Source organism: Actinoplanes sp. NPDC049802 (assembly GCF_040656595.1).
GTDB lineage: Bacteria > Actinomycetota > Actinomycetes > Mycobacteriales > Micromonosporaceae > Actinoplanes.
This window is the reverse complement of the sequence record NZ_JBFAMR010000045.1, coordinates 1-57,215: the sequence shown is the minus strand read 5'-3', so window position 1 is coordinate 57,215 and position 57,215 is coordinate 1. Positions and strand designations below refer to the sequence as shown.

53 protein-coding genes (1 of these 53 running past the window's edge) are annotated in these 57,215 nt (G+C 71.8%); 27 read left to right on the top strand and 26 right to left on the bottom strand.

Features of this window, described 5'->3' with window-relative positions; all coding sequences use genetic code 11:
- The 3 genes from AB0I88_RS27140 to AB0I88_RS27130 form a co-directional block, all read left to right on the top strand.
- Positions 1-602, top strand: the 3' portion of a protein-coding gene (locus AB0I88_RS27140) for an aldose epimerase family protein (protein WP_361030324.1). 466 nt of this gene lie to the left of the window's left edge; the window shows 602 of its 1,068 coding nt (coding positions 467-1,068); its start codon lies beyond the left edge, outside the window; its stop codon occupies positions 600-602.
- 192 nt (positions 603-794) lie between these two features.
- Entirely contained in the window at positions 795-1,361 is a 567-nt protein-coding gene (locus AB0I88_RS27135) for a sigma-70 family RNA polymerase sigma factor (RefSeq protein ID WP_361030321.1), read from the top strand.
- Complete coding sequence (locus AB0I88_RS27130) at positions 1,358-2,449, top strand: hypothetical protein (protein ID WP_361030318.1); 1,092 nt, start codon at positions 1,358-1,360, stop codon at positions 2,447-2,449. The genes AB0I88_RS27135 and AB0I88_RS27130 overlap by 4 nt, the downstream gene beginning before the upstream one ends.
- Here the strand turns inward: AB0I88_RS27130 and AB0I88_RS27125 are convergent, their stop codons facing one another.
- Positions 2,450-3,190: a universal stress protein gene (locus tag AB0I88_RS27125; protein WP_361030315.1), complete on the bottom strand. Its 741-nt coding sequence runs from the start codon at positions 3,188-3,190 to the stop codon at positions 2,450-2,452.
- An 88-nt stretch (positions 3,191-3,278) separates the two neighbouring features.
- Positions 3,279-3,542, bottom strand: coding sequence for a hypothetical protein (locus AB0I88_RS27120; RefSeq protein ID WP_361030312.1), 264 nt, complete (start codon positions 3,540-3,542; stop codon positions 3,279-3,281).
- A 145-nt stretch (positions 3,543-3,687) separates the two neighbouring features.
- Here AB0I88_RS27120 and AB0I88_RS27115 point away from each other — a divergent pair, with 145 nt between their 5' ends.
- The 4 genes from AB0I88_RS27115 to AB0I88_RS27100 all read left to right on the top strand — a co-directional run bounded on the left by AB0I88_RS27115 (position 3,688) and on the right by AB0I88_RS27100 (position 8,123).
- On the top strand, positions 3,688-4,323 hold the full coding sequence (locus AB0I88_RS27115) for an AbfB domain-containing protein (protein WP_361030309.1): 636 nt from the start codon (positions 3,688-3,690) through the stop codon (positions 4,321-4,323).
- 103 nt (positions 4,324-4,426) lie between these two features.
- Positions 4,427-5,497, top strand: coding sequence for a hypothetical protein (locus AB0I88_RS27110; protein WP_361030306.1), 1,071 nt, complete (start codon positions 4,427-4,429; stop codon positions 5,495-5,497).
- A gap of 86 nt (positions 5,498-5,583) precedes the next feature.
- Positions 5,584-6,771 (top strand): hypothetical protein, encoded by a 1,188-nt coding sequence (locus AB0I88_RS27105; protein ID WP_361030303.1) that lies wholly within the window; start codon positions 5,584-5,586, stop codon positions 6,769-6,771.
- 5 nt (positions 6,772-6,776) lie between these two features.
- Positions 6,777-8,123 (top strand): multicopper oxidase domain-containing protein, encoded by a 1,347-nt coding sequence (locus AB0I88_RS27100; RefSeq protein WP_361030300.1) that lies wholly within the window; start codon positions 6,777-6,779, stop codon positions 8,121-8,123.
- A 13-nt stretch (positions 8,124-8,136) separates the two neighbouring features.
- On the opposite strand, the gene AB0I88_RS27095 is transcribed toward AB0I88_RS27100, so the two are convergent.
- From AB0I88_RS27095 to AB0I88_RS27070, 6 genes are all read right to left on the bottom strand, one after another.
- Entirely contained in the window at positions 8,137-9,231 is a 1,095-nt protein-coding gene (locus AB0I88_RS27095) for an LCP family protein (RefSeq protein ID WP_361030297.1), read from the bottom strand.
- 89 nt (positions 9,232-9,320) lie between these two features.
- Positions 9,321-10,277, bottom strand: coding sequence for a trypsin-like serine protease (locus AB0I88_RS27090; RefSeq protein WP_361030294.1), 957 nt, complete (start codon positions 10,275-10,277; stop codon positions 9,321-9,323).
- 206 nt (positions 10,278-10,483) lie between these two features.
- The gene (locus AB0I88_RS27085) at positions 10,484-11,089 is read right to left on the bottom strand and encodes a TetR/AcrR family transcriptional regulator (RefSeq protein ID WP_361030292.1); all 606 of its coding nucleotides are present in this window, start codon (positions 11,087-11,089) and stop codon (positions 10,484-10,486) included.
- A 23-nt stretch (positions 11,090-11,112) separates the two neighbouring features.
- Positions 11,113-12,684 carry an MFS transporter gene (locus tag AB0I88_RS27080; protein ID WP_361030289.1) on the bottom strand — a complete coding sequence of 524 codons (1,572 nt, stop codon included), beginning with the start codon at positions 12,682-12,684 and terminating at the stop codon, positions 11,113-11,115.
- Between the two features lie 118 nt (positions 12,685-12,802).
- On the bottom strand, positions 12,803-13,537 hold the full coding sequence (locus AB0I88_RS27075) for a hypothetical protein (RefSeq protein ID WP_361030286.1): 735 nt from the start codon (positions 13,535-13,537) through the stop codon (positions 12,803-12,805).
- Positions 13,538-13,981: 444 nt separating this feature from the next.
- Entirely contained in the window at positions 13,982-14,446 is a 465-nt protein-coding gene (locus tag AB0I88_RS27070) for a MarR family winged helix-turn-helix transcriptional regulator (protein WP_361030283.1), read from the bottom strand.
- A gap of 85 nt (positions 14,447-14,531) precedes the next feature.
- Here AB0I88_RS27070 and AB0I88_RS27065 point away from each other — a divergent pair, with 85 nt between their 5' ends.
- Positions 14,532-15,464 carry an LLM class flavin-dependent oxidoreductase gene (locus tag AB0I88_RS27065; RefSeq protein WP_361030280.1) on the top strand — a complete coding sequence of 311 codons (933 nt, stop codon included), beginning with the start codon at positions 14,532-14,534 and terminating at the stop codon, positions 15,462-15,464.
- Between the two features lie 104 nt (positions 15,465-15,568).
- Here AB0I88_RS27065 and AB0I88_RS27060 read toward each other — a convergent pair whose 3' ends face one another.
- On the bottom strand, positions 15,569-19,129 hold the full coding sequence (locus AB0I88_RS27060) for a LamG-like jellyroll fold domain-containing protein (RefSeq protein WP_361030277.1): 3,561 nt from the start codon (positions 19,127-19,129) through the stop codon (positions 15,569-15,571).
- A 204-nt stretch (positions 19,130-19,333) separates the two neighbouring features.
- A complete protein-coding gene (locus AB0I88_RS27055) occupies positions 19,334-20,332 on the bottom strand; it encodes a LacI family DNA-binding transcriptional regulator (protein WP_361030274.1) in 999 nt (332 codons plus the stop codon).
- A gap of 153 nt (positions 20,333-20,485) precedes the next feature.
- On the opposite strand from AB0I88_RS27055, the gene AB0I88_RS27050 reads away from it, so the two are divergent.
- The 6 genes from AB0I88_RS27050 to AB0I88_RS27025 all read left to right on the top strand — a co-directional run bounded on the left by AB0I88_RS27050 (position 20,486) and on the right by AB0I88_RS27025 (position 27,760).
- Positions 20,486-21,730, top strand: coding sequence for a sugar ABC transporter substrate-binding protein (locus tag AB0I88_RS27050; RefSeq protein WP_361030271.1), 1,245 nt, complete (start codon positions 20,486-20,488; stop codon positions 21,728-21,730).
- 2 nt (positions 21,731-21,732) lie between these two features.
- Positions 21,733-22,692 carry a sugar ABC transporter permease gene (locus tag AB0I88_RS27045; RefSeq protein ID WP_361030269.1) on the top strand — a complete coding sequence of 320 codons (960 nt, stop codon included), beginning with the start codon at positions 21,733-21,735 and terminating at the stop codon, positions 22,690-22,692.
- Positions 22,693-22,733: 41 nt separating this feature from the next.
- Positions 22,734-23,543: a carbohydrate ABC transporter permease gene (locus tag AB0I88_RS27040; RefSeq protein WP_361030354.1), complete on the top strand. Its 810-nt coding sequence runs from the start codon at positions 22,734-22,736 to the stop codon at positions 23,541-23,543.
- A gap of 8 nt (positions 23,544-23,551) precedes the next feature.
- Positions 23,552-25,471, top strand: coding sequence for a beta-L-arabinofuranosidase domain-containing protein (locus tag AB0I88_RS27035; protein ID WP_361030266.1), 1,920 nt, complete (start codon positions 23,552-23,554; stop codon positions 25,469-25,471).
- Between the two features lie 35 nt (positions 25,472-25,506).
- Complete coding sequence (locus AB0I88_RS27030; protein WP_361030263.1) at positions 25,507-27,192, top strand: CBM35 domain-containing protein; 1,686 nt, start codon at positions 25,507-25,509, stop codon at positions 27,190-27,192.
- A 61-nt stretch (positions 27,193-27,253) separates the two neighbouring features.
- Positions 27,254-27,760, top strand: a complete 507-nt coding sequence (locus tag AB0I88_RS27025; protein WP_361030260.1) for a hypothetical protein — start codon at positions 27,254-27,256, stop codon at positions 27,758-27,760.
- Here AB0I88_RS27025 and AB0I88_RS27020 read toward each other — a convergent pair.
- Positions 27,740-28,507 carry an alpha/beta fold hydrolase gene (locus AB0I88_RS27020; RefSeq protein ID WP_361030257.1) on the bottom strand — a complete coding sequence of 256 codons (768 nt, stop codon included), beginning with the start codon at positions 28,505-28,507 and terminating at the stop codon, positions 27,740-27,742. The two genes, AB0I88_RS27025 and AB0I88_RS27020, sit on opposite strands and share 21 nt — an antisense overlap.
- Before the next feature lie 28 nt (positions 28,508-28,535).
- Here AB0I88_RS27020 and AB0I88_RS27015 point away from each other — a divergent pair, with 28 nt between their 5' ends.
- The gene (locus AB0I88_RS27015) at positions 28,536-29,141 is read left to right on the top strand and encodes a TetR/AcrR family transcriptional regulator (RefSeq protein WP_361030254.1); all 606 of its coding nucleotides are present in this window, start codon (positions 28,536-28,538) and stop codon (positions 29,139-29,141) included.
- Here AB0I88_RS27015 and AB0I88_RS27010 read toward each other — a convergent pair.
- From AB0I88_RS27010 to AB0I88_RS26995, 4 genes are all read right to left on the bottom strand, one after another.
- Positions 29,138-29,329, bottom strand: coding sequence for a hypothetical protein (locus AB0I88_RS27010; protein WP_361030251.1), 192 nt, complete (start codon positions 29,327-29,329; stop codon positions 29,138-29,140). The genes AB0I88_RS27015 and AB0I88_RS27010 overlap by 4 nt on opposite strands.
- 43 nt (positions 29,330-29,372) lie before the next feature.
- Positions 29,373-29,963 carry a DinB family protein gene (locus AB0I88_RS27005; RefSeq protein ID WP_361030248.1) on the bottom strand — a complete coding sequence of 197 codons (591 nt, stop codon included), beginning with the start codon at positions 29,961-29,963 and terminating at the stop codon, positions 29,373-29,375.
- Complete coding sequence (locus tag AB0I88_RS27000; RefSeq protein WP_361030245.1) at positions 29,960-30,850, bottom strand: alpha/beta hydrolase; 891 nt, start codon at positions 30,848-30,850, stop codon at positions 29,960-29,962. The genes AB0I88_RS27005 and AB0I88_RS27000 overlap by 4 nt, the downstream gene beginning before the upstream one ends.
- Positions 30,851-30,916: 66 nt before the next feature.
- Positions 30,917-31,564: a class I SAM-dependent methyltransferase gene (locus AB0I88_RS26995; RefSeq protein WP_361030242.1), complete on the bottom strand. Its 648-nt coding sequence runs from the start codon at positions 31,562-31,564 to the stop codon at positions 30,917-30,919.
- Between the two features lie 105 nt (positions 31,565-31,669).
- Between AB0I88_RS26995 and AB0I88_RS26990 the strand changes: the two genes are divergently transcribed.
- The 5 genes from AB0I88_RS26990 (at position 31,670) to AB0I88_RS26970 (ending at position 34,986) form a co-directional block, all read left to right on the top strand.
- Positions 31,670-32,122: an SRPBCC family protein gene (locus AB0I88_RS26990; protein WP_361030239.1), complete on the top strand. Its 453-nt coding sequence runs from the start codon at positions 31,670-31,672 to the stop codon at positions 32,120-32,122.
- Positions 32,119-32,460 (top strand): YciI family protein, encoded by a 342-nt coding sequence (locus AB0I88_RS26985; protein ID WP_361030236.1) that lies wholly within the window; start codon positions 32,119-32,121, stop codon positions 32,458-32,460. Before AB0I88_RS26990 ends, AB0I88_RS26985 begins: the two co-directional genes overlap by 4 nt.
- Positions 32,433-33,662 (top strand): sigma-70 family RNA polymerase sigma factor, encoded by a 1,230-nt coding sequence (locus AB0I88_RS26980; protein ID WP_361030351.1) that lies wholly within the window; start codon positions 32,433-32,435, stop codon positions 33,660-33,662. The genes AB0I88_RS26985 and AB0I88_RS26980 overlap by 28 nt, the downstream gene beginning before the upstream one ends.
- A 198-nt stretch (positions 33,663-33,860) precedes the next feature.
- Positions 33,861-34,163 (top strand): antibiotic biosynthesis monooxygenase, encoded by a 303-nt coding sequence (locus tag AB0I88_RS26975; RefSeq protein WP_361030233.1) that lies wholly within the window; start codon positions 33,861-33,863, stop codon positions 34,161-34,163.
- Positions 34,164-34,233: 70 nt separating this feature from the next.
- The gene (locus tag AB0I88_RS26970; RefSeq protein ID WP_361030230.1) at positions 34,234-34,986 is read left to right on the top strand and encodes an AraC family transcriptional regulator; all 753 of its coding nucleotides are present in this window, start codon (positions 34,234-34,236) and stop codon (positions 34,984-34,986) included.
- A 54-nt stretch (positions 34,987-35,040) separates the two neighbouring features.
- On the opposite strand, the gene AB0I88_RS26965 is transcribed toward AB0I88_RS26970, so the two are convergent.
- Entirely contained in the window at positions 35,041-36,309 is a 1,269-nt protein-coding gene (locus AB0I88_RS26965) for an amidohydrolase (RefSeq protein ID WP_361030227.1), read from the bottom strand.
- A gap of 254 nt (positions 36,310-36,563) precedes the next feature.
- Here AB0I88_RS26965 and AB0I88_RS26960 point away from each other — a divergent pair, with 254 nt between their 5' ends.
- The 4 genes from AB0I88_RS26960 to AB0I88_RS26945 all read left to right on the top strand — a co-directional run bounded on the left by AB0I88_RS26960 (position 36,564) and on the right by AB0I88_RS26945 (position 39,974).
- A complete protein-coding gene (locus AB0I88_RS26960) occupies positions 36,564-36,953 on the top strand; it encodes an OsmC family protein (protein WP_361030224.1) in 390 nt (129 codons plus the stop codon).
- A gap of 1 nt (position 36,954) precedes the next feature.
- Entirely contained in the window at positions 36,955-37,431 is a 477-nt protein-coding gene (locus AB0I88_RS26955; protein WP_361030221.1) for a hypothetical protein, read from the top strand.
- 189 nt (positions 37,432-37,620) lie between these two features.
- On the top strand, positions 37,621-38,115 hold the full coding sequence (locus AB0I88_RS26950; RefSeq protein ID WP_361030219.1) for a PH domain-containing protein: 495 nt from the start codon (positions 37,621-37,623) through the stop codon (positions 38,113-38,115).
- Positions 38,112-39,974: a PH domain-containing protein gene (locus AB0I88_RS26945; RefSeq protein ID WP_361030216.1), complete on the top strand. Its 1,863-nt coding sequence runs from the start codon at positions 38,112-38,114 to the stop codon at positions 39,972-39,974. The genes AB0I88_RS26950 and AB0I88_RS26945 overlap by 4 nt, the downstream gene beginning before the upstream one ends.
- A gap of 115 nt (positions 39,975-40,089) precedes the next feature.
- Here AB0I88_RS26945 and AB0I88_RS26940 read toward each other — a convergent pair whose 3' ends face one another.
- The 8 genes from AB0I88_RS26940 to AB0I88_RS26905 form a co-directional block, all read right to left on the bottom strand.
- A complete protein-coding gene (locus AB0I88_RS26940; protein ID WP_361030213.1) occupies positions 40,090-42,108 on the bottom strand; it encodes an MMPL family transporter in 2,019 nt (672 codons plus the stop codon).
- A 114-nt stretch (positions 42,109-42,222) separates the two neighbouring features.
- Positions 42,223-42,891 carry a response regulator transcription factor gene (locus tag AB0I88_RS26935; protein ID WP_361030210.1) on the bottom strand — a complete coding sequence of 223 codons (669 nt, stop codon included), beginning with the start codon at positions 42,889-42,891 and terminating at the stop codon, positions 42,223-42,225.
- Positions 42,888-44,048: a histidine kinase gene (locus AB0I88_RS26930; protein WP_361030207.1), complete on the bottom strand. Its 1,161-nt coding sequence runs from the start codon at positions 44,046-44,048 to the stop codon at positions 42,888-42,890. The genes AB0I88_RS26935 and AB0I88_RS26930 overlap by 4 nt, the downstream gene beginning before the upstream one ends.
- A 317-nt stretch (positions 44,049-44,365) precedes the next feature.
- The gene (locus AB0I88_RS26925; protein ID WP_361030204.1) at positions 44,366-44,833 is read right to left on the bottom strand and encodes an NUDIX hydrolase; all 468 of its coding nucleotides are present in this window, start codon (positions 44,831-44,833) and stop codon (positions 44,366-44,368) included.
- Positions 44,834-44,853: 20 nt separating this feature from the next.
- Positions 44,854-45,258, bottom strand: coding sequence for a PPOX class F420-dependent oxidoreductase (locus tag AB0I88_RS26920; RefSeq protein WP_361030201.1), 405 nt, complete (start codon positions 45,256-45,258; stop codon positions 44,854-44,856).
- Between the two features lie 187 nt (positions 45,259-45,445).
- Positions 45,446-45,847: a VOC family protein gene (locus AB0I88_RS26915; RefSeq protein WP_361030198.1), complete on the bottom strand. Its 402-nt coding sequence runs from the start codon at positions 45,845-45,847 to the stop codon at positions 45,446-45,448.
- 123 nt (positions 45,848-45,970) lie between these two features.
- Complete coding sequence (locus AB0I88_RS26910) at positions 45,971-49,204, bottom strand: tetratricopeptide repeat protein (protein ID WP_361030195.1); 3,234 nt, start codon at positions 49,202-49,204, stop codon at positions 45,971-45,973.
- Positions 49,201-49,656 (bottom strand): hypothetical protein, encoded by a 456-nt coding sequence (locus AB0I88_RS26905; protein ID WP_361030192.1) that lies wholly within the window; start codon positions 49,654-49,656, stop codon positions 49,201-49,203. Before AB0I88_RS26905 ends, AB0I88_RS26910 begins: the two co-directional genes overlap by 4 nt.
- Positions 49,657-49,994: 338 nt before the next feature.
- On the opposite strand from AB0I88_RS26905, the gene AB0I88_RS26900 reads away from it, so the two are divergent.
- Positions 49,995-51,662: a DEAD/DEAH box helicase gene (locus AB0I88_RS26900; protein ID WP_361030189.1), complete on the top strand. Its 1,668-nt coding sequence runs from the start codon at positions 49,995-49,997 to the stop codon at positions 51,660-51,662.
- A 32-nt stretch (positions 51,663-51,694) separates the two neighbouring features.
- Here the strand turns inward: AB0I88_RS26900 and AB0I88_RS26895 are convergent, their stop codons facing one another.
- Positions 51,695-53,047 carry a helix-turn-helix domain-containing protein gene (locus tag AB0I88_RS26895; RefSeq protein WP_361030186.1) on the bottom strand — a complete coding sequence of 451 codons (1,353 nt, stop codon included), beginning with the start codon at positions 53,045-53,047 and terminating at the stop codon, positions 51,695-51,697.
- A 504-nt stretch (positions 53,048-53,551) separates the two neighbouring features.
- Here AB0I88_RS26895 and AB0I88_RS26890 point away from each other — a divergent pair.
- Positions 53,552-54,754, top strand: a complete 1,203-nt coding sequence (locus tag AB0I88_RS26890) for an ABC transporter substrate-binding protein (protein ID WP_361030183.1) — start codon at positions 53,552-53,554, stop codon at positions 54,752-54,754.
- Positions 54,755-54,762: 8 nt separating this feature from the next.
- A complete protein-coding gene (locus tag AB0I88_RS26885; RefSeq protein ID WP_361030180.1) occupies positions 54,763-56,721 on the top strand; it encodes an ABC transporter permease in 1,959 nt (652 codons plus the stop codon).
- A gap of 165 nt (positions 56,722-56,886) precedes the next feature.
- On the opposite strand, the gene AB0I88_RS26880 is transcribed toward AB0I88_RS26885, so the two are convergent.
- Positions 56,887-57,215, bottom strand: a 329-nt coding sequence (locus AB0I88_RS26880) for a zinc ribbon domain-containing protein (RefSeq protein WP_361030177.1), incomplete at its 5' end; no start/stop codon positions are given.

Below are 57,215 nucleotides of genomic sequence, written 5' to 3'. Positions count from 1 at the left end.
TGACCGCGGACGGTGGGCTGCGCATCGACTACCTGGCCACCACGAACGCGGCGACCGTGGTGAACCTGACCAATCACAGCTACTTCAACCTGGCCGGCGAGGGTGAGGGGCACGTCTACGATCACGTGCTGCGCATCGACGCCGACGAGTTCACGCCGGTCGGCGAGGGCCTCATCCCGACCGGGAAGATCGCGCCGGTGGCCGGGACGGCGCTGGACTTCCGCGATCCGGCCACGATCGGCGGCCGCGTCCGGGCCGGCGAGACCCAGATGCTGTACGGGCGCGGCTACGACCACAACTGGGTGCTGCGCCCGCGTGAGGGCGAGCCGGAGTCGGCGGCCCACGTGGTGGAGCCGGTGAGCGGCCGTACCCTGACGGTGCTGACGACCGAGCCGGGCATGCAGTTCTACTCGGGCAACTTCCTGGACGGCACGATCATCGGCGCGAGCGGTCGGCCGTACCGGCAGGGTGACGGGTTCGCGCTGGAGACGCAGCACTTCCCGGACTCGCCGAACCACGCGAACTTCCCGTCGACGGTGCTGCGGCCCGGCCAGCGGTATCTCTCCACGACGATCTACCGCTTCGGTGTGACCGGCGCGTGAGCCTGCCACCGGATGGTGTCGGCATCCGGTGGCGGGGACGTGCCCGGCGGGCGTGTGCGACGGCCGGCCCGCCGGGCACCGTGCCGGTGTGCCTGGATCCGGGCGAGGACGCCCCGGACCGGTAGGTGCACCCGGCTCAGCGGAGAACGGACTTGCTGTAACGTTCGGCCGGCGACCGGACATGGACGTGACGTGGGTTCTGGGACTGAGCAGGAAGACCGATTCCGGCGCGTCTACGCCGGCAACTTCGAGGCGCTCCTGGCCTACGCGTTGCGGCGCGTCGATCAGCCGGAGGACGCCGCCGACGTGGTCGCCGAGACGTTTCTGGTGGCCTGGCGCCGCAGTCGTGAGCTGCCGCCCGATGACGAGATCACACTCTGGTTGTACGGCGTCGCCCGCCGGGTGCTGGCCAACCATCATCGCGGTGGTGTCCGTCGTGAGCGGCTTGGTGAGCGCCTGCGCCAGCGGCTGACCGCGTTCGTCGCCCGCGATCCGGGTGCCGAGGTTCCGCAACGTCTGGCCGTACAGAATGCTCTGGCTCGTCTTGCCGAGACGGACCGTGAGGTTCTCACCCTGGCCGTGTGGGAGGGTTTGCAGCCGCGTGAGATCGCCGAGGTGGTGGGGGCGAGCGCGGCCGCGGTTCGGACGCGGCTGTCGCGGGCCCGATCGCGGATGCGGGAGATGATCGGTGACGATCTGGGACCGCCCGGACATGTACTCGATGTCCTGACCGCGACCGTCCCGAAGGAGGGCCGATGACAGACGAGCACCTCGACCGCATGGTTCGAGACGCCGACCCGTACCGTCCCGATCTCGTCGCCCGCCTCGGCGGGGCGGAGCAGCAGCTCCTGGAGGAGATCATGTCCACACCGAAGCTCGACGTCGTCGACGGCGACGGCCCGCGCCGCGGCCTGTCCCGGCGCCTGATCGGCGCGGTGGCCGCGGCGGCCGCCGTCACCGGTGTCATCGGCGCCACCGCCCTGCTGCGCGACCAGCCGGATCCCGGCGGCTCGACCGGCGCCTGGTCCGGGCCTCTCGGACTGCCCAGCTCGGACTCGGGCGGCGCGGGCGGCGGCTACCAGCTCGACCTCAAGGCCGCGGAGGCTCATCCGCGCCTGCTGATCGGCCGGCCGGGTTGGAAGATCACCACGGTGTACGGGTTCGCCGCCGCCGAAGGCACGATCGAGTTCGTCAACGGCAAACGATCGATCCAGATGAACTGGTACGCCGCCGACCAGTACGACAGCTACTACAAGGACCGGCTGGAGGTCAGCAAGCCGGAGTTCACCACGGTGGCCGGCGCCGAGGCGAGCGTCGTCACCTACGGTGGCGGGGAGTGGGCGGCCATGCGCAAGCCGGACGGCAGCACCTTCGTCGAGATGCGTAGCGGCCCCGGCTGGACACGGGGCGAGTACGACGCGCTGCTCGCCGCCGTGAAGCAGGTCAGCGCCGAGGAGTTCCTGGCCGCGCTGCCGCCGGAGGTCGTCACGCCGGGCAAGGTGCGCGAGGCGGCCGCCAAGGTGCTCGCCGACATGCCCATCCCGCCGGGCTTCGACGTGGCCGCGGTGAACGTGGCGGGCGCCAACTCGCCGTACCACTTCGGGGCGGCCGTCACCGGCCAGGTGACGTGCAGCTGGATCACCGAATGGGCGCGGGCCGAGGAGGCCGGCGACAAGGAGGCGCTGGGCCGGGCTTCGGCCGCGCTGCAGAGCAGCCGCCGGTGGAAGGTCCTGCAGGAGATGAACACCGAGGGCGACTGGCCGGAGGCGATCTGGGAACTCGCCGACCGGGTCACCAAGAAGGGCGAGGTCCCGAAGGGGTACGAGGAAGGGTTCGGCTGCCGCTGATCAACCGACCAGGAAGACCGGGCAGAGGGCCCGCTGCGGCAGCACGTACGCGGCCGGACCGGTTCGGGTGACCACCACGGCCGCGGCCGTGCCGGACGCCTCGACCAGGGCGAGCACGGGGTCGCCCTCCACGACCCGGTGGTGGACCGACACCCCGGCCTGCACGTCCCGGCGGTAGGCGAGTTCGCTGCCGCCGGAGATGTGCAGCAGGGTGACGTCACAGCCGCGGGCCTGTGCCTCGCCGAGCGCGAAGTCGACGGCCGCCCGGGCCGGCGGCGTGTCGTCGGCGGCCACCACGATGGGCCGGGTCCCGTATTCGGGCCCGGCCGGCCAGCCCGGCATCCGGACCACCAGGACGGGTCCACTGTGCATCCGGCCGATCCGGTCGGCGACGCTGCGGCCCAGGGTGGTGGAGGTGATGCCGTGCCGGTGGCCGACGACGACCAGGCCGGCGCCGACCGCCTCGGCGAGCAGGCCGCGCGCCGGGTCCTCGCCGAGCACGATCCGGCTGGTCACCGGGGTGGACGGAGCGCTGGCGTGCACCCGGTCGGTGAGCCGTTGCAGCAGGTGGGCGCCGGCCCCGTCGGAGCCGGTGCCGCGTACGTTCACCAGGCGCAGCGGCCAGCCGCGCAACTCCGCCTCGATAGCCGCGTGGTCGACGGCGATGCAGCTGATCGGGGTCTCGTCGACGCCGGCCAGCACGGCCCCGGGTCCCGTCCGCGGCTGATCGAGCGTTGTCATGGCGGCATCCTTTCCGTCGGCGATGCTTCCATCGGACTCCGGAAGATCGCCGAACGGCAGGGCCGACCGGACGGCCCGGCCGGGCCGGTCAGACGAGACCGGTCGGCGGGCGCACGGGCCGCAGCTGATCGTCGCGGGCGGCGAGTTTCGCGACGGCGCGACGGTACTGCCGGGAGCTGATCTCACCCCGGATCAACTGGGCGGCGAGGGCGCCCTCCAAGGTGGTGGGCCGCTCCGGCGGGCTCGGCGCGGGGCTCGCGGCGGGCTCGGTCTCGGCCGGTTCCGGTTCGGGCCAGAGGGCGCTCGCGAGGACCATGGTCAGGGTCACGACGATGACGAGAATGATGAGCACGGCGGCCACCTCCGTCGGTTCCCGGGATGCCAGAGTATGCCTCCGCGACGCGCCACCGATACCGCCGAGGCCCGGCCGGGCGCCCCGGAATTCGCGTGGGGACGCCCTTCGAGCCCGAGGGCGGCAACCGGTTAGGGTCACCGCCATGATCGACCAGGTGCCCGAGCCCGCGCGTCCCGGTGGAACCGTCTACGGGGAGCCCCGCCGTACGCCTCCGGTCATGCCGATCGTGGTCGGCGTCGCCGCCGTCGCCGTGATCGGTGTGGGCATCGTGGCCTGGAACTCCACCGGCGGCGCCGAGCGGGCCGAGTCGGCGCCGCCGGCGGTGGTTCCGGCGTCGACGGCCCCGGCCGTCCCGGCGAGCCCGGTCCCGGCGCGGCTGACCGCCGGCACCTGGGTGGTGTCGCCGCTCGGCGACCCGGACACCTACCTGACCACCGACGGCGACTTCGCGGCGCTGTCGGCGGTCGACCCGCTGCCGTTGACCGTGGTCGCCGGCCTGGCCGACGACACCTGCTTCGCCTTCCGGACCGACGATGGCCGCTACCTGCGCCACTTCGACTATCGGCTGCGCTTCGACGCCGCGGAGGACTCCGACCTGTTCCGCGCGGACGCCACCTTCTGCCAGGAGGCCGGCACCGAGGTCGGCACGGTTCGGCTGCGCTCGAAGAACTATCCCGACCACCTGGTGCACCGGCGCGGCGAACAGCTCTACATCGACGAGCCGGACGGATCGGACGGTTTCACCGCGGCCGCCTCGTTCATGGTGCAGCAGCCGTAGGCCGTGATCCGGCAAAGGGCCTGAGCGGCCCCTCTGCCGAAACACGGGGTACGGGCCCATCGGCCCTGATGGGCGGGACCTGCGGCGACCTAACGTTCGGGACGTGAGGACCCGGCTTCCCGTTCTGGCCGGCGCCGCGTTCGCCCTGCTCGGCGGCCTGTACGGCGCCCTGCTCCTGCTCGGCGTCCCGGTGCCGGCGCCGGCCCGTCCGGTGGACGAGGTGCACGGCCCGGTCATGGTTTTCGGTTTCGTCGGAACGCTGGTGGCCCTGGAACGGGCGGTCGCCCTGCGCAAGACGTGGGGGCTGCTCGCCCCGGCCTTCTCCGCGGTGGGCGCGCTGATCCTGCTGCTGTTCGGCCCGGTTCCGCCGGGCCGGGCGGCGCTGATGCTGGCGTCGGTCGGCCTGCTCGGCGTCTACCGGGCGCTGTGGGCGCGGCAGCAGTCGGCGGCCCTGCTGGCCCAGGCGGCCGGGGCGTTCGGCTGGTACGCCGCCACCCTGCTGTGGCTGGCCGGATACCCGGTCGCCGAGATCGTGCCGTGGATGGTGGTGTTCGTGGTCGGCACGATCGCCGGCGAGCGTCTGGAACTGGCCCATGTGGCGCTGCGCTCGCCCGCCGCCGAACGCTGGTTCCTGACGGTGATGTCGGCGCTGGTCTTCGGTGCGACCGCGGCGACGGTACGGCCGGAGGCGGGCACGCGGCTGTTCGGGTTGGCCCTGCTCGCGGTGACCGCCTGGCTGGCGGTGTACGACGTGGCTCGCCGCACCGTCCGGGCGACGGGTCTGCCGCGGTACATCGCGGTCGGTCTGCTGGCCGGATACGGGTGGCTGGCGGTGGCCGGGCTGTTGTGGGCGGGCGCCGGCCCGGTCGCCGACGGTCCCCGGTACGACGCCACGCTGCACGCCGTGTTCCTCGGTTTCGTCCTGTCGATGATCTTCGTGCACGCCCCGGTGATCCTTCCGGCGGTGCTGCGCCGCCCGCTGCCGTACCACCCGGTGCTGTACGTGCCGCTCGCCTGGCTGCACCTGTCCCTGCTGGTGCGGGTGGTGGCCGGGGACGCCGCCGGGCTGGAGCCGGTGTGGCGCTGGGCCGGAACGGCGAACATCCTGGCCGTGCTCGTCTTCGCCGGCTGCGCCGTCACCCTGTCCCGCCGTGCCACGGCGGTGCGGGCATGACCGGCCGGCCCGAAATGGCCGGGCGGCCCGAAATCGCCGGGCGGCCCGAAATCGCCGGGCGGGCCGAAGTAGCCGGGCGAGCCGGTATGACCGGGCGGGCCCGCTGGCACCGGCGTGCCGGAGCGCTGCCGCTGCTCTATCTGGCCAGCCTGGTGGCGCTGGCCCTCGCCCATCCGCTGCTGCCGACGTGGCGCTGGCTGGCGATCCACATGCTGCTGCTCGGCGCGGCCACCAACGCGATCCTGGTGTGGAGCGCCCACTTCACCGCGGCCGTGCTGCGGGTGCCCGCCCCGCAACGGCGTACCGGCGAGGTGGCCCGGCTGGGTCTGCTCAACGTGGGTGTCGTGGCCGTGCTGGCCGGCGGCGCCGCGGAGCTGCCCTGGGTGGGTGTGGGCGGGGCGGCTGCCGTGTTCGCGGCGGTGGCCGCGCATCTGCTCTGGCTGACCGCCCGTCTCCGCTCGGCGCTGCCGGCCCGGTTCGCGGTGACGGTGCACTACTACGTGGCGGCCACGACCGCGCTGCTGACCGGGATCCCCGCCGGGGCGTGGATGCTGGTCACCGACGACGCCGCCCGGTCCCGGCTGATCCTCTTCCACGCCCACGTGAACCTGCTCGGCTGGGTGATGCTGACCATTCTGGGCACGGTGCTGACGCTGTGGCCGACCGTCCTGCGGACCAGGATGGCCGACGACGCGATCGCCGCCGCCCGGATCGCGCTGCCGCTGGCCGTGTCCGGCCTGACCCTGCTGGCGGTGGCGGTGCTCGCCTGGTGGCCGCTGGTGACGGCCGCCGGGCTGGCCCTGATCGCGGCGGCCGTGGTCCGCACCGTGATCCCGGCGGTACGGGTGGGGCTGGCCCGGCCTCCGGAGTCGTTCGCCGCCTGGTCGATCGCGGCCGGTGCGGCCTGGCTGCTCGCCGCCCTCGTCCTGGACGCGTGGACGCTGCTCACCGCGGGCGGCCCGGACGAGGGCGTGGACCGGTTCGGGATCGTGCTGCTGCCGCTGCTGGCCGGCGCGGTGGCGCAGGTGCTGATCGGGTCGCTGGCGTACCTGCTGCCGATGGTGCTCGGCGGCGGCCCCGCCGTGGTGCGGGAGCGGAACGCCGCTCTGGACCGCAACTGGGCGCAGCGGGTGGCGATGGCCAACGCCGCGTTGCTCGCGTTCCTGCTGCCGACCGGCCCGTACGCCCGGATCGCCACATCGTTGCTGCTGCTCGTGGCGCTGTGCCAGTTCCTGATCCCCGCCGTGACAGTGCTGCTGCGAGCCCGGAGGTAACCGTCGTGTCCCGTCCCCTTGGTGGCGCCGCCGCCGGTGTGGCCCTCGTGCTGCTCGCCGTGCTGGCCGGCACGGTCGCGCAGCGCGCCGCCGACGGCCCCGTGCCGGTGGCGGCGGCCGTCGACGTCCCCGCGACCGGGCACACCACGACCGTGGCGGTGACCGCGAAGGGCATGCGGTTCCACCCGGACCGGATCACCGTGCCACCGGGCGACCGCCTGATCATCGAACTGACCAACGCCGACGACCGGCGGCACGACCTGGTGCTGGCCAACGGCGCCCGTACCGGCACGGTGGAGAAGCACGGGAGTGCCCGCCTGGACGCCGGGATCATCGGCGGCACGGTCGACGGCTGGTGCTCGCTGCCCGCGCACCGGCAGGCCGGCATGACCCTGACCATCGTCACCGACGGCGGGGCCACGGCGGAGGCGCACGGCGCCGGCGCGCATTCCGGTGGCACGGCGACCGGCGGGCACCGCTTCGACACCATGGCGGAGCCGGCGGCCGGTTTCACGGCCCGGGACGCGACCGCGCCGATCACTCCGGCGGGCCGCATACACCGCGTCGACCTGCACGTTCAGGAGGTGCAGATCGAGGTGGCGCCGGGCGTGCGGCAGCTGATGTGGACCTACGGCGGCACGGTGCCCGGCCCGGTGCTGCGCGGGCGGGTCGGCGACACGTTCGAGATCACGCTGATCAACGACGGCACCGTCGACCACGGTGTCGACTTCCACGCCGGCGCGCTCGCCCCGGACCGGCCGATGCGTCCCATCGACCCGGGCGAGCGGCTCACCTACCGGTTCACCGCCACCAAGGCCGGCATCTGGATGTACCACTGCTCGACGATGCCGATGCTGCACCACATCGGCAACGGCATGTACGGCGCGGTGATCATCGACCCGCCGGATCTGGCCCCGGTCGACCACGAGTACGTGCTGGTCCAGTCGGAGCTGTACGCCGGACCGGACGGCGAGGTCGGCGACCTGGCGAAGATGCAGGCCGAGCAGCCGGACGCGGTGATGTTCAACGGCTACCCGGCCCAGTACGCGCACAGGCCGCTCACCGCCTCGGCCGGCGACCGGGTACGCATCTGGGTGCTGGACGCCGGACCGAGCCGCTCGTCGTCCTTCCACGTGGTCGGCACCCAGTTCGACACCGTCTATCTGGAGGGCCGCCGGGTGCTGGGGCCGGACGATCCGGGCGGCGCCCAGGTGCTCCAGCTGGGCCCGGCGTCCGGTGGCTACGTGGAGGCGGTGCTGCCGGAGGCCGGCCACTACCCGTTCGTCAGCCATGCGATGGTCGACGCCGAACGCGGCGCCCGCGGCGTCATCGAGGTCGGCCCGCCCGCATAGCGGGTGGAGCCGTTCACTGATCGATCTTCACGGCTTTCGGATGGTCGACCAGGAACGACGCCACCCGGTCCTCGGCGACGGCCTTGAGGAACGCGTTCGCGCCGGGCAGGAACCTCTCGCCGCGGTAGACGCCGCCCTCGAAGAGCGCCGTGCCCGGCAGGTCGATCGACGTCATGCCCCGCACGTCCAGGCGCCGTGCCACCGTCAGCCAGGTGGCGAGGGTGTTCCCGCCGTCGACGAAGGTCAGCGAGTCACCGGCGGACCGCACGATCGCGGCGACGTCCCGGTCGATCACCCGCTTGGCCATCGCCTTCAGGAACTGCCGCTGGTGCCGTTGCCGGTCGTAGTCGCTGCGCGGCAGGCCGTACCGCTGGCGCACGTAGTCGAGCGCCTCCCATCCCCGGAACCGCACCGGCGCGGCACTGCGCGGATAGACCTTCTGCGGGCCGGTGTACGGGCGCAGGCACGCGTGACGCAGCCGGCACTCGGCGGTCCGGTTCCGCGGGCGGCCGTCCGGCCTGAGGTGCTCCGACTTGACCTCCTGGTCGACGCGTACCTTGACGCCGCCCATCGTGTCGACCACCTTCTCGAATCCGCCGAAGTTCACGATCGCGGCCGCGTCGAACCAGCGGATCCCGGTGACGTTGCCGACCGCCCGGGCCAGCAGATAGAGGCCCTGCCGCGGGTTGTACCGTCCGTTCGGCTGCCGGCTGCCCAGCGCCATCGCCGCGTTGATCTTCGTACGCACGGCGGCGGTTCCGGACGGCTTGAACGCCGGGATCCGCACCACGAGGTCACGGGGCAGCGAGAAGAGGAAGACGTCCTCGCGGTTCGACGGCACGTGCGCGACGACGATCGTGTCGGCCAGCGGCTTGGTGTGTGCGCCGCGCGGGTCGATGCCGACGAGCAGGAAATTGAGCGGTTCGCGGGTGTCCTCCCGCGGCGCGGCGTGCGCCCCGGCCGGCACGTCCGCCCCCGGGATGACTCCTCCGGCCGGAACCACCTCGGCGGCCGCCACCGTCCCTCCGGCCGGGATCAGCAGCAGGGCTCCCACGGCGACGCTGAGTCTGGCCCACAACGGGGCACGGCGACCTTCGGATCCGGCCATCTGACCTATACCTCCCGGTTACTGGCGACTCGCGCATGATCACACGAATAGGCAGCTCAAGGAGGGTTTATCCGGCCTCGGTCCCCGGATCAGCGGTACCGGCGACTGCCGCGGTACCGTCGCGCCCGCTGTGCCCGGCGGCGGCGGAGCAGCAGCGCCACGAAACCCACCGCCGCGGCCGGGAACGCCACCAGCATGACCGGCGAGATGCCCCAGCCGGCGTCCACCGGAGCCGTCGGCGGTGCGGCCACCGCGGTCTTCCCGCCCGCGGCCGGCGCCTTGGTCCGCGCCGGGCTGGGCGAGGGCGAGGCCGCCGCCAGGTCGTCGCCGATGACCGACATGATCCACGGCCGCAGCGCGTCGACCCGGGTGGCGATGTCCGGCCCGGTGTGCGGGCAGTCCGGTCCCCGGCTCACCACCGCGATCAGCACGGCGCCGGTCTGCCCCTCGGTGAAGTAGGGGCCGCCGGAATCCCGCTCGCAGGGGCTGGTGTCCGACCGTGGCGAGATCCCGGCCAGCCCCATCTCGGTGGTCGCCACCGAGGTGACCTCGAACCTGCCGGTCCGCGCCCGGTTGGGCGTCTTGGCCGCGCCGGCGTTGGTGAACCCGAACCCGACGAGCCGCGCCTCCTGCCCCGAGGCGGGCTTCTTCCGGTTGAGCCGCAGCGGGGTGATCCCGGTGATGGCCCGGTCCAGCCGGATCAGCGCCACATCCGATTTCCCGTGCTGCTTGACCTGGACGACGTCGGCGGTGAACCCGGCCTTCCCGGTCAGGTCGGCCCGCCCGACGGTGGCGATGGTCTGCTCCGCCACGGTCCGCGACACCCGCCGCCCGTTCTCATCCCGGAAGCAGTGCGCCGCCGTGATCACCCATCGCGGCGAGACGAGCCCGCCGGAGCAGGAACTGTCCCGGGTGCCGCCGTCGGCCGTCGGGATCCCGAGGGCGCTGATCTTGACGGCGAAAGGGTACCGCCCGTCGGGCACGCTGTCGCCGTTGGCGATGGCGCAGGCCGGTCCCCCGGCCACCCCCAGAACCAGCGAGAGCACGGCCAGACCGCCAAGAAACTTCCATATCGCTTTCAACGGGTACGCACAGTACGCGACTCCCGCAACCACCCGCACCGCCCCCGCGCCGCCCATGCCCTCCCCCAAGTCGGCCTGGCCTCCTCCATGAGGACGCGTCCCGGCCCCGCACGGTTGCATGAAGTCCGCCGACCTCTTCTACGGAGGCCGCGGCCGCACCGTTCAAGAGGTCAGGCGGTGGCGCCCCGGAGGACCGCGTCGACCAGGGTCTCGGCGAACCTCTCCTCCGGAACCGAGAGGTTGAGCTGGAACAGCGACTGCATCACGCCCGGAGCCGACAGCATCAGCTGGGTGAGCTCGACGTCCAGGTCGGCGCGCAGCTCGCCGGTCTCGATGCCCCGGCGCAGGACCTGGCGGGTCACCTCGCGGCGGGGTTCGATGAGGGCCTGGTACATCCGCCTCAGCTCGTCGTCGCGGAGCAACTCGGGCAGCAGGCAGGCGGTCACCTTGCTGTACCGCTGGGCGCGCGGGGTGCGGTTGGCCTGGATCAGGGCGATCAGGTCCTCGCGCACCGAGCGGCCGGCCGGCTCCGGCAGGGGACCCTTCATGGCGCGGACCGCGTCGATGAGCAGCGCCTCCTTGTTGGGCCAGCGCCGGTAGATGGTGGCCTTGCCCACACCGGCCTTGGCGGCGACGGCCTCGATCGAGATGGCGGCGGCGCTCTGGCCCTCGCCGAGCAGCTCCAGGACCGCGTCGAGGATGGTCTCGTCGGCCTGGGCGCTGCGGGGCCGGCCAGGAGCCTTGCGCTCCTGGCCGGCCGCGGTGCTGGTGTTCATGGCGTTCATTGTCACCGACGGGTTTACGCGTCGGCCAACTGCAGGTCCGGCGCCTCGTCCGAGGCGGCCGCGGGGACGGGCGCGGGGCGCCGGCCGGGCAGCCAGAGCACCGCGACGAGGACACCGAGCAGGGCGAAGACGGTCGAGCCGACGGCCGCGTAGTGCATCGCCGTGACGAACGCGCTGTCGGCGCCGGCGAGCAGGGCGGGCGCGACCGGTCCGGCCTGCCCGGCGACCGCGTGCGCGCCGGCGATGGACTCGCGGGCCACCTCGGCGGCGGCGTCCGGCAGCCCGGCCGGGGTGGCCAGGTTGTCGCGGTAGACCGAGGAGACGACCGCACCGAGGACCGCCACGCCGAGCGCCCCGCCGAGCTGACGGATCGTGTTGCTGACCGCGGAGCCGACGCCGGCCTTCTCCCGGGGCAGCGCCGACATGATCGCCTCGGTGGCGGGCGGCATCACGTTGGCCATGCCCACGCCCTGGATGAAGAACGCCAGGGCGACCAGTGCGATCGGGGTGTCCACGTCGATGAACAGCCAGAGGCCGAGGGCCGTCGAGACGAGCAGCAGGCCGACGGTGCTGACCGCCTTCGGGCCGAACCGCTTGACCATCGAGGCGCTGGCCGGCGCGAAGATCATCTGGCCGACCGCGAACGGGACGAACAGCGCGCCCGAGGCGAGCGGACCGTACCCACGGACCATCTGCAGGTAGAAGGCGCCGAAGAACATCGAGCCCATGGCCGCGAAGAAGACCAGGCCGATGATGCCGGTCGACGCGGCGAACTGCCGGTTGCCGAAGAGGCGCACGTCCAGCGAGGGGAAGGTGATCCGGCGCTCGTAGAGGACGAAACCGACCAGCACGAGCAGGCCGGCCGTGAGCGTGGACCAGGCCGCCGTCTCACCGAAACCGTCCTCACCGCCCTTGATCACGCCGTAGGTGAGCAGGGTGAGCCCGACGATCGACAGGATGACGCCGAGCACGTCGATGCGGCCGGGCTTCGGGTCGCGCGACTCCGGCACGAGGACGCCCACCAGGATCACACCGATCACCACGATCGGCACGTTGATCAGGAAGACCGAACCCCACCAGAAGTGCTCGAGCAGCAGACCACCGAGGACCGGGCCGATGGCGACGGCCAGCCCGACGGCGCCGGCCCAGACGCCGATGGCGCGCGGGCGCTCCAGCGGGTCGAAGACGTTCGCGATGATCGACAGGGTGGCCGGCATGACGGCCGCCGCGCCGAGACCCATCACCGCGCGGGCGGCGATCAGTTCGTCGGGTGAGGAGGCGTACGCCGAGACGAGCGACGCGACGCCGAAGACGACCAGACCGGTGACCAGGCTGAGCCGGCGGCCGAACCGGTCGGCCAGGATGCCGGCGGTGAAGAGCAGACCGGCGAACACCAGAGTGTACGAGTTGATCGCCCACTCGAGTTCGCTCTGCGTGGCGCCGAGGCCCCGCTCCGGATCGGCGATGGTGCTCATCGCGACGTTGAGCACCGTGTTGTCGAGCACGACCACCAGCAGGCTGATGACCAGCACGCCGAGGATCGCCCAGCGCCGGGGATGCCCGGTCTGTGGTGAAGCTTGGTTCATGTGCGGTGCCCCCGAAACCTTTTCGAAACGGAACCGTTCCGTTTCTGAAGGCCACGCTAGCCCCGGCCTTCGCGAAACGGAACGGTCTCGTATCGAAAGTGTCGCTGGTCACCCACGCTCAGCAGGCGGCCACCCGGACCACCGGCGTGTACCTGGCATCGGCGGAATCGGCGCCGTCGGACTCGGTGAACACGACACGGACCCCGCCGTACCTCGCCTCGACCACCCACCGATAACTGCCCCCGGTCACGGACACGAGCGGATCCGCACCCTTGACCGGCCGCCACGACCAGCCGCCGGGATCGGCGGACCGGTAGAGCCGGTCGTTCTCGATCAGATAATCGGCACCGAAGCCGCCGGCCTGCGGAATCCGGTAACCCGTCTCGGTGTCGCGATCCGCGTCGATGAACACCTGCCGGAACCTCGACGAGCCACTGAACGTGGCCTTGAAGGCCACCGAACCGCCGGTCGAGCAGGCCGAGTAGCCGGTCACGGTGAGACCGGCCGGGCCGGGTCCCGGTGACGCCGGAAGGCTGGGCGGCCGGGCGACCGCCAGGCTGGCCGCCACCGGCGCGCCCTCGGCCGGCACCTCGAAGAATCCCCCGCCGGTCACCCGCAGCGCCGCCACCACCCCGGCGGCGGCCAGCAAGATCACGCCCCCGGCGACCGCCGGCCACACCCGGCGGCGGCGAGACCCCGCAACGGGCGACCGCGGCGGCGCGGGCGCGGGCGGCGGCGAAGTCGCGGGCATCGCCGCTGGGTGGTGCGGGAACATCCGCCGCAGCGAGGCGGCCCGCTGATCCGCGAACCGCGCCCCCTCGTCATCCGGCCGGTTCTGCGCGTCAACGCCCACCCGATCTCCCGATTGTCGTGAAACTCGTCGATGTCCGCGTGGCACGGTACACGGCGGATCCGGCGGACCGGGCGTGATCCCGCCGCACCACGCGAGCCCTGCCCGCTCCAGGCCGCACCGCGCCCGCCGGGCTGACCCGCAACGCGGGCTCCGCGTGCCGCATTCGGCCGGCGAGCAGCCAGAAGCCCCGGGTGCCGACCCCGGCCCCACGGGGACTCGGAAGACGACGGGTCGGACGGCTCGGATGTCGGATGGCGCCCGTGTCGCCCGGCGGGCGGAGAGCCGGCGTCAGGGCGATGTGTGCTTTGAGAACCCGATACCCGTGGTGGTTGTGACGACACCCGTTGCGGGTGTCATGTTTACGGACCTATCCCGGTCGGCAGGACGGGCGGATTCGGCGGGGGCGGCGCACGGCGTACCGAAAAAGGGGTTGGGGCAAGTGGCTCACGGGTGGTCCGGCGGGGACTCCGCGAAGACCACCGGCACCTCGTTGTCGTGGATCACCCGGCCCAGCAGCCGGGCGACCGTGTCACGCTCCTGGCCGGTCAGGCCGGCGGGCAGAACGTCGACGCGGCGGCACGTCTCGGTGTAGAAGCGGTCGGCCAGCTCGGCACCGCGCGGGGTGAGGGCCACGGTGATGCCGCGCGGATCGCGCGGATCGGGGTCCCGGCGGACCAGACCGTTGCGTTCGGTACGGTCGACGAGCCCGGTGAGGCTCGATTTGGCGAGGCCCAGAATCGTGCTCAATTCGCCCATCGCATAGGACCGGGGCATCAGCACGCAGAGCAGTTGACCCTGTTGCGGGGTCAGTCCGAACTCGCGGGCAGACTCCGCATAAACCGCGTTGACCAGGAACGCCGTCCGCACCAAGGCGGCTACGACTCCGATCGCATCCTCCGCTTTCGTCATCCAGGAAGCCTAGCGGACCCCTGCTAGTTCGTGCTACGAACTACGGATAGTTCGGAGTACGAACTACGACACGTGAGGGGTGACCATGCGCAAGGTCGTCTTCGGTTTCGGGGCGCACGACGGGATCGCCGGCCGGCAGGAGTGGCTGCGCCTGACCACGCAGGCCGACCGGGACGGGCTCGACCTGTTCTCGCTATCCGACCATCCCTACCTGGGTAAGAGGCTGGACGCGTACGCCGCGATCGGCCTGGTCCTGGGCCGCACCGAGCGGATCGCCGGTTTTGCGAACGTCACCAATCTGCCGACCCGGCCGCCCGCCATGCTGGCCCGTACGGTCGGGACGCTCTCCGCGCTGTCCGGAGGCCGGGTGGTGCTCGGCATGGGCGCGGGCGGCCTGTGGGACCGGATCGCCGACATGGGCGTGCCCCGGCTGTCGCCGGGCGAGGCGGTGGAGGCGTTCGAGGAGGCGATCGTGCTGATCCGGCTGCTGTCCGGCGGCGACGGCCCGGTCACCTTCGAGGGCAGGCACTACCGGGTGACCGATCTGGAACCGGCGCCGGTGGAGGCGCCGCCGGTGTGGACCGGTTCGGTCGGGCGCAAGTCGCTGGCCGCGACCGGCCGGGTGGCGGACGGCTGGATCCCCGGTCACGCGGCCGACTGGCGAAGCGCCCGCTACCGCGAGTCACGGCCGGTCATCGACGAGGCGGCCGTCGCGGTGGGCCGTGACCCGTCCGAGATCAGCACGATCTACAACCTGCCGGGCCGGATCACCGACAGCCCGCTGCCGGCGACCCGCGACGCGGACGGCCGCTGGCTGGGCGGTTCGCCGGAGCAGTGGGTGGAGGAGCTGACCGGGGCGGTCCTCGACCACGGGGCGGCCGGGTTCACGCTGTTCTCCCCCGGCGGCGGCACACCGGACAGCATGACGCTGGGCCGCTGGGCCAACGAGGTGGCGCCCGCCGTCCGGGCCGGGGTCAACCGCGCCGGCCGGTCCGCGGCTCCCGGCCCGAGTCGGTGAGCAGGGTGCGCGGTTCGCCGGGAAGCGGGCCGGCCGCGGCGCCCGGGCGATCCGGATGACCCGCGACGGCGGGCCGGCACACGAGGCGCCGGCCCGCCGCGGGTTCAGCGGATGGGCGCGCTGAACGGGGCCACCGCGATCCTGTCGATCACGGGGGCGTACTTCGAGCGGAGCAGCACGTCCGGCCAGGTGTCGGAGGCGTACGTCGTACCGTCGAAGTCGGGAAGTTCCTCGGACGAGAACGCGATGGTGTTCGCGCCGCGCTTGAGGGTCACCGGGATGGTCAGCTCCCAGAAGTTGTTGTCGTGGAAGCTGTGCGGGAACAGGAATCGTCTCGCCGGAGCGCCGTTGACGGAGATGTCGGCGGGCCGGGCCAGCGGGTCGGGGTTGTAGTGGGTGGCGACCGCCTGCTCCGGGTTGGAGTAGCGGACCCGCATCGCGTACGTGCCGGACCGGGCGGCGTTCACGGTGAAGGTGAGGGTGTTGGCGTTACCCGGCGCACCACCGACGCCGGTGACCACCGATCCGCCGCCGGCCAGGGATTTCGCGGTGACCGCGGCGGTGCCGGCAAGCTGTGCGTCCTCGGCCTCCACGACGGTCGCCGGCAGCGCCTCCGAAGCGGTCACGCCGAGCCGGTCGACGGCCGCGCTCCTCGACAGGCCGGTAACCACGATCTTGTTGACGCCGCCGGAGAGCGAGACGGCCGTCTTCCGTGCGCCGCCGACCGCGATCCCGTTCACGTCGATCTGGACCGAGCCGGTGACACCGAGGTCGAGGACGGCCGCCGCGTCCCGCGCGGAGTAGACCCAGAAGGTCGCGGCACCGCCGCGGCCCAGCTCGGCGACTCCGGCCCCGGACGTCTTGCGGCCCTCGTAGACGGGCTTAGCCCCGCCCTCGAGGGAGGCGAGTTCCGCCTCGTAGACGTCGGTGGCCGCGGCCGGGCCGGGCAGCGCCAGGGTGATCCGGTCGATGATGGCGTCGCCCTTGGTGGCTTTCGTCCCGTCCAGGCTGCGCGCGGCCAGCGAGATGATGTGCTCCCCCGCGGTGAGCCGGACCTTGGTGTCGGCGTGGTCCCACACCACCCACTTGTAGCCGAGCGGCAGGAACACCTCCTGTTCGGCGGCCCCGTCGACGCGCAGGAACGCGTTGGTCGGCCCCTGCTCCTTGACCAGGTCGAAGGTGTTCAGCGAGTTGGCGAAGACGCTCAGGTCGTAGACGCCGTCGCTGGGCACGGTGACGTCGAAGTCGAGCACGCCGTCGCTGCCGGTCCGCAGGCCGCCGACGTTGTAGGAGCCCGACGTGTAGAACTTGGAGACGTCGCGCGGCGAGCCCTCCGGCCCGTTCTTGCTGTAGCCGCCGCCCGTGTAGGTCGCGGCCTCGGCCTCGAAGGACTCCTGCCAGGTGGCTGGCGGGGCCGCGGTCCGGTCGCTCTCCCCGGCGGGGCTGACCACGATCTCGTACGCGGAAGCCTCGTCGAGCCGGTCGAACTCGAACACCACGGCCCCGTCGACGACCGCCAGATCCTTCTCGGCGAGCAGGCGGGGCCGGGCCGAGTCGCCGACCTGCCCGGTCCACGGGATCTCCCGGATCCAGGCGTGCACCTTCTTCCCGAAGTACCTGGGCACGTTCGCGAACCGGATGTAGCCGGCGCCGGTTGCCCCGCCGAAGATGGCGCGGGCCTGCTTCTTGCGCTTGTCGAGGGCGGCCACGCCTTGCAGCGTGTAGTTCTGCCCCGGGTAGGGCGGCGTCACCTTGACGGTCTGGCCGGTCATCTGGCCGTAGGCGTTGTACAGCCACCACTGGCCGTTGCCGCGGTTGGCCTGCACCGCCGAGTCGGACAGGTTGCCGTCGATGTTCCAGTAGGCGATGTCGGCGTCGACCTTCGACTCCTCGATCGCCGAGATCCACTGGATCATCTGGCCGGGCACGCTGGTGTGGTAGTTGAACGCGTACTCGTTGATGTTGATCGGGAGTTCTTTGCCGGGCAGGATCTCGGACTCCCAGGCCCGGTACTTCGCGACGCTGTCGCGGACCGCCTCCGGGTGGCTCAGCTCGTGCCAGGTGATTACGTCCGGCACGGTTCCGGCCTCGGCGGTGTGTTCGAGGAAGCCTTTGACCTGGTCGAACAGGATGCTGGTGTTGGGTCCGGCGATCCGCGCGGACGGCATCCTGTCCTTGATGAGCCGGTAGAAGTCGTCCCACGCGGCGAAGTAGTCGTCCGGGTCGCTGAGCCAGCTCACCCCGTCGTAGCTCCACTCGCCGGTGCCGAACATGTTGCCCTCGGGCTCGTTGAACGGCACGAAGACGACGTTGTCCTGGTATTTCTCGTCGAGCTTGAGGACCTGGTCCACCTGGCGAGCGATCTTCTCCCGGTAGGTGGCGAGTTTCTTTTCCGGCGTCTTGCCGGGCCACTGGTACGGGAATCCGCGGTGGATGTCGGTCATGTAGATGTAGACGTCGCCGTCGGTGCTGTCGGCGAGCGGCTTGACCACTTCGAGGGCGTCGGCGCCGGGGTGCTGCGGGCCGTCCTGCGCCTTGGTCGAGACGGTGCGCAGGTTCATGCCCTCGATCAGGTTGTCGCTGGGGACGCCGTCGGCGTACAGGCCGTAGAGGGTGCCGGCGGCGCCGCCGTGGAAGTCGCCGGTGGTGGTGGCCAGGTCGATGGTGAGCTCGCCCTCGCGGATCACCGTGACGGTGGCGGTGACCGCGGTTCCGGCGGCGGTTCCGCTGACGGTGAAGGTGCCGCGCTGGGCGTATCTCGCCGGGTCGACGGCGGCCCAGGCGACCGGGACCTGCCGGTCGTAGCCGTCGGTGAAGTCGGCGCCGACCGAGGCGGGCAGCGCGGGGGCGGTCCCGGTCGTGGTCCGGACCTCGAACGACGTCTGCGACAGGGCGGTCACCGTGGGGATCTCGGCGCCGAACTCGTCGGCGACCTGCGCGGCGGTGAGCGCCGAGGCGTAGACGCGGAAGTCGTCGACCGCGCCGTCGAACAGCGGGTCCGGGTAGAAGGAGCGGCCGATGAAGCCGGCGCTCGTGGTGCTCGCGTCGAGGAGGTCGGCCGCGGTGGCGGTGGTCGACGCCGCAGCGACCGCGACCCCGTCGAGGTACGTGGTGACCCGTCCCCCGCCGAGTGTGACCGTGAGGGTCTTCCAGGCGTTGGCGGGCAGCGCGGCAGAGCCGGTGACCTGCGCCTCGGCGCCGGCGTAGTCCTTGGTGACAGCGGTGCGCAGCTTGCCGTCACCGTTGTACGGCGTGCTGAACAGGTACCGGCCGGTGTCCTTGCCGAGCGCGTAGATCCACTGCCAGGGGGCGGTCGTGCCGTCCCACTTCACGCGGGCCGAGACGGTCAGGTCGGTACGCCCTTCGAGCACCTTCCGCGGGATCCGCACGTAGGCGCCGTCCGAGGTGGGCGCGCCACCGGGCAGCCGGATGGCGTGGCCACCGTCGCGCCCGTCGACCAGCTCCGCGGTGGAACCGTTGACGAGAGTGCCGTCGAGGCCGTTGCCGGAGGTGTCGGTGACGACGCCGGTGGTCAGGTCGTCGGCGTCGAACTCGTAGGCGACGACGGGGGTGGGGACGTCGGCTGCCAGCGCGGGGATCGCCGGCAGGGTGGCGGTCAGCAGGCCCGCCGCGACCGCGGCGGACAGGCGTTTCCTTCGGGGCATGGGTTCTCCAACGCTTATGTGAGCGTTAACACGGGAGGGGTTTCGGCCACGTTACGTGCGTCCACCTAGCACCGTCAATGCCCTGAAGGAAATCGTTTGCCTTCCCGTCGCGGTGTGCCACGGGCGGCGAGAGTCACCGTCTCGGCTGGCCCTCGGCGCTGCTTCACGGCGCGTGAAACAGCGCCGAGAACCAGCCGGAGGGGTTCAGACGGCGGTGGAGGCTCGCGGCACGAGACGGCACGGGCGGGCCTGGTGGCCGTGCACCGGATCGCCGTTGATCGCCGCGAGCAGCATCTCGGCGGCCGTCCGCCCGATCCCCTCCAGGTCCATGTCGACGCTGGTCAGGGCCGGGCGGCAGCCATCAACCATGACGTCCCAGTTGTCGAAGCCGACCAGTGCCACGTCCCGCGGGACCTCCCGGCCGGCGCCCCGCAGGCCCTCGGCCAGGCCGCGCGCCACCTGGTCGCTGCCGCAGAACACGGCGTCCACGTCGGCGCCGTTGGACAGCAGGATCCCGGCGGCCTGGCGGCCCCACGCCTCGCTCCACTCCCCGTACAGCACCGGGGTGGCCAGTTGGAGCCCTTCGGCGGCCAGGGTGTCGACCGCGCCGGCCGCCCGCATCTGCGCCGAGTGGTGGTGCTCCGGGCCGGTGACGTGCGCGATCCGGCGGCGGCCGACCGCGAGCAGGTGCCGGATGGCGCGGCGGGCGCCGTCGGCCTCGTCCGGCACGACCGAGCAGTCACGCTCGTCGGCCGAGCTGATGAATGCGTAGACGACCGGAATCGGCAGGTCACGGCCGATCGGCTGGCGGGCCTGGGTGCGCCGGCCGGTCACTATGATCCCGTCGACCTTCCGGCTGAGCAGGGTGCGCAGGTAGTACTGCTCGCGGATCGGGTCGTCGCGGGCGTCGCAGAGGAAGACCGACATCTGCCCCGCGCCCAGGGCGTCCTCCGCGCCGATGAGCAGCGGGATGCTGAACCGGCCGATGCTGTCGGTGGTGATCATGCCGACCGTGTAGGTGCGGCCGGTCTGGAGGCTGCGGGCCGCCGCGTTGGCGACGAAACCGAGTTGCTCGGCGGCCTGCTGAACACGTAACCGGGTCTCCGGGCGCAGCGCGCCGCGGCCGTTGAGCGCCTTCGACGCCGTACCCGTGGAGACCCCCGCGAGCGCGGCCACCTGGCTGATGGTGACGGCGCGATCCATGGTGCTCAGCGTTTCCTCCCCAGTTTCCTCAGCATCGCTGACGCGACGCGCAATCTGACCGTAACTTGCTCTTGACATCGGAACAAGTGGCTACCTAGCTTCTAGGCAATCGATTTCCTAACTGTGCCTACGAGCATTCAAGGGGAAACTCATATGACCTCGCTCCGCCTGCGCGTCGTTGCCGCGTTGACCATCACAGCGTGCCTCGTGACGGGCTGCTCGAAATCCTCCGACTCCTCCGGCACCGGCGACTCCGCCGGCGGCGCCTACACCATCTGGGACCCGTACCCTCAGTTCGACGGCGGTTCGGACTGGGTGAAGCTGCTGACCAAGTGCGGCACCGACGCCGGCGTCACCGTCGAGCGCACCGGTTACGACACCACCGACCTGACCAACAAGGCGCTGCTCGCCGCCCAGCAGGGCAACTCACCGGACGTGCTGATCGTCGACAACCCGGTCGTCTCCACGCTGGCCGACGCCGGCGTGCTGACCACCACCGACGAGGTCAAGGTGGACACCTCGACGATCGAGCCGAACCTGCTGGCGGCCGGCCAGATCGGCGGCAAGACCTACGGCGTCCCGATCGGCGCCAACACCCTCGCCTTGTACTACAACAAGGCGGTCCTGGACAAGGCCGGCGTCGACCCGGCCACGATCAAGGACTGGGCGGCGCTGACCGCGGCGCTGGAGAAGGTGAAGGCGTCCGGCAAGAAGGGCATCACCTTCTCGGCGATCGGCACCGAGGAGGGCAGCTTCCAGTTCCTGCCGTGGTTCTGGGGCTCCGGCGCGAATCTGACCCAGCTCGACTCGGCGCAGGGCATCGCGGCCCTCACCCTGTGGAACGACTGGGTGAAGAAGGGCCTCGCGCCGAACTCGGTGCTCAACAACACCCAGACCACCAGCTGGCAGGAGTTCGCCAGCGGCGACTTCGCGTTCAGCGAGAACGGCACCTGGCAGCTCGCCAACGCCAAGAAGACCGGCTTCGAGTACGGCATCATCCCGATCCCGTCGCAGGCCGGCGGCACCGCGCCGGCGCCGACCGGCGGCGAGTTCGTCACCGCACCGGTGCAGACCGAGACCGACCGGTACGCCACCTCGCAGCGGCTGGTGTCCTGCCTGACCAGCGCGGACAACGCGTACACGACGGACACCACGCTGTCCTACATCGCGGCGACCGAGGCCGTGCAGCAGAAGCAGGTGGCCGCCAACGAGGAGCTGAAGGTCTGGGTCGACGCGGTCAAGGCCGCCAAGGGCCGCACCAGTGACGACCTGGGCACCAGGTACCCGAAGATCTCGCAGCCGATGTGGACCGCCTTCCAGGCGGCGCTGAGCGGGTCGGCCTCCCCGGCGGACGCCCTCAAGACCGCCCAGACCACGGCCGCCGCAGCCACCAAGTGACGATGGCACACGACGTGACGACCCGCGTTCCCGCACCCGCTCCGGCGAAAGCCGCGGCGGGAGCGGGGGCGCGGGCCCCGCACCGGCGCGGTGGTGGCCACTGGACCGCCTGGGCGTTCCTCGCCCCCGTCGTCATCTACCTGGTCGCCTTCTACGCCTACCCGCTGTATCGCAACCTCGATCTGAGTCTGCGCCACTACACGGTCCGCTCGTTCGTGCAGGGTGACGCCCCGTTCTCCGGTCTCGACAACTACCGGACCGTGTTCGCCGATCCGGCGTTCGGGTCCGCGCTGTGGCACACGCTGGTGTTCACGTTCGTCAGCATCGCGTTCCAGTTCGCGATCGGGCTGGCGCTGGCGGTGTTCTTCGCGCAGAACTTCAAACTGTCCGCCACCTTGCGGGCGCTGTTCCTGGTCCCGTGGCTGCTGCCGCTGATCGTCTCCGCCTCGACCTGGTCGTGGATGCTCAACAGCGACTCGGGCATCGTCAACTGGGCCCTCGGCCTGGTCGGCGCCGACCCGGTCAACTGGCTGACGTCGCCGGACTGGGCGCTGACCAGCGTGATCATCGCGAACATCTGGATCGGCATCCCGTTCAACCTGGTGGTGCTCTACAGCGGACTGCAGGCCATCCCCGCCGAGGTCTACGAGGCCGCCGCGATCGACGGCGCGACCGGCTGGCAGCGGTTCCGGCGGATCACGTTCCCGCTGCTGCGGCCGGTCTCGGCGATCACCCTGCTGCTCGGGCTGGTCTACACGCTCAAGGTCTTCGACATCATCTGGATCATGACCAAGGGCGGTCCGGCCGACGCGTCCAGCACCTTCGCCACCTGGTCCTACCGGCTCAGCTTCGGCAACCTGCTGCCCGAGTTCGGCCCCGGTGCCGCGGTCGGCAACCTGCTGATCCTGATGGCGCTGTTCTTCGGCCTGCTCTACATCCGCTTCCAGAGGAGGCAGGCATGACCGCACTCGCGCCCGGAACCCGCCGGCGCCCGGCGGGCCGGATGAAACAGCATGCGAAGACCGGTCTCGGCCTGTTCTTCACGGCGATCATGCTGTTCCCGATCTACTGGATGATCAACGTGTCCCTCACCAAGGACACGAACATGCGGGCCGACCCGCCGCACCTGTTCCCGCTCGACGGGACGCTGGAGGGTTACCGCGCCGTCGTCGATCAGCAGCTGCCGTACCTCGGAACGTCTCTGATCGTCGGTCTCGGCACGGTGGCCTTGACGCTCGCGCTCTCCGCGCCCGCCGGATTCGCGCTGGCGAAACTGCGCCCGAAGGGCGGCGGCGTGCTCAGCTTCGTGCTGCTGATCGCCCAAATGATCCCCGGCATCATCATGGCGATGGGCTTCTACGCCATCTACCTGCGCATGGGCGTGCTGAACACGGTTCCCGGCCTGATCCTGGCCGACTCGACGATCGCGGTGCCGTTCGGCGTCCTGATCTTCACGGCGTTCATGTCCGGTATCCCGGACGAGCTGATCAACGCGGCGCTGATCGACGGCGCGAGCCGGTGGCGCACGTTCGTGTCGGTGATCCTGCCGATCTCCCGCAACGCCATCGTCACGGTGTCGCTCTTCGCGTTCCTGTGGGCCTGGTCCGACTTCGTCTTCGCCTCCACCCTCGACGGCGGCGGCGACGCCCAGCCCATCACCCTCGGCATCTACCAGTACATCGGCAACAACAACCAGCAGTGGAACGCGATCATGGCAACCGCCGTCGTCGCCTCCATCCCCGCAACGCTGCTGCTCATCATCGCCCAGCGTTACGTCGCGGCCGGCGTCACCGCCGGCGCAGTCAAGGACTGAGGAACCACATGTCTGCACTCCAGGGCCCCGTCGTGCCCACGCCCGATGCCCTCGCCGCGCTCCGGCCGCTGCCCGCCGACGCGGTGCGGCTCACCCCGGACAGCCTGCTCGGCGCATGGCAGGCACGCAACGCGGCGTCCACGCTGCCGCACTGCGTGACCCGGCTCTCCACCCACGGCAACCTGGACAATCTGCGCCGGGTCACCGGGGACTCCGACGCCGCGTTCACGGGCTTCTGGTTCGCCGACACCGACGTGCACAAGACGCTCGAGGCGGCGTTCTGGTCGGGCACCCAACAGGCGTTCGTGGAGGAGGCCGCCGCCCTGTTGGAGAAGGCCCAGGACGCCGACGGTTACCTGGACTCCTACTACCAGGACCCGGAACGCCGGGACCGGCAGTGGGCGGAGCTGCACTTCAGCCACGAGATGTACACGGCCGGGCATCTCATCCAGGCGGCGGTCGCCGCGGCGCGTTCCGCGCCCGAGAGTCCGGTGGCCCAGCAGGTCGTCTCGGTCGCGCGCCGGTTCGCCGATCTTCTGGTGCAACGGTACGGGCAATCGCGCGAGACCGACGGCCATCCGGAGATCGAGACCGCCCTGGCCGAGCTGTACCGGGTCACCGGGCACCGGCCGTACCTGGACCTGGCCGCCCGGTTCCTCGACAACCGTGGCCACGGGCTGCTCGGCCCGGGCCGGTTCGGGTCCGCCTACTATCAGGACCACCGGCCACTGCGCGAGACCACCGAGGTGACCGGCCACGTGGTCCGTCAGCTCTACCTGCTGGCCGGCGCGGTCGACGTGGCCGTCGAGACCGGTGACCGGGAGTTGCTGGCCGTCACCGAGCGGCTGTGGGACTCGGCGCTGGACAGCCGCACCTACATCACCGGCGGGCAGGGCTCCCGGCACCGTGACGAGGCCTACGGCGACGCCTACGAGCTCCCGCCGGACCGCGCCTACGCCGAGACCTGCGCGGCGATCGCCAGTTTCCAGCTCGGCTGGCGGTTGCTGCTGGCCACCGGGAACGTGAAGTACGCCGACGAGATGGAGCGGGTGCTCTACAACGCGATCGCCGGCAGCACCGCCGTCGACGGCACCGCGTTCTTCTACTCCACCCCGCTGCAGCGCCGCACCGGCCACGACGGCGGAGGCGAGAACGCGCCCGGCCACCGCCTCGACTGGTACGAGTGCGCCTGCTGCCCGCCGAACCTGGCCCGGCTGATGGCGTCGCTGCACACCTACGCCGCCACCGGGGACGACGACGGTCTCCAGGTGCACCTCTACGCCGACGGCACGGTGGCGGCCGGCGCTCACGCGGTCACCGTCGAGACCCGGTACCCATGGGACGAGCAGATCACCGTCACCGTCACCTCGTCGGCCGACGAACCGTGGACGCTGTCGCTGCGGATCCCGGCCTGGTGCCCGGACGCCCGTCTCACCGTCAACGGCGCCCCGGCCCCGTCCCGCGACCAGGCCAGGGACGGCTACCTGCGCCTGCGCCGGATCTGGCACCCCGGCGACCAGGTCGTGCTCACCCTGGCCATGCCGGTTCGCCTGGTCGCCGCGCATCCCCGGGTGGACGCCGTCCGCGGCGCGGTGGCGGTGACCCGCGGCCCGCTCGTGCACTGCCTGGAACACGCCGACATGCCCACGTCCGGGCCGCTGGCCGGCGCCCTGTTCGAGGATCTCGAGATCGACCCGGCGGCCCCGGTCGCGGTCGCCCACCACGGCAGCGGCCTGACCCCGGTCACCGTACGGGTCGGGGTCCGCGTACGGCAGGCCGCCGGCGCGCCGCTCTACCGGGAGCTGAACCGCACCGCACCGCATCCGGCGGCGACCACCAGCGTCACCGCCATCCCCTACTTCCTGTGGGCCAACCGCGAGCCCGGCCCCATGCGGGTCTGGATCCCGCTGGCCGCACGGGAGGAGTGAGAACCGTCCCCCATCCCCTTCCACCGAGGTGAACCGTGCGCTACCGACCCGCAGTTCTCCTACTGGCACTGGCCGGGCTGGCCGTCCCCAGCCCGGCGCAGGCCGCCGGCAACACCCTCACCGTCAACATCGGCACCGTCGTCCGGCCGGTCACCCATGTCGCCTCCGGCGGCCTGTACGCCGTGGACACCGGAACCAAGCCGCCGCTGGAGCAGCTCTACCCGCTCCGGCTCAACCACCTGACCCAGCCGCCGCCCGGCGTGCAGCAGCTCGGCAACGGCGCCACCACCCCCTGCTGCGACGGCGCGCTGGTCGCCGGCAAGGTCACCAGCGCAGGCGCCCAGCAGTTCTGGCGGCTGCCCGACATCTACAAGGACTTCCCGTACAAGTGGGTCAGCTGGGCCGACTGGGAGGCCAAGGTCCGCACCATGGTCAACACCCGGCTGGCCGCCACGACCACCACCAACGTCGACGGCTACGAGCTGTGGAACGAACCCGACTGGACGTGGAACACCGCGGCGGCCGGGACGTTCAACGCCGGCTGGACCCGTACGCATCGATTGATCCGAAGCCTCGACACGGTGACCCCGATCGTCGGGCCCAGCCACTCGGTCTACAACCACGACTGGATGGTCGGCTTCCTCACCAACGCCCGCGACACCGGCACCCTGCCCGACGTGATCGTCTGGCACGAACTGGAGGACGACAAGTACCTGCAGGTGCAGGCGCACGTCGCCGACTACCGGGCCATCGAGGCGTCGCTGGGCATCTCCCCACGGCCGATCTCGATCAACGAGTACTCGTCGCCGGCACAGGTCGACATCCCCAGCGTGTCGGTGCACTACATGGCGGTCTTCGAGCGGCACGGCATCCGGTCGGCGGAGCGCGCCTACTGGTACGAGGCGGGCACGCTCAACGGTCTTCTGCACAACAACGTGCCGACCTCGTCGTACTGGACCTACAAGTGGTACGGCGACATGGCCGGCAACATCGTGCAGACCGTCCCCGGCTCGTGGCTGGAGGGTGTCGCCGCCTACGACAGCACCCGCAAGATCGTGAACGTGGTGCTCGGCGGGGACAGCGGCGACAACACGGTCCGTGTCAACGGGCTGGGCGCGCTCGGCTCGCAGGTGCGGGTCACCCTGTCCCGCAGCGGCACGACCGGCCGGTTCACCAACCAGAGCGCGCCGATCGCGGTCTCGTCGGCCACGTACACGGTGTCCGGCGGCAGCATCAGCGTGCCGGTGACCGGCATGCACGCGTGGGACTCCTACCAGTTGCTGATCACACCGGCCTCCGGGGCGGCGACCTGGCAGCAGCGGTACGAGGCGGAGAACGCCACGGCCGTCAACGCCAACCGGTTCTCGGCCTCCTCGGCGTCCAACGGCGGGTATGTCGGGCAGATCGACGGCTCGGCGAACTCCCGTAACCAGGCGTTCGTCGACTTCCTGGTCAACGTTCCGGCCGCGCGCTCGTACACGATGACCATCGGGTACGCGAACGGCACCGGGGCGACGGCGACGCACGGGCTGGCGTACAACGGCGGCGGTTTCCAGACGATCAGCTACCCGCCGACCGCGGCCTGGGGTGTGTTCGGCTCGACCGTGAACACCACGGTCACCCTCAAGGCTGGGTGGAACATGATCCGCCTGGCCAAGGGCTCACCGAACTTCGTGGGCGGCACCGGCTACGCCGAGCTGGACTACATCCACCTCAGCTAACAGTTTTGCCTGTTCAGCCCATGGGTACCCAACATGAAATCTCTACACATGGGGGACCGTCATGAAGGGGACTCATGGGCTGATCGGTATCACACTGCTCGGGGCGGGCCTGCTCGCCGGCGTGGCGTCGCCGGCCCGTGCCTCGCTGGCCCGAGAGGTGGAGACGTGCAGCGCCCCACGGCACGTCGTCTTCGACACCCCGGGCCGCAACACCCGGATGGACGTGCGGCTCTGCCTGCTGCACGGCACACCGATGCGGGGCGCCTACGCCGACGTCGCCTGGACCCGCGGCGGCGACGACAACGACGACGGTGAGCGCAAGTTCGACGCGCTCACACTGCACTACCACGTGCAACGGCACGATCAGAACATCGCTCTCGGCACCTGCAACCTCGCGCCCCGCGTCAACGAGACCACGACCGGCTCCTACCGGTGCGAGAAGGTGGAGCTGCGCGTCCCGGGCGCGGGCGGCTGGAGCGCCGACGGCTATCTGGAGTACAACCTCGACCGCGACGGCGAAGGCCTGAAACGCGTGTACCTGCGCGGCTCACCGGTCGTCGTGGACTGACCGCAGGAACGTTCGCAGTACCGGCGCCAGAACCGGCGCGGGTACGCCGTGCCACTCGCCGGGCAGGCTCCGGTGAGTGGCGTTGGGCAGGAGCGCTGCCGCGGACGCCGCCATGCCGGTCAGATCGCCGGAACTCCCCGCGCTGTCCAGCACCAGCACCGGCGTGGTGACACGGCCCAGCAGCCCGGCGTCGGTGGCCTCACTCAGCTCGCAGTCGTAGGCCAGCGTGGGCGCCACCGACACCATCGCGTCCCAGTGCGGCGTGCCGCGCATCCCGGCGAGCACCTCGCCGGGCACGATCCCGCCCAGGAAGAACTCCACGGCCTCGGCTCCGCCGAGTTCCCGCAGGCGCGCGGTGAACTCCTTCGGTCCGGGTTCGTCCGCGACCGGCGGTTCGAGCAGGACCATTCCCGGTACGGGCAGAGCACCCGCCGCCGCGTGAAGTGCGAGCAGACCGCCGGACGAGTAGCCGTAGAGCGCCGCCGAACCGCCGGTGGCGTCGATCAGCGCCGCCAGGTCCTCCACTTCACGGGCCGGGGCGTACGGCGCCGTGTCACCGCTCTCCCCTCGGCCGCGCCGGTCGTAGCGGAGGACCGTGAAGTCCCCGGCCAGCAGGCCGGCGAGTTCCCCCAGCCCGCTGTTGGCGCGGAAGTGCCCGGCCGCGTCGATCAGGACGAGGACCGGCCCGGACCCTGTCAGCTCGTAGGCGATGCGTGTCCCGTCCCGGGAGGTGACCGTCGCAGACATGAACTGAACGGTACAGTACAGTTGCGGCATGAGGAAGGACCGCAAACGCACCGCCATTCTCGACGCGGCCCTGGCCGAGTTCCTCCAGCACGGCTATGTGGGCGCCGGCATGGACCGCATCGCCGCCGGCGCCGGCGCGTCCAAAGTGACCGTCTACGCGCACTTCCCGGACAAGCAGGCACTCTTCGAGGCGACCCTCACCCGGGCCGTCACCGAAGCCGAGGAGTCCGGCGCGGACCAGCTGGAAGCGCTGGCCGAGACCGGCGATCTCGCCACCGGCCTGCGCTCGTTCGCCGCCGAGCACATCCGCGCGGTGCTGCGGCCGCCGCTGATCGCGCTCCGCCGGATGATCATCGGGGAGGCGGGCCGGTTCCCCGAACTGGCCCGCGCCTGGCACCGCGCCGCACCCGAGCGGGGCCACGCGACGCTCGCCCGGATCATCACCCGCCTCACCGACCGAGGGCTGGTGCACGCGCCCGATCCGCTGCTCGCGGCGCAGCACCTCAACTACCTCATCCTGTCGATACCGCTCAACGAGGCGATGTTCGCGGTCCGCGAGGCCCACGACGAGGCCGACCTGGACAGATGGGCCGCCGAGGCGGTGCGGGTGTGGCTCGCGGCATACGGCCGTTAGGAGTCCGTTCGGAACTGCCTGTCCGCCGGCGCGGCCCACCCGGCCTCCGTGGTGGCGAACATGTTGAAGATCCGGTTCCCGAACCGCTCGCGGAGCCGTTCGCACAGGCCGGCGCCGCACAGGCCGGCGCCGCGCGGGACGGCGCCGCGCGGGACGGCGCCGCGCGGGGCGGCGCCGCTGATCACCACCCGCAGCGACCTCGGCCGCGCCCCATCGCGCCATCGCGCGGCATCAGGAGCTACGGAACCGCCCAGCCGTCTCCTCCAGACGGTCCCGATAGCCGATCCACCAGGCCCGGTCGGCGTCGGGCAGGTTGCTGCGGACCGCGCCGAGCCCGGCCGACCCGTCGACCAGTTCGCGGACGATGTCGGCGTGCCCGGCGTGCCGGTGCGTCTCGGCGATCACGTGGACCAGGACGCGGTGCAGCGGGACGGCCCGGCTCTGTTCCGGCCACCAGGGCACCTCGCCGATCGCGTCCAGGCCGAGCGCCTCGATGGTGGCGTCGGCGTGCGCCCACACCCGGCGGTAGAGGGCGATGATGTCCTCCCGCCTCTCGTCGGCGGTCGCCCACATGTCGGCGTTCGGCTCGGCGTCCTGCTCCATCCACGGCATCGGCTCGGGGAACGGGCGGCCGAACGTCTCTCCGAAGTAGCCGGCCTCCACCCCGGCCGCGTGTTTCACCAGGCCGAGCAGGTTGGTGCCGGTCGGTGTCAGAGGGCGGCGCGCGTCGTACTCGGTCGTGCCGTCCAGCTTCCACACCAGAGCCTTGCGAGCCTCGCCGAGGTAGTGACGCAGGTCTGCCTTCAGGTCGCGAGAGATCATGCCATGGAGGATGCCACCCCGGGCCCGAGAAATCCGGATCCGGCCAGCGCGGCGGCCACGGCCGCCGGGTTCTCCTCCGCCATGTGATGACCCGATTCGATGGGTACGCCGCGCACGTCCCGTGCCCAGGAGCGCCAGATCGCGGTCGGGTCGCCGTACAGGTCCTCCATGTCGTCGTGGACCGACCACAGGAAGAGGGTGGGGCATTCGACGACGCGGCCGGCTTCACGGTCGGCCTCCTCGTGCTCACGGTCGACACCCAGGCCGGCCCGGTAGTCCTCGAGCATCGCCCGTACCGTGCCGGGGTCGTGGATCGCGGCCCGGAACTCCGCGTAGTTGGCGTCGCCCATCCTGGCCGGGTCGGCTTTGCTGTACCAGGCGTCCGGGTCGGCCATGATGGCGCGTTCCGGCTTGTCCGGCTGGGCGAAGAAGAACCAGTGATACCAGTCGTGGGCGAACTTCGCGTCGCAGCGGGCCAGGGCCTCGGACACCGGCACACCGTCCATCACCACGAGCCGCCGGATCGCCTCCGGATGGTCCAGGGCCAGCCGCAACGCCACATAGCAGCCCCGGTCGTGACCGGCCACCGCGAACTCGGCGTGCCCCAGCTCACGCATCAGGGCGAGCATGTCGGCGGCGACGGCCCGCTTCGACTGCTGCGAGTGGTCCGGCAGCACCGGCGCCTTGCCGGACCGGCCGTAACCGCGCATGTCCGGGCAGACCACGGTGAACCCCCGCTCGACCAGGCGCGGCGCCACCCGGTGCCAGGTCGCCCCGGTACGCGGATGCCCGTGCACCAACAGCACCGGCGGCCCGTCACCACCGTGCCGCACCCGCAACTCCACCGCACCGACGTCGATCTTCTCGTCCGCGAACCCATCGAACATGGATCATCTGCTTACCCCGCGGCGCGGCGGACACTCCCGTCGAAGGTCCGTCCGCCCGCTACCGGATCAACGCGGCGGTGTGCCAGGGGCCGCGGGCTTGACCGCGTGCACGCACTCCACCATGCCCGCCCGGTTCCGCCGCGCCGCCACGACCTCGAACCCGGCCGCACGAACCAGCGGCAGCTGACGGCGGGTGAAATGCTCGCCCGCCGCCGGGATCGTGAACCGCTCGAACACCCACTGGAACCAGTGGACCGGCGGCCAGGTGCTCACCACGTGATCGAGCAGCAGCAGCCGGCCGCCCGGCACCAGCACCCGCCACGCCTCGGCGATCGCCGCCGCCGGATCCGGGACGGTGCACAGCGACAGCGCGCAGACCACCGTGTCGAACGATCCGCCGGGAAACTCCAGCCGCTCCGCGTCGCCCTCGCGCAGATCGACGGTGCGGCCCAGATCGGCCGCGTGCCGCCGGGCCAGCTCCAGCATGGCCGGGCTCAGATCGATGCCGGTGACCGTGACGCCGTCCGGATAGAGCGACAGGTTGCGGCCGGTGCCGACACCGACGTCGAGGACCCGGCCCACCGCCCGCCCGGCCAGCCACACCCGGCCGTCGCCGAACATGTGCCGCTCCAGAAACGCCATCTGCCGGTCGTAGGTGGGCGCGGCCCGATCCCAGATGCGCCGCGCCTTGACGGTCCGTGCTGACTCGCCCATGACCCCAGTGTCCCGCCCGGCCGCAAAAAAGTTCCGCCACACCGGTAGTGGAAGCCCGGTCCCGTTCGTCATTGGGGTGAACGACGACGACAGAGGAGACACATCATGGACGTGAAGACCGGCGCGGAGGTGACCGTCACCGTGGTCGTGCCGCTGCCCCGCGAGAAGATGTGGGAGCTGGTCACCGCGGTCGACCGGATCGGCGAGTGGAGCCCGGAGACGGTCGGCGCGACCTGGGACGGGCCCCGGCGATTCATCGGCCGCAACCGCTTCCAGGACGGATTCGAGAGTACGGTCACCTGTGTGATCACCGAGTCGGCGGCGCCGCGGGTGTTCGCCTGGGACGTGCTCGACGACGCGGGACAGGCCGGCTCGCACTGGCGGTACGAACTGCACGACGGCGCCGAGCCGGGCACCACGGTGGTGCGCCACAGCTTCGTCCACGGGCCCGGGCAGACCGGGGTGCCGGCCGACACCGGCAGCGTCAACGAGCGGCTCGTCACCCTCTGCGCCAACATGACCACCACGATCACCGCGATGACGGGACAAAGCCGATGAAGTATCTGATGCTGGTCTGCGTCGACCCCGACTACGTGCCCGACGAGAACGACGGCGCCCCCGGGATCGACGAATGGTTCGACGAGATCAAGGAGAACCACGTCGTCGGCAGCCGCACCCGGCCCGGCAGCGACGCCACCACGGTCCGCGTCCGGGACCGGCAGGTGCTGCTGACCGACGGGCCGTACGCCGAGACGAAGGACCTGATGGCCGGCTTCGACGTGATCGACTGCGCCGATCTGGACGAGGCCGTCGCGATCGCGTCCAAGCATCCGATGGCCTGGCACGGGGTCATCGAGCTGCGGCCGTTCTGGCCCTTCGAGGGGACCGGGTCCTGAACGTCGCGGACCGGATCGCCGAGGTCTACGCCGACGGGTGGAGCCGGATCGTCGCCACGATGATCCGGTTCACCGGCGGGGACTGGGACCTGGCCGAGGAATGCGCGCAGGACGCCTTCACGAGCGCGCTGCGGAAATGGCCGGCGGACGGCGTACCCGATCAGCCTCTCGCCTGGCTGACCACGACGGCCCGCCGCCGGGCGATCGACCTGATCCGCCGCGCGGCGCTGGAGGCGGCGAAACTGCCGGAGGTCGCGGTGCCCGAACCCGCCTCCTACGCGGGCGACAGCGACATCCCGGACGAACGCCTTGAGCTCATGTTCACCTGCTGCCATCCGGCGCTAAGCCTGGAAGCGCAGGTGGCGCTGATTCTGCGCTGCCTCGCCGGGCTCAGCACCGCCGAGATCGCGCGGGCGTTCCTGCTGCCGGAGAAGACCATGGGGCAGCGGCTGTTCCGGGCGAAGCAGCGGATCCGCAACGCCGGGATCCCGTTCCGCGTGCCGCCCGCCCACCTGTTGCCGGAACGGCTGCCGGCCGTGCTGCACGTGCTGTACCTGCTGTTCAACGAGGGCTACACCGATCCGGAGAAGGCGCGGCTGTGCGCCGAGGCGATCCGGGTGGCCCGGGTGCTGACCGCGCTCATGCCGGACGAGCCGGAAGCGCTCGGGCTGCTCGCCCTCATGCTGTTGCACGACGCCCGCCGGGCCGCCCGCCGCGACCCGGACGGCGCGCCGGTCACCCTCACCGACCAGGACCGTGGCCGATGGGACCAGGCGCTCATCGCCGAGGGTGCCGGCCTGTGCGAGCGGGCGCTGCGCCGCGAACGTGCCGGGCCGTTCCAGTTGCAGGCGGCCATCGCGGCCTGCCATGCCACCGCGCCGACCGCCGAGGAGACGGACTGGGCGCAGATCGTCGCCCTCTACGACCATCTGGCCCGGGTCGAGCCCGGCGCCGTCGTCGAACTCAACCGGGCCGTGGCCGTCAGCATGGCCGACGGTCCGGCGGCGGCGCTCCCTCTGGTGTCGGCCCTGGTCGAGACGGGTCGCCTGGACGACTACCATCTGCTGCACGCGACTCTCGCCGACCTGCTGCGCCGAACCGGCCGCGGGCCCGAGGCCGCGGAGAGCTACCGCCGGGCGGTGGCCCTGGCCCCGACCGAGGCCGAACGCCGGTTCCTCACCGTCCGCCTGGAGTCCCTCTGAGCCCCGGTGCTCGTGCCGCCCGGCTCGTCTCCAGCTCTTCCGGTCGCGGCTTCACCCGGCACGGCACGGCACGACCCGGCACGGCTTGGCACGGCACGACCCGGCACGGGACGGCTTGGGCGCGGCGTGTCCGATGGAAGCGCGAACACGTCCGGCCGGCGGGAGCCGGCACCCCGCCGCCGGCGAAAGGATTGCCGCATGGTCATCGTCATTCTCGACTTCACCACCGCCGCCGCCGACCGTGCCGCGGCCCTCGCCCAACTCGACACCGAACACGACGAGGTCCGGGCGCTGCCCGGCAACCTCGCCTACCGGGTCTACGCCGACCGCCACGACGACACCGCCGTCACCCTGGTCCACGAGTGGACGGACGAGCAGTCCTTCGAGGACTACCAGCGCTCGCCGTCTTTCGCCCGCTCCGGCCAGGTGATCCGCCCGCTCATGACCGGCGCCCCGGTGAGCCGCCGCTTCCGCGCCGAACTCCTGGAGACCGTGGCGTAACCATGATCAGCCGGTCGAACAACACCGCCCGCCCGGCTTCGGTGGGCCGATCAGCCTCCGAAGGTGGCTCGTGAACCGCCGCGCGTACAGCTTCGTCCGGTCGTTTCCGGCCACCCCGGCGAGCGACTTCCAGGTCGGCCGGCACTATCTGCTCTGCGCCTCGACCGGCGCCCTCCGTCTCGAGGCGGAGGGCGCCACCTGGCTCCTCCCGCCGGCCCGGGCCGCCCTCATCGAGGCGGGCCGCCCCATCCGGATCAGCATTCCGCAACCGGTCACCACCTCCTCGGTGCTGTTCGACACCGATTTCGTCCCGGCGCCTCCGGCACCGTTGACGGTCTTCGACCTGACCCCGTTGTCCCGCGCGCTGGTCGCCGAGTGCGGCCTCTGCGCCACCGAGGATCAACCCCCGTCCCGGTACGCCGAGAGCCTGCTCACCGCCCTCGCCGCCGTGGCATGGAGACTCGCCGAGCAGCCGAGCCCCGTGGTGGTCCCGTCCGGCCGCTCCCCCGAACTCCGCCGGGCCCTGCACCTGACCGGACAACGCCTGGCCGACCCGATCACGTTCGAGGAACTGGCCGCCGAGGTCGGTCTGGCCCCACGCTCGCTGGCCCGCCGCTTCGCGGACGAGTGCGGCATGACCTGGCGTGCCGTCCTGCGCCGGATGCGGATCCTGCGAGCCATCGAGGAACTGGCCGCCGGTGACACCCCGGTCACGAAGATCGCCTACGCCGTCGGATACACCTCGCTGTCGGCCTTCAACGCCGCTTTCCGAGAGCTGACCACCCGAAGCCCGACCGAATACCGCGCCAGCTTCCGCCCTTGACCCTCCGGCTTCGACGGAGCCGCGCGCCGGCCTCCGGCGCTGACGTCCGCTGCCTCAGGAGCGGCCACGGGTGCGGGTGAGCAGCCACCCTGCCATGGCGCGGACACCGTGGCCGATCGCCCGCTCGTCGGGCCGGAACGTGCCGAAGTGCGGGTAGCTGTTCTCGATGCTCGTGTCGGGCGGGCGCACGCCCAGGAGCGTGTAGGTGCCGGGGAGACGGTCGAGGAACAGCGCGTAGTCCTCCCCGCTGAACGGGACAGCCGCGTGCAGCGCCGTCACCCGCTCGGCGCCCAGGGTGCGCCGCAGATGGCGCTCCAGCGCCCGGCCCTCACGTGGTGGCGCGATCATCGCCGGGAACGGATCGGCCGGGAAGTCCACCGTGGCCGGCCCCACGGCCCTGGCCCGGCGGCCGATCTCGGCCCGGACGTCGGTGTAGCGGTGCTCCGGCCAGCACCGGGACGACACCCGCACGGTCCCTTCGGAGGCCTGCGCCTGCACGAAGACGAACCGGGCCAGCGGGCCGTCCGGGGTCTGCAGGTCGGCCATCAACTGCTCCAGGTCGGCCGGGGTGGAGGGGCGCCGCACCGTACCGATCCGGTTGATGCTCTCGGCCAACCGCTCGGCGCGCGCCGCGGCATCCTTGCCGGTGAGGGTGATCAGGCCGCGGTCCTGCCCGGGCATTCCGAAGCCGGAGGTGACCGCGAAGCGGCCGACCGGGATCGGCCAGCAGTGCAGCGCGTGGATCTCGGCGGGGCGCGTCGTGGTGAGGACACCGTCGGTGAGCATCGCGGCGGCGCCGGTCAGGCTCTCCTCGGCCGGCTGGAACAGGAACACCACCCGTCCGTGCAGCCGTTCGCGCAGCCGGGACAGCACCTGGGCGATTCCCACGCCGACGGCGGTGTGGATGTCGTGGCCGCACAGGTGAGCCGGGCCCGTGCCGCCACCCATCTGGTCCCTCGGGCCGACCGCGTCCATGTCCGCCCGGTACGCCACCGTGCGCCCCGGGCGAGCACCGTCCAGGACGCCGACGACCCCGTGTCCGCCGACGCCGGTCGTGACGTGCAGCCCGGCCGCTCGCAGGCGCGCTGCGACCACCCCGGCCGTGCGCTGCTCCTGACCGGACAGCTCCGGATGGGCGTGCAGGTCGCGCCGCAGCTCGATCAGCGCGGTGTCGAGCCTGGTGGCCTCCTCCTCCACCGCCATGGCGCCCATGTCGGTGGCGGAAGCCGCCTCGGTCGACGTGAGCCATGCCCCGGCGGCTGCCGCGGCCGCTCCGCCGAGCACGGCCCGCCGGCTGATCACATGAGCTTCTGACATCCTCATCGGTCCTCCCCCGCCCTGTTCGACGTGGTCAAGCCTTTCGCGATCCGCGCCCCGGCACGATGGGGCAGACTCCCGGCCGATGGTGGTGTTAACCCCACCCGGCCGGCCTCATCCCGGGCGAAGGGAAGCCTCAATGCGCGGCCCGGTCGGGGCGGCGAGAATCGGCTCATGACGGAAACCGGGGCGACCGACCTGACGGTCCAGGTACGTCTTCGCTGCCGACCGGCCACGACCAGGCGTGGTAGACATCACTGGTGGAGACGTTCGAGGTGGTCGTGGGGGCGGGGGCGCTGCGGGCGGAGGACGAGCGGGTGGTCCGCTTTCCGCATCGCTGGACCGCTGAGGGCGTCACGGTCGAGGCCGACTTCACCGGGGCTCACCTGCTGCATCTGGCCGCGGCCGGTTGTGTCCTCAACGACGTCTACCGTGAGGCGATCAACTTCAAGATCCAGATCGATGGTGTCCGCGTGCGCGCCTCCGGTGGGTACGACACCGGCACCTGGACGTCGCGGGGCATCTCCTACCAGGTGGAGATCCGCTCCCCCGCCACGGATGAGGCGCTGGCCGCCCTGCTGGCCCGGGTCGACGAGGTGGCCGAGATTCCCCGGGCGATCCGCGCCGGCGCCTCCGTCGAGCGCGCCTGACGTGAGCTGGTCCCTGCACGCCGTGCCGGTGCACGCGCTGACCGAGGACGGGATGGCCGAGTGGGCCGCACGAGCCGAGTTCAGACGCGGCCTGCCCGACCGGCCACCCGCCCGTCGGCCGCTGCCCACGGTCGAGCAGGTGGTGACCGCCCTGCGCGAGGCGCGCTGCCACGGGGAGGCCTGGTTCCAGGTCGACGGTGTGGACGAGCCGCTGCCGGAGCGCCCGGGCTTCCGCTACGTCGGCGAGGTCGGCCTGCACTTCGACGACGGCAGGGACCGTTCCGCGATGTCGGAGCCCGGCCGTCTGGTGGTGGGCCTGTCGTTCCGTAAGCCGGACTGCGCCGGGGTGCTGGCCGCGGTCCGCCGGCTGGCCACAATCGGCGGTCCGCAACTGGTCTTCGACGACAGCGGTGACGATGTGTTCGTCGTGTACCCGGATGGGGATCTCGCGGTTCTGCGCGCCGAGTGGCCGTGGTGACGATCCGGTTCACCGAGCGGCCGCGACTGGAGCCGATCGGGCCACAGCACACCGAAGCGCTGTCCGAGCTGTTCCGGGATCCGCCGTTCACGCGGGCCGGTGAGCGGTTCGCTCTGTATCTCCTGCCAGGAAGAGGACCCTGCCGGGAGCTGACCGGCCAGGCTCGACACGCTCGGTCACCATGGGCGCATGGAGGCATCACTCACCCTGCGCCCGCCGCGGCGGCGGCTCGACCGCCGGTTCATCACCTGGCGGACGCTTCAGGCCGTCGTCTGGTCCATCGGCGTGCTGGGCACCCTGACCGCGATCTGGGCGTACGCGGAAAGCACCCGCCCCTATCTGACACCGGTGATCCTGATCGTCGCCGTGGTCTACGCGGTCAACATCGCGGTGATGCCCTATGCCCGGTACCGCACACATCGCTGGGAGGCCACCGACGACGCGGTCTACGCGCTCTCCGGCTGGCTGACCCGGGAGTGGAAGGTGGTGCCGATCTCCCGGATCCAGAGCATCGACACCGAGATCGGATTGTTGCAGCGCTGGCTGGGCCTGGCCACGATCACTGTGACGACCGCCTCCTCGGAAGGGAAGATCACCATCGAGGGGGTGGACGCGACGATCGCCGCGGAGACGGTGGACCGGTTGCGTGAGGTGACCGGCATGACTCCCGGTGACGCCACGTGACCACGGAGCAGGAGTGGCGGCGGCTCAGCGTACGGGTCGTCTACCTCGATCTGATCCGGGTGGTGATCTCGCTGGCCACCGGCTATCTGGGCATCGTGGTGAGCGACGACCCGGTGTGGGCGCTGGTGGCCGGTGCGTGCGGTGGCCTGTTGACCGCGCTGCTCGATCTGCGGCGCTGGCAGACCACCCGGTACCGGATCACGCCGGAGCGGGTGGAGATGCGCACCGGCTGGCTGTCGCGCAAGCACCGCATGGTGGCCCGGGACCGGATTCGCAGCGTGGACAGTTCGGCCCGGTTCCTTCAGCGGCTGCTCGGGCTGCGGACGGTGCAGATCGGCTCGGGCGAGTCGGAGTCGCCGTTCAAGCTGGACGCTCTGGACCATCGGCACGCCGCCCTGGTCCAGCGGGAGCTGATGCCCGGCCTGTCCTCGGCGGCCCGCGCTGCGGCCAACGCCGGCGCGGCCGCCCCCGCCACAGCCGCCCCCGGCCCGGCCGCCCACGCCACAGCCGACCCCGCCACAGCCGCCCCCGGCCCGGCCGCCCACGCCACAGCCGACCCCGACGCGGCCGCACCCGCAACCGCCAACCCCGCCATGGCCGACCCCGCAACAGCCAACCCCGCCATGGCCGACCCCGCAACAGCCGACCCCGCCCCGGCCGCCCACGCCACAGCCGGCTCCGGCCCGGCTGACCGGGCCGCGGCCACCGCTGGGCTCGTTCCTGCGGGGGCGGAGAGGTCGGCCGAGACGGAAAAATCGGCCGAGACGAAGTGGCCGATAGAGACGGAGTGGCCGGAAGAGACCGTCATCACCAGGCTGCGCCGATCGTGGATTCCGCTGAACGTGGTGTCGGTCTGGGCGGTGTTCGCGATCGCCGGGCCGCTGTTCGCGCTGAACTGGCCACTGCGGGCGCTCGGCGTAGACCTGCCGGAGCTGGGACGCGACCTGCTCGGCTGGGAAGGCCGCGGGCCGGTGGCCAACATCGCCTTGGCGCTGCTTCTCGCGTACCCCCTCGGGGTCGCCGTGACGACAGTCGCGTTTCTGCTGGAGAACTGGCGGTTCGAACTGGTCCGCACCGGGCTGGCGCCGGACACCGCCCTGGTGACCCGCCGCGGCCTGCTCAACACCCGCACGGTGCAGCGCACCGACGCCCGGATGCGCGGCATCGCCGTCGACGAGCCGCTGGTGTGGCGCTGGCTCCACCTGGCCCGCACGAAGATCCTGTCCACCGGCCTGGGCGCGTCCTCGGGCGAGGCGGCCGGCGGTGACGTGCTGCCCCGGATCCGCCTGGCCGAGGCCCACGACCTGGCGGCGAAGATCCTGCCCGACGGCGCCCGCCCGTTGGAGGTCCCACTCACCGGGCATCCGCGCGGTGCCCTGACCCGGCGTCTCGGCCAGGCCGTCTACGGTCCGGCGCTGCTGTCCGCCGCCATGCTGGTGTTCACGCTGACCGGCGTCCTGCCCGGCCGCTGGTGGCTGCTGCCGCTGGCGCTGATCCCGGTGACGCTTCCACTCGCGGTGGTCGCCTACCGTTCCCTGGGCCACGCGGTCGACGGCGCCTATCTGGTGGTCCGCCGCGGCATCCGGCACCGCCGCACGGTCGCCCTGCAGCGCCGCGCGGTGATCGGCTGGACGGTCCAGCAGTCGATCTTCCAGCGCTGGGGCGGCCGGATGACGGTGGGTGTGGCGACGGCGGCCGGGGCGCGCCATTACGAGTCGCCGGACATGAGCGAGGAGCAGGCGCTGGGGTTCATCATCGAGGCGACGCCGGATCTGGCCGCCGTCTTCGTCCTCGACGACCGCCCGGTGCGGTCCGGCAGCCCCGGCCGGGAGGCCTCGTTGTCGGCGAACCACTCCTGACAGTCACCGACGAACCCGGCCCGGATGGACCCATCCGGGCCGGGTTCGTCGGTGAAGCGACAGCCGGATCGGAGCGCCGGGTCACGCCCCGCCGCCGCACTTGCGCCCGACCGCCTCAGCCGATCGGCGCCAGCGGTCGATCCACCACGGGCGCGACGGCCGGGCGGTCCATCCGGATCACCAGCGCCGGCATCAGCACCGTCCGCACCACGAACGTGTCCAACAGGATTCCCGCCGCTACCGCCAAGCCCAGTTGGGTGAGCGCCACCAGCGGCAACGTGGTCAGCACCAGGAACGTCGCGGCCAGCACCACTCCGGCGCTGGTCACCACACCGCCGGTCGCGGCCGTCGCCCGGCGCATCGCCGTCACCGGGTCGTGCTCCCGCTTCTCCTCCCGGTAGCGCTGCAGCAGGAAGATGCTGTAGTCGACGCCGACCGCGATCACGAACACCAAGGCGAACAACGGGATACGGGCGTCCAGGCCGGCGAAGTCGAAGACGTAACGGCCGGCCGCGACGGTGATGCCGGCCGCCGACAGGGCGGTCAGCAGCACGGCGCCGAGCAGGCCCGCCGTCAGCCGTACGCTACGCAGCATGGCCAGCAGGACCAGGGCGATCACCGCGAGGATCGCCGGGCCGACGGCCAGCAGGTCCCGGCGGGCGGCGTCGCCGCTGTCCAGGGTCTCGGCCGCCGCGCCGCCGAGCAGCGCGGGAGAACCGGCGGCGGACAGCGCCGCCCGCAGGTCCGCCACCGCGTCCCGGGCGGTACGGGTGAACGGGGGCGCGTCCACGCGTACCTCATGGATCAGGTAGCCGGACTGGTGCGTGGTGGCCTCCACCGCTCGCACACCCGGCTGCGCCGCGAGGATCTCCCGGGCCCGGGCCGCGTCGGCCGGGGGTGCGATCATCACGAGCGGGTCGACGCCGTCGGCCGGGAAGTGCTCGCCCGCAGTCCGCAGGCCGGCCACCGACTCGGGCGGCGTCCGGAACTGCTGTACCGGGTCGAGGCCCCATTGCAGCGCCCCGATCCCCTGCCCGAGGCTGAGCAGGAGCAGCGCGCTGATCAGCATGGCCCGCACCGGACGGGCGGCCACCGCCGACGCCACCCGCTCCCACAGCCGCGCCGAGGCGGAGACAGCGTCCGGCCGTGGGATGCGCGGCCAGAAGATCCACCGCCCGCAGCAGACCAGCAGCGCTGGGAGGAGGGTCAGCATCACCACGGCGGTCGCCGCGACGGCGAGCGCCAGGGTCGGGCCGAGCGCCCGGGTCTCCGGCACCGACGCCAGCATCAGGCACAGCACTCCACCGATCACGGTCGCCGCCGCGGCCGTGACGGTCCCCGCGGTACGCCGCAGCGCCTCCCGCATCGCCCGGTGCGGTGCGGCATGCCGGGTCAGCTCCTCCCGGTAGCGGGCCACCAGCAACAGGGCGTAGTCGGTGCCGACCCCGAACACCAGCACGGTCAGGATCTTGCCGGTGAGGCCCGAGTACTCGCCGCCCAGTTCCGCGAAGCCGGTGATCAGCGCCTGCGACAGCACCAGCGCCGCACCGACGGACAGCAGCGGCAGCAGCCACAGCACCGGACTGCGGTAGGTGAGCAGCAACAGCGCCACGACGACCAGGGCGGTCGCGGCGAGCAGCCGCCCGTCGGTGCCGGCCTCGATGTCGTCGGCGTCCACCTCGATCGCCGCCGGACCGGTGACCTGCGCGGTCGCGCCCGCCGGCGGCCGAACCGCGGCGGCCCGGACGCCCGCGACCATGTCCTCCGGATCGTGGAACGTCATCGGCAGCAGAATCGCCGCCCCGTCCGCGGACTCGGCCGGCTCGCCCAGCACGTACGGCCGCCCGGCCAGATCCCGGCGCACCGCCCCGAACCACTCCCGGTCGGCGGCGGTGAGCCCACCCGGACGGGTCAGCAGCAGCACCACGCTCTCGTCGTGGTCGTCACCGGCCGCGTCCAGAACCTCCCTGACCACGGTGCTGTCCTTGCCGGACGCCAGCTCGACGCTCGCCCGGTCGGTCTCCCCCTCGCCCATCCGCTGCGCGGCCGGCCACAGCACCACCACCGCGGTGAGCCATCCCACCAGAACAGCCCACAGCCACACCCTGGTACGCGCACTCGACGTCATTCGCATGCAGACCGACGGTAGGCATCGCGTTCGGCGCGGGCCTCGCCCCGGAGAACGGTCCCCGGCCTGGCCCTTCCCGGTGACCGGCTGGTCCTCGCGGTCCGGTGCCGCGGCCTGCGGTCAGTCGGCGGCCGGGTCGACGACCCCGTGCCGGTGGGCGTAGACGACGGCCTGGACCCGATCGCGGAGACCGAGTTTGGCCAGGACCGCGCCGACATGGGTCTTCACGGTGTGTTCGGAGACCACCAGCGTGGCGGCGATCTCGGCGTTGTTCAGCCCTCGGGCCAACAGTTCGAGCACCTCACGCTCGCGGGCGCTCAGACCGCCGAGACCCGGTGGGACGGCTGCCCGCCTGCCCCGGCCGGAGGTGCGCACGAACTCGGCGACCAGTTTGTGGGCGGCGACCGGCGACAGCAGCGACCGGCCCGCCGCCACCTCACGGACGGCGCGCACCAGGTCACCGCGAGGGGCGTCCTTGAGCAGGAAGCCGCTGGCCCCGGCGCGCAGACCGTCGAACACGTACTCGTCCAGGTCGAACGTGGTCAGGATGATCACCTTGGAGGCGGGTGAACGGCGCAGCACCTCGGCCGTGGCGGCGACCCCGTCGAGGACCGGCATCCGCACGTCCATCAGCACGACGTCCGGTCCGTGCCGTTCGGCCAGGTCGGCGGCGGCCCGCCCGTCACCTGCCTCGGCGACCACCTCGAAGTCGTCCTGTGACTCGAGGATCAGCCGCAGCCCGGTCCTCACCAGTTCCTCGTCGTCGACGACCACGACCCGGATCGTCATGCGCCACGCTCCCCGACCGGAACCCGCAGGTCCACGATCCAACAGTTCCCGTCCGGGCCGGCGCGCAGAGTGCCTCCGACGCCGGCCGCCCGCTCCCCCATGTTGCGCAGCCCGTGGCCGGACCCGCGTGGGCTTCCGGGAGGGAGGGGATTCGTCACCCGTACCGTGAGAAGTCGCTCGGCAGGGGTGACGGTGACGGTGACCGGCGCGCCCGGAGCGTGTTTCACCGCGTTGGTGAGTGACTCCTGCACGATCCGGTAGACCGCCAGCCCGGCGGCCGGATCGTCGCCGGACGGCGGCCCTGGTTCCGGTGTGTCGCCGGACGGCGGCCCGTCCAGGGTGACCGCGACACCGGCCCGGCGTGTCTCCTCGATCAGCGCGGGCAGGTCGGCGAGGCCCGGCAGCGGGCTCAGTTCGCCCGGATCGGCGGGCGCGCGGAGGACGCCGAGCATGGCCCGCAGCTCGGACAGGGTGCGGCGGCCGCGCTCGGCGATGCTGTCGAACGTCTTCCCCGTGCCGCCGCGCCCCGCCTCGGCCGCCGCGGCGCCGCCCTCGGCGAGCACCACCATCCCGCTGACCGAGTGGCTGAGCAGGTCGTGCATCTCCCGGGCGATCCGCTGCCGCTCGGCCGCGACCGCGCCGGCCGCCTCCGCGTCACGGAGCCTGCGCAGCGTCTCCTCCCGCCGCCGGGCCTCCTCCAGGGCGCTGCGCCGGTAGCGGGTGAGGAAGCCGAGCAGCCAGGCGATCACCACGATCAGCACGGTGTGCAGTCCCTCGACCCCGTCCGTCCCGCTCTCCCGGGTGAGCAGCGCGCCCGGAACAGCGACCAGCGCCCCGGCCAGCACGATCACGGCCTGCCACCGGTGGGCGTAGGCGGCCGCGGCGTGAATCGCGATCAACGGCCCGAGCGGCGCCGGTAGCGCCGGCCACGCCGCCATCGCCGCGATGATCGCGCTCGGCGCCACCACCAGGTTGACCTCGAACGGGGCCACTCGCCGGGCCGCCACCGGCAGCGTCTGCCCGGCCGCCGCGACATAGGCCCACCAGGTCACCTGGCAGTCGCAGCCGGGGGCGCCGACGACCAGCGCCCACACGCTCAGCGCGAAGATCGCCGCCGCGAGGAGCCCGTCCCCGAGATGCGGAAGCCACCTCTGCACGCTGCCGTCCTCTCCCGCCCCGATCCCGGCCGACTCTAGCCAGCGGCCCGGAATTCCGTCATCGGGCCATGGGGCGATCTCCCCTCTCATTCCTGCGGCTGACCTCATCCCGCGAAGTGACCACCCGCTCCGGTGAGTGGACGGCGACGGCCGCGGGCCGTGACCGCGGCCGTCGCCGGGGTGGCCGCACGGCAGCGCCGGTGAGCCGTCGGCCCGGGCCCGGGCACATGAGGCGGCGGCGGGGGACGGCCGGGAGTGGGCAGGAGGCCGGCCGCCGCGATGGCGGGTGCTGCTCTCACGCGTACAAGAAAGGGGTTTCAGCAGGTGAGGCCGTTCTCCAGGTAGCGGGAGGCGCCCTCGGAGCGGGCGGAGATCGCGGCCGCGACGCGGCGGGCCAGCTGCGGTGACAGTCGCGCCTCGGTCTCGGCGGCGGTGCACCAGGACCAGCCGCGCAACTCGGCCGGGGGCACGATGATGGCCGCGGTCTGTTCCGGGGTCAGGATTCCGCCGTCGAAGACGAGCATCAGTCCTTCGGTACGGCCGTCGCGGGGTGGCACCCAGTCGGTCACCAGGAGGCGGCCGACCGGGGTGGACAGTCCGAGTTCCTCCCTCAGCTCCCGGACGGCGGCCGCCCGCGGGGATTCGTCCGCCTCGACGGCGCCGCCGGGGATCTCCCAGTCCGGTTTGTAGGCCGGTTCGACCAGCAGCGCCCGCCCCGCAGAATCGAGGAACAGGACCCCGGCGCCCATCCGTTTCCGTGGCAGTGTCGCGGTGAAATCGCCCATGACGTGACGGGCCGCCGGCTTCAGTGCCTGCCGATGGCGGTGGGCCGGACCACCAGGACGACACGGTCGGGCGCGTCCTTGGGGGTGTCCGTGCCGAACGGGGCGTCGTAGCGTTTGGCCAGCTCGACGAAGAACGCGCCGGTCGGGTCCGGCTCGATGCGGTCCACGACGCCGCGGATCTCGATGTAGCGGTACGGGTTCTCCGGGTCGATGATCGAGATCGCCACCGCCGGGTTGGCCGTGATGTTCTTGAACTTGCGCCGGAAGTTCGTGTGGGTGAACCGGATGAACTCGCCGTCCCAGGCGTACCACATGGGGTTGTTCTGGGGGGTGCCGTCTTCCCTGACGGTCGCCAGGTCCGCGAAGAGCGGCCGTTCCAGCAGGTCGCGGAGGTCGTCGGGGATGACGGCGGCTGCGGTGCTCATCTGGTCTCCTTCGTGGCCGGTCCGCCGTCGGCCGACAGCGGCACCACAAACCCTATTCCGGCGGGGCGGCGAGCATCCTCCACGACGCTCGGCCTCACCGGGTTGTCACTCTGGGTGACATGGCTGATCGCGTACGGCGTACGCCTGCCCACGCTGAAGAAGCGCCCCCAGCCATGACCGGAACGCGTCAGTCCTGCGGGAGCCCGCCGAGCAGGTCCCACCGGTTGCCGGCGATGTCGAGGAAGACCGCGACCCTCCCGTACGGTTCGGTGCGCGGCTCCCGCACGAAGGTCACACCGGCCTCGACCATCCGCCGGTGAGCGGCGTCGAAGTCGTCCACCCGCAGGAAGAACCCGACCCGGCCGGCCGTCTGATCGCCGACCGCCGCGCTCTGCCGCTCCCCGTCGGCGCGGGCGAGCAGCAGCCCGGTCTGCGCCCCCGGAGGTCGGACCACCACCCACCGTTTCGGCCGGCCGTCGTTGGTCAGCGACGGCGTGTCCTCGACGAGGTCGAACCCGAGCACGCCGGTGAAGAACGCGATGGCCGGGTCGTACTCGTCCACGATCAGGGCGACGAGATCCAGTTGCATCCGGGCAGCGTAGGCGAATCCAGACCGGAGTCGCCGGCGGCGGCGTGCCTCTTCCACAGTCGCGATAGCGGAGGTTGTAGTGCTCGGTTGCCTCCACGAAAGGGACCTTCCCGAAGACGACCGCTACCGGTCCGCTGGCTCAGCACCGGTCATCTCGTCGAGTTGTCGGCGTAGGTCCGCGGCTTCGTCCGCCCGGCCGAGACCGTCCAGCACGTCGGCGAGGGTTCGGTACGCCGCAAGCAGTTGCCCGACGAACACGGCTGGCACTCGCTCGGCCAGGGGCTTATAGAGGCTGATCGCCTCGGTGACCGACTCCAGGGCCTGGTCATAGTTGGCCTTCACGTTCACGCACACCCACGCGTACGCCCACAGCGACCTGGCGAGGTCGGGGAGGTAGGCGGCGGGATTGGCGTCGGCGAGTTGCCGGTACAGGTCGACGGCTTCCTGGCTGGGCGCCAAAGCCTCGTCGCGACGGCCCAGCTCCGACAGCAGGATGCCGAGGTTGTTCAACGCCATCGCAAGGTCGGACAGGTAGGCGGCGGGATTGGCGTCGGCGAGCTGCCGGTACAGGTCGACGGCTTCCTGGCTGGGCGCCAAAGCCTCGTCGCGACGGCCCAGCGCCGACAGCCAGATGCCGAGGTTGTTCAACGCCATCGCGAGGTAGGGCAGGTAGGCGGCGGGGTTGGTGTCGGCCAGTTGCCGGCGGATGGTGACGGCTTCCTGGCTGGGCGCCAGGGCTTCGTCGCGGCGGCCCAGCGCCGACAGCCGGTTGCCGAGGTTGTTCAACGACGCGGCGAGATCGGGCAGGTAGGCGGCGGGATTGGCGGCGGCGAGTTGCCGGTACAGGTCGACGGCTTCCTGGCTGGGCGCCAGAGCCTCGTCGCGGCGGCCCAGCGCCGACAGCAGGATGCCGAGGTTGTTCAACGACGCGGCGAGGTCGGACAGGTAGGCGGCGGGATTGGCGGCGGCCAGTTGCCGGCGGATGGTGACGGCTTCCTGGCTGGGCGCCAGAGCCTCGTCGCGGCGGCCCAGCTCCGACAGCATGGCGCCGAGGTTGTTCAACGACATCGCGAGGTCGGGCAGGTAGGCGGCGGGATTGGCGGCGGCGAGTTGCCGGTACAGGTCGACGGCTTCCTGGCTGGGCGCCAGAGCCTCGTCGCGGCGGCCCAGCTCCGACAGCAGGATGCCGAGGTTGTTCAACGACATGGCGAGGTCGGGGAGGTAGGCGGCGGGGTTGGCGGCGGCGAGTTGCCGGTACAGGTCGGTGGCTTCCTGGCTGGGCGCCAGGGCCTCGTCGCGGCGGCCCAGCGCCGACAGCAGGATGCCGAGGTTGTTCAACGACGTGGCGAGGTCGGGCAGGTAGGCGGCGGCGAGTTGCCGGTACAGGTCGGTGGCTTCCTGGCTGGGCGCCAGGGCCTCGTCGCGGCGGCCCAGCGCCGACAGCATGGCGCCGAGGTTGTTCAACGACATGGCGAGGTCGGGCAGGTGGGCGGCGGGGTTGGCGTCGGCGAGTTGCCGGCGGATGGTGACGGCTTGCTGGCTGGGGCCCAGGGCCTCGTCGCGGCGGCCCAGCTCCGACAGCCGGTTGCCGAGGTTGTTCAACGACGCGGCGAGGTAGGGCAGGTAGGCGGCGGGGTTGGTGTCGGCGAGTTGCCGGCGGATGGTGACGGCTTGCTGGCTGGGGGCCAGGGCCTCGTCGTGGCGGCCGGCGTTGGCGAGCCGGAAGGCGTGGAGGGCGTGCAGGCGGGCTTGTTCGGCGGGGTCGGTGGTGTGGGCCAGCCGGTGCCGGGTGAGAGTGGTGGTGATCGCGGCGGCGGCGATGTCGAGGTCGATGTGCCGGTCGTCGGGCAGTAGCGGTTCGAGTGGTTCCAGGATGCTGGGGTCGAGGTCTCTGATGCCGGTCAGCCGGGTGAGGGTGGCACCCCCTGCGGCGATCACGCTCCGGGGGTGGGTGCGGATCAGTGGGTACAGCACCTGTTCGGCCAGGTGCGGCCAGCGGTGGGCGGCCTCGACCAGCACGGTGACCGCGGCGGGCGTCCATACCGGCGGTTGCGGCAGCCCGGTGGTGAGCAGCCGGGTGACGGTGTCGGGTGCCCAGTCGCGGGCCAGCCGGGCCCCGGTGTTCGGGCCACCCGGGATCGTCAGGGCGATCAGGTCTTCACCGAGCCGGTCCGGGTGGACCGGCTCGAACACCATACGGGCGTCGGCGGGCGGATAGCAGACGGTGTGGTCGTCGATGATGCGGTCGGTGGGGTTCCCGGTGTCGGTGAACCCGGCACAGGCCAGCGCCTGCCCGGCGGTAGCCCGGGGCAGGGCACCGGTCAGGGTCGCGGTGAACACGACCCGGTGCATCAGCCCGGGCCGGGTCCGCACCGGCGCCTCGGTACGGGTGTGCAGGTGCTGCCAGTAAGCCTGTTCCCGGCGCAACAGATACGCCGACAACCCGGCCGGATCGGTCGGCGCCCGCTCACCGTGCCGGTAGGCGTCGACGGTGGCCAGCGCCGCCATGTGGATGGCGAGGACCTGCCCGTAACCGGGACCGGACAACGAGGGCACCGGCCACCCGCCCGCGGAACCCGTGACGTTCATGGCGGCGGCGAACCGCTCGGCAGCGGTGGCGAACAGTGCCGGCCGGTCGTCGTCACTGTCGGCCGCCAGCGCCGGCAGGGACATCTGGTCGGTGTCGATATCGAGATCACTGTCGGCCCGGTCCGCGACCGCCGGCCACCAATAGCCCTCCGAACGGGCCAGCAACAGCACCCGTACCCGCACCCCGACCGTGTGGTGCAAACCGTTCAGCTGGGCGAACAGGGCCAACAGCGCCGAAGCGGGCCACCGGTCGGCGTAGTCGACCACCACCAGCAGCGCCCCCGCCGGCACCGCGACCGTGGACTCGCCGGCCGCATCCACACCCAGACCCGGACCCGTGCCGGAGCCCGGAACCGGGGTCGGGGTGTGGGCGACCTGCCACACCGCCCATCCGTGCGCCGCGGCTGTCGCACCGACGTGGCCGGCCAACCGGGTCTTACCCTGCCCACCGGTGGCGTGGATCAACCGGGCGGCGACCGGCTCGGCGGCATGCGACCAGTCGGCCAAAGCTTTCAGGGTGTGCTGCCGACCGGTGAACGGCACGATCTGATGCCGGGCCAGCAACAACCGGGACGGCTGCGCCCGCGCCTGTCCCACGCGGACCTGCACAGGCCGTACCTCAACCGGCACCACCCGGTACGGCGGCGGCTGCCTGCTGATGATCGTGACGTCTCCGCCGACACCCGTGATCTGGACGACATCGCCGAAGACCACACTGCCGGCCACGGACTGCCGTGGCGCCGGGCCCGGCCGCCACCAGGCGCTCACCGGCCGAACTCGACATCACCACGAACCTGATCGATCTGATCGACCGACCCCCCGATCTGTGACCGATCCACCGACTGCCCACCACCGGCACCGTCGTCATCATCGCCGTCGGTCCCGGCGCCGGTCACAGCCGGAGTCCCCGGCCCGAGCCCGGCGGGCACGGTACCGGCCGAACCGATCCGGACGCTGCCGCCGACCCCGCGGATCTGGCGTACCCCGCCACCGACCGTCGAGCCGGACACCGACTGCCCGCCATGCCCCGAACTCTGCCGCGCCCCGACCAGGCCCACCACGCCGACCACCAGGCCGGCCACCGCCGCGATCGCGGACAGCACACTGCCCCAGCTGTCCGCGTCATCCAGAGGCTGCACGGCCAGGAACCCGATCACCCCGGCCACCAGCAGCACCCCGCCCGCGGCAATCCATCCACGCCGCTGCCCCTGTCGCGTCATCACACCATCGTGGACCGCCACCGCCACCGCGGCATCACCCGAACGGAGCCGTACCGAGCTGTCCCGAGGGCAGGAAACGAGGCATCAGCCATCAGTACGCCGAGCAGGTGCCGCCGCTGACATTCAGCCGTCGTCGGCACCGCCGGTCATTCGGTTGGCGCTCAACAGCCGTCCGCACGCCGTCGAGGAGGCCGCCGGCCGGCGTCGAAGGACCGCCGGAGATCTCCTTCTACCGCAAGTCGGACACCCCGGCCCCGTTCTGAACGTCGCGGGGCCGCGGACCGTGAGCTTCGCCCCGTACCGATGGGTCCTGGTCGGCTCTGCAATATGGTTCAGGGATGGAACGTGATCCGTCTGAGTCCGAAGCGGGTTTCGCCGGACTGGGGTTGCGGGCGGAACTGCTCCGTGCGTTGACCAATCTCGGCTATGAGGAACCCACACCCATCCAGCTGGAGGCGATACCACCGCTGATCGCCGGGCACGACCTGGTCGGGCAGGCGGCCACCGGCACGGGCAAGACCGCCGCCTTCGCCCTGCCCGTTCTGCAGGGCCTCGAGCCCGGCGGGCGGGGCGCGGGCCCGTCGGCGCTGGTGCTGGTGCCGACTCGTGAGCTGGCCGAGCAGGTGTCGCAGGCGGTTCATCGGTACGGCCGTGACCTGGGTGTCCGGGTGCTGCCGGTGTATGGCGGACAGCCGATCGGCCGCCAGTTGCAGGTGCTGAGCCGAGGGGTTGACGTCGTCGTCGGCACGCCCGGACGGGTGCTCGACCACATCGAGCGGGAGACGCTGCGCCTCGGCGACATCCGGACGGTCGTGCTGGACGAGGCCGACGAGATGCTGGACATGGGGTTCGCCGAGGACATCGAGGCGATCCTGGCCGAGACGCCGGAGACCCGGCAGACGGTGCTGTTCTCCGCGACGATGCCGCCGCGTATCGACGGCATCGCGCGCCGTCATCTGCGGAACCCGACGCGCATCACGATGGGCCGCACGGCTGTCGAGCCGGGTGAGATGCCGCTGGTCCGGCAGAGCGCCTACATCGTCGCCCGGGCGCACCGGACGGCCGCGCTGGCGCGGATCCTGGACGTGGAGGCGCCGACGGCGGCGATCGTCTTCTGCCGGACCCGGGAGGAGGTCGACCAGGTCACCGAGACGCTGAACGGGCGTGGCTACCGGGCGGAGGCGCTGCACGGCGGCATGAGCCAGGATCAGCGCGACCGGGTGATGGGCCGGCTGCGCGGCGGCAGCACCGAGCTTCTGGTCGCGACGGACGTGGCGGCGCGCGGGCTGGACGTGGAGCAGTTGACTCACGTCATCAACTTCAACGTGCCGGTGGCGCCGGAGGCGTATGTGCATCGCATCGGCCGGGTGGGCCGGGCCGGGCGCGAGGGTTCCGCGATCACTCTGGCCGAGCCGCGTGAGCAGCGGATGCTCAAGGCGATCGAGCGGCTCACCGGGCAGCGCATCACCCTGGAGAAGCTGCCGACGGTCACCGATCTGCGGGCGCGGCGGCTCGAGGTGACGCGTACGGCGTTGCAGGCGAGCCTGGAGACCGACGATCTGGAACGGTTCCGGGTCGTGCTGGAGTCGCTGACCGACGAGTTCGATGTGGAGAACATCGCGCTCGCGGCGGTGAAGCTGCTGCACGAGGCGGCCGGCGGCGACCGTGACGAGGACGACATCCCGACGCCGGCGCTGCCGCCGGAGGGCCGTAAGGCGCCGGCACGCGACGGGCGGGTGGGTGGCGGCAAGCGCGACAACGCCCGGGTGGCCCGGTTGTTCTTCGGTATCGGCCGTCGCGCCGGGGTCCGCCCGCAGGATCTGGTCGGGGCCATCGCCGGCGAGTCGGGCCTGCATTCGCGGGAGATCGGCGCCATTCAGATCACCGACCGGTTCTCCCTGGTGGAGGTTCCGGAGCCGGCCGCCGAGCGGGTCATCGCGGCCATGCAGCGGGCGACCATCCGGGGCCGGCGCCCGACGGTCCGCCGGGAGCGTTTCGCGCGTTGAGCCGGGCCGGCGGCCCCTGGGCCGGCTCGACGTCAGTCGGCGGTGCGGAGTGGGCCGCGCAGCCGGTGCAGGCGCAGCGCCAGTTGCAGGTCGAGGACGCGGCGTGGTTCGTCCCAGCCGTCGCCGAGCAGTTGGGTCACCCGTTCCAGCCGCTGGGTGACCGTGTTGACGTGCACGTGCAGCGCCTCGGCGGCCCGGACCAAGGCGCCGCCGGCGTCGAAGTACGCCTCCAGGGTGCGGATCAGGGCGGTGCCCCGGCGGGCGTCGTAGTCGATCACCGGCCCGGCCAGGGTCTGCACGAAGCCGGTGACGTCGCGCCGGTCGGCGAGCAGCAGGCCGACGTAGCCGAGTTCGGCCGTGCCTGCCCCGGTGCCGGCACGGCCGAGGGTGATCAGTGCGCTCAGGCAGCGGCCGGCTTCGCGGTGGGCGGGCGCGACCGCGGCGGCGCCCCGGAACGGTCCGGCGCCGCCCGCGGTGACCGGCCGGGTGGCCGTCCGGCTCAGCTCGCGGGCGACCAGCCGGGCGGTGTCGGCCGGATCGTCGCCGGGTAGCAGTAGGGCGATCCGGTCGTCGCGGGTCAGGGCCAGCCCGCGGCGGGTGGCCGCGATGGTCCGCGCCCACGAGATCGCGCGCTGTCCGAGGCTGTCGCCGGTGTCGTCACCGGCGGCAACCACGACGTACGGGGCGTCCAGGTCGAGTCCCAGACGTGCGGCCCGGGAGTGGGCAGCGGCGGGGTCGCGTACCGGGCGGCTGATCAGCTCGTCGAGCAGGTCGCCGCGGACCTGGGCCTCGGCGTCGGCGACGGTCCGCCGGAACAGCAGCAGCAGGGCGGTCATCTGGGCGGCGCACTCCACGAGGCGCTGATCCATCTCGGACAGCGGCCGGTCCGGCCGGAACACCAGAGCGCCCAGATCGTCGGCGCCGGCCACCACCGCCGCGATGATCAGTTCCCCCCGGCGGACGCTGCGCCCTTCGCTCCGGGAGGCTGCCACCGCCGCACTCACCGCCGTGTCGCCGGGCCCGGGCGGCGCCACGCGGCCGGGACTGGCCGCGGTGGCCAGCGCCCGGCCCTCGGCGTCGATCACCAGCAGCGCCCCGGGCAGCACGTTCACCAGCTCGGCGGCGACGTCGCCGACCTTGCGGCCGCGCAACACCACCGAGGTCATCCGCTCGTGCGCGGCGGCGGCCCGCTCCACCTCCTCCTCGCGCCGGCGGCGGTGTTCCAGCAGTGCCCGGACCCGCAGCGCCTTGGTCTTGGCCTGCTCCAGCTCGGCGAGCTCGGCCCCGGACAGCCCGGCGGCGCGGGCGGCGACCAGCGGGCGTTCGAAATCGACGGCCGCCGCCTCGCGCGCAATCAGATCGAGATATTCCCATCCGTGCGGCATGGGCGACACCTTAGGCCCCGCCGGCCGCCGGCCCGGCACATTCCGCCGTTGTTAATGGAGAATCACCGGACTTTCGGCCGCTTAACATCCACCGTAACCTGTTGATCATGACCGCCTTGGCGCTCCATCGCGGTCGGTGCATCCCCAACTATCAGGAAGTATGCGCACTTTCAGGCGGGGCGCCAGCGCTGTCCGGACACCGAACGATGCTTCAGACTTCCCAATAAGTTACTGCTGATTTACAGTGCGTTGAAGCACCGCGAGGCCGCCCACAAGTCCGGCCGCGGGCCGTTGCGCCGCACGCTCCTCCGGTACCGCCCGACCGGCTTCGGACCGGTCCGGCGGTGCGCCGTCCTGGGCACCCACCGCACGCCGCCGACCACGGTGACGTCTCCGCGGCCGCCGCCCGCCGGCCCGTTCACCGGCACGTCACCGAGTCGGGAATCGCTTCGAGATGAGAGAGCCATGCATAGACATCGGGTTGTCCTCCGTACCCTGGCCGTGGTGGTGATCGCTCTGGCAGCCGCTGGCTGCGGCGACGCCGCGGCACCGGCCGGACCGGCCGCCACGTCCGCGCTGACCAAGCCACCGATCCGGGTGGGCTTCCTCAATCCGTCCGGCGGGCCGGTCCCCCAGCCGGGCGCCGCCACCGGCGCCCGGGCGGCGCTGTCCTACCTCAACGGCGAGTTCGGCGGCCTTCACGGCCATCCGGTCGAGCTCGTGTCGTGCGACACCGACACCACGCCGGAACGGGCTCAGTCCTGCGCGAACACGTTCGTGGAGAAGCAGGTGGTGGCCGTCATGGACGGCTACAACCTGTCCTCCAGCGCGGCCCTGCCCGCGCTCACCGCGGCCGGGATCCCGCTCGTCGGCATGATCCCGTTCGACTCGGTGACCGGCGCGAAGGCCGAGAACCGGGTGTTCTTCGCGGCGCCGCAGGCGTCCTTCCTCGTCGGGGCCCTACAAGCGTTCCAGAGCGCGGGCAAGAAGTCGGTCACGCTGGCGCTGGTCGACACGCCGTCGTCGCACCAGACCATCGACAACCTGCTGCCGGTGCTGGCCAAGACGCTCGGCATCGAAGCCAAGGGCATCTACTTCTCCCCGACCAACCCGAACTTCACCGCGGTGGCCTCGGCGATCGCCCAGGACAATCCGGACGTGGGCGGGCTGGTCGCGGCACCCAGCGAGGCGGTGTGCACCGCGCTGGTGAAGGCCCTGCGGCAGCAGCGCTACCAGGGCACGATCTTCACCGCCGCGTGCACCGACTACATCAAGGGCGCGCCGCGGCAGGCCGCCGGTGGGGCGCTGTACTCGTCGAACTGGCTGCCCGCCGCCTCGCGGTACGCGCCGCCGGAGGTGCAGAGCGACCTCGCACTGGCCCAGCGGTACATCGAGGCCGTTCCCGACAGCGTTCCCGGTTACTACGCCTTCGGCGAGTTCTCGCTCTTCGTCACGTTCGCGAAAGCCATGTCGGCCGCGCCGGAGAGCGACCTGACCGGCCCGGGAGTGCTCAAGACCCTCAAAGGCCTGAAGGACTTCCCGAGTTTCCTCGGCCCGAACATCACCTGCGGCAGCACCACCTCGCCGAACTGCACCACGCAGATGCTGCTGTTCAGCGTGCAGTCCGACGGCACCGTCAAACCCGTCACCGACACCTGGATCACACCGGTCCCGCAGGTTCTGGCCGCCATTCCCGGCGCGGTGTAGAGGGCTCCATGGATCAGGTCCTGCTGTTCATCACGCTCGGTTTCGCCGGCGGAGCGGTCTACGCCGTGATCGCCGCGTCCATCGTCTCCCTGCACGCCGCCACCGGGGTCCTGAACTTCGCCCAGGGTTCCCTGGCTCTGTGGGGCGTGTGGGTGGTGGCGGAACTGCGCGACAGCGCGACGCTGGTGCTGCCCGTCGGCTCCGTCGTGCTCGGGTCGCAGCCGATGCCGGCCTGGCCCGCGGTCGCGCTCGGGGTGCTGAGCGTGACGGGGCTGGCGTTCGCCGCGCATCTGCTGGTGTTCCGGCCGTTGCGCACCGCGCCGCCACTGGCGCAGGTGGTGGCGTCGGTCGGGCTGATGCTGGCGATCGCCTCGCTGGTGCCGCTGCGGTTCTCGACCGACGGTGTGCTCGCCCCGCCGCTGCTCACCGACCGGACCCTGTCGGTGGCCGGCACGGTGATCAACGTCAGCGACCTGATCCTGCTGGCGACAGCCCTGACGGTGGGCGTGGCGCTGTCGGCCTACTTCCGGTTCACCCGGTGGGGGGTGGCGACCCGCGCCGCCGCCGAGGACGAGCTCGCCGCCCGGCTGACCGGGCTGTCGCCGGACCGGCTGGCCGGCGCCGTCTGGCTGTTGACGGGCGCGGCGACGTCGCTGGTGGCGATCCTCGCCGCGCCCACGCTCGGCCTCGATCCGATCGGGTACATGTTCTACGTCCTGCCCGGTCTGGCAGCCGCCCTGCTGGCCCGCCTCACATCGATCATCGTGGCGTGCGTGGCCGGGGTGGCCATCGGCGTCCTCCAGGCGATCCTTCTGCTGTTGAGCACCTCCGACGGCTGGCCGGCCTGGGCTCAGGCCGGTCTCGGCGACGCCGTGCCGTTCGTCATCGTGGTCGTCGCGCTGGTCGTGCTGGGCCGCAGCATCCCGGCCCGGGGCACGCTCGGCACGATGCGCATGCCGGCCGTCGTGCTGCCCCGCCGGCCGTGGCGGGCGGCCGCGCTGCTGACGGTGGCCGCCGCTCTCGCCATCGGGCTGACCGAGGGCAGTTGGCGGTTCGGGGTGGTGACCTCGATCATCATGGCCCTCATCGCCCTGTCCCTGGTGGTGCTCACCGGCTACCTGGGACAGATCTCGCTGGCCTCGATGGCGTTCGCCGGCACCGGCGGATTCGTCCTGTCCCGCGCCACGATGGCCTGGAACGTGCCGTTCCCGGTGTCGGTGCTGCTCTCGGCCGGCGTCGCGACACTGGTCGGGGTGATCGTCGGTCTCCCCGCGCTGCGGGTACGCGGCGCGCAGTTGGCGGTGGTGACCCTGGCCGGTGCGGTCGCCGTGCAGCAGGTCGCCTTCGCCAACCCGGCGCTGACCCCCTTCGAGGGCAACCTCATCGACGGGCCCACCCTGTTCGGCCTCGACCTGGCGGTACGCGACGGCACCGACCTGACCACGTCGGCGTTCGCGGCGACCGTAGTGGTCATCGTCGGTGTGCTCGCCATGGCCGTCGTGCGGCTGCTGGCGGGTTCCAGCGGCCGGTCGTTCCTGGCGGTGCGGTCCAACGAGCGTGCCGCCGCGAGCGCCGGCATCGACGTGGCCCGGGTCAAGCTCGCCGGTTTCGCGCTGTCGGCGTTCCTCGCCGGTGTCGGCGGGTGCCTCATCGGCTACAGCCGTTCCCAGCTGTCGGTCGAGTCGTTCAACGTCATCGTCGGGCTCAGCGTGCTCTGCATGGCGTACGTCGGCGGCATCACCCGGATCAGCGGAGCACTCATCGCCGGGCTGATCGCCCCGCTCGGGGTGCTCTACACGCTGCTCAACACCACCCTCGGCCTCGGCCACTACTACACGCTCATCGCGGCCTGCGCCCTGGTCCTGACCGCGGTGCTCAATCCGGTCGGCATCGCGGGCGGCACCAGCGGGCTGCTGCACCGCCGTCCCCCCTCGAAAGGTCGTGCTTTGACTTTCTCCCCGCCCTAAAGGACTCCGTTGGTAAACGACCAAACCGGCTGGACGGAATGCATGATCGTCGATGTCGCGCCCCCGTCAGCGGCTTGGTCAGCGCAGCCCTGCTGTCCGATTTGCGAGTTACCCAACGGAGTCCTAAAGGACCGGGATTCCCTTCGGCCTTGCGGCCGAACCGGCTTACGCCGGACGCCTCGCGGTGTGGGGTTCCTGCTTCACAGCCGATCGCAGAAGGGAGGACCCTTGCTGTCTCATATCAGCTCCACAGGCTTCGCCGGGGTTCTCCCCGGCTACGGCTCGTCCAGCCGCAAGGATGTTCTTGGCCGCGTTGACGTCCCGGTCGTGCCGGGTGCGGCAGGCGGGGCACGTCCAGTGGCGTGTCCCGAGGTCCAGCTCGGGCAGCAGGTGCCCACGGTTCGAGCAGGTCTTCGAGCTGGGATACCAGCGGTCGATGACGACCAGGGTGCGGCCGGTGCGGGCCGTCTTGTATTGCAGCATCTCGCGGAACT

Coding starts and splice junctions, on each gene's coding strand:
- AB0I88_RS26950 (WP_361030219.1), top strand. CDS start 37,621: ATGGAGGCATCACTCACCCTGCGCCCGCCGCGGCGGCGGCTCGACCGC.
- AB0I88_RS26985 (WP_361030236.1), top strand. CDS start 32,119: ATGAAGTATCTGATGCTGGTCTGCGTCGACCCCGACTACGTGCCCGAC.
- AB0I88_RS27035 (WP_361030266.1), top strand. CDS start 23,552: ATGTCTGCACTCCAGGGCCCCGTCGTGCCCACGCCCGATGCCCTCGCC.
- AB0I88_RS26900 (WP_361030189.1), top strand. CDS start 49,995: ATGGAACGTGATCCGTCTGAGTCCGAAGCGGGTTTCGCCGGACTGGGG.
- AB0I88_RS26965 (WP_361030227.1), bottom strand. CDS start 36,309: ATGAGGATGTCAGAAGCTCATGTGATCAGCCGGCGGGCCGTGCTCGGC.
- AB0I88_RS27020 (WP_361030257.1), bottom strand. CDS start 28,507: ATGTCTGCGACGGTCACCTCCCGGGACGGGACACGCATCGCCTACGAG.
- AB0I88_RS27065 (WP_361030280.1), top strand. CDS start 14,532: ATGCGCAAGGTCGTCTTCGGTTTCGGGGCGCACGACGGGATCGCCGGC.
- AB0I88_RS27000 (WP_361030245.1), bottom strand. CDS start 30,850: ATGTTCGATGGGTTCGCGGACGAGAAGATCGACGTCGGTGCGGTGGAG.
- AB0I88_RS27080 (WP_361030289.1), bottom strand. CDS start 12,684: ATGAACCAAGCTTCACCACAGACCGGGCATCCCCGGCGCTGGGCGATC.
- AB0I88_RS26990 (WP_361030239.1), top strand. CDS start 31,670: ATGGACGTGAAGACCGGCGCGGAGGTGACCGTCACCGTGGTCGTGCCG.
- AB0I88_RS27130 (WP_361030318.1), top strand. CDS start 1,358: ATGACAGACGAGCACCTCGACCGCATGGTTCGAGACGCCGACCCGTAC.
- AB0I88_RS27115 (WP_361030309.1), top strand. CDS start 3,688: ATGATCGACCAGGTGCCCGAGCCCGCGCGTCCCGGTGGAACCGTCTAC.
- AB0I88_RS26935 (WP_361030210.1), bottom strand. CDS start 42,891: ATGACGATCCGGGTCGTGGTCGTCGACGACGAGGAACTGGTGAGGACC.
- AB0I88_RS27045 (WP_361030269.1), top strand. CDS start 21,733: ATGGCACACGACGTGACGACCCGCGTTCCCGCACCCGCTCCGGCGAAA.
- AB0I88_RS27025 (WP_361030260.1), top strand. CDS start 27,254: ATGAAGGGGACTCATGGGCTGATCGGTATCACACTGCTCGGGGCGGGC.
- AB0I88_RS26995 (WP_361030242.1), bottom strand. CDS start 31,564: ATGGGCGAGTCAGCACGGACCGTCAAGGCGCGGCGCATCTGGGATCGG.
- AB0I88_RS27085 (WP_361030292.1), bottom strand. CDS start 11,089: ATGAACACCAGCACCGCGGCCGGCCAGGAGCGCAAGGCTCCTGGCCGG.
- AB0I88_RS26905 (WP_361030192.1), bottom strand. CDS start 49,656: ATGACGCGACAGGGGCAGCGGCGTGGATGGATTGCCGCGGGCGGGGTG.
- AB0I88_RS27095 (WP_361030297.1), bottom strand. CDS start 9,231: ATGGCCGGATCCGAAGGTCGCCGTGCCCCGTTGTGGGCCAGACTCAGC.
- AB0I88_RS27050 (WP_361030271.1), top strand. CDS start 20,486: ATGACCTCGCTCCGCCTGCGCGTCGTTGCCGCGTTGACCATCACAGCG.
- AB0I88_RS26895 (WP_361030186.1), bottom strand. CDS start 53,047: ATGCCGCACGGATGGGAATATCTCGATCTGATTGCGCGCGAGGCGGCG.
- AB0I88_RS26925 (WP_361030204.1), bottom strand. CDS start 44,833: ATGGGCGATTTCACCGCGACACTGCCACGGAAACGGATGGGCGCCGGG.
- AB0I88_RS26920 (WP_361030201.1), bottom strand. CDS start 45,258: ATGAGCACCGCAGCCGCCGTCATCCCCGACGACCTCCGCGACCTGCTG.
- AB0I88_RS26975 (WP_361030233.1), top strand. CDS start 33,861: ATGGTCATCGTCATTCTCGACTTCACCACCGCCGCCGCCGACCGTGCC.
- AB0I88_RS27125 (WP_361030315.1), bottom strand. CDS start 3,190: ATGACAACGCTCGATCAGCCGCGGACGGGACCCGGGGCCGTGCTGGCC.
- AB0I88_RS27060 (WP_361030277.1), bottom strand. CDS start 19,129: ATGCCCCGAAGGAAACGCCTGTCCGCCGCGGTCGCGGCGGGCCTGCTG.
- AB0I88_RS27005 (WP_361030248.1), bottom strand. CDS start 29,963: ATGATCTCTCGCGACCTGAAGGCAGACCTGCGTCACTACCTCGGCGAG.
- AB0I88_RS27105 (WP_361030303.1), top strand. CDS start 5,584: ATGACCGGGCGGGCCCGCTGGCACCGGCGTGCCGGAGCGCTGCCGCTG.
- AB0I88_RS26885 (WP_361030180.1), top strand. CDS start 54,763: ATGGATCAGGTCCTGCTGTTCATCACGCTCGGTTTCGCCGGCGGAGCG.
- AB0I88_RS27015 (WP_361030254.1), top strand. CDS start 28,536: ATGAGGAAGGACCGCAAACGCACCGCCATTCTCGACGCGGCCCTGGCC.
- AB0I88_RS26940 (WP_361030213.1), bottom strand. CDS start 42,108: ATGCGAATGACGTCGAGTGCGCGTACCAGGGTGTGGCTGTGGGCTGTT.
- AB0I88_RS27070 (WP_361030283.1), bottom strand. CDS start 14,446: ATGACGAAAGCGGAGGATGCGATCGGAGTCGTAGCCGCCTTGGTGCGG.
- AB0I88_RS27040 (WP_361030354.1), top strand. CDS start 22,734: ATGAAACAGCATGCGAAGACCGGTCTCGGCCTGTTCTTCACGGCGATC.
- AB0I88_RS27055 (WP_361030274.1), bottom strand. CDS start 20,332: ATGGATCGCGCCGTCACCATCAGCCAGGTGGCCGCGCTCGCGGGGGTC.
- AB0I88_RS26915 (WP_361030198.1), bottom strand. CDS start 45,847: ATGCAACTGGATCTCGTCGCCCTGATCGTGGACGAGTACGACCCGGCC.